Below are 55,960 nucleotides of genomic sequence, written 5' to 3'. Positions count from 1 at the left end.
GCCGTCCGGTCGCAGGACGGGCTTACGCCCTCACCTGCTCTGCCCAGCCGAAAAGCACGGGGGCTTTTCGGACTGACAGATCAGTCGAGGCCTCCGCCACTGGCGGAAGCGGACAGGGCTGAGAGGTCGCAAGAACAAGACTCCGCGCCGCTCTAACCACGAAAGGAGCAGGCCATGGGCCTTGATCAATACGCATATGTCAAAACCCCCGAGAGCGGCGAGGATAGCGAAAGCCCCAAGTTTGTCTGGCGCAAGCATTCCAAGCTGCAAACCTTCATGGAGGCGCTCTACACCGAGCGGACCGGGCTTTCAGCCTCCGATCTGAATTGCGGCGAGTTGCAACTGGAAACCGCCGACATCGACACGCTGGAACAAGCCATCAAGGGAAGCGCCCTGCCCCAGTGCGAGGGCGGGTTCTTCTATGGCCATCAGTTCCAAGACGAACAGGCCACGGAATACCGTGACTACGATCTTGAGTTCTGCGCTTGGGCGCGGGCCGAAATCGAACAAGGATCGACCGTGATCTATTCTTGCTGGTGGTGACGCCGCTGGGCCGGAGCCACACAGGTTCCGGTCCCCCTCCCCTACCCCATCAACGAGTCCAGCCGCCGAGCGCCTGTGCTGCGCTCCGAGCGGGCCTGATTTCCATCCGAAAGGACAACCCAATGACCAAGCAACAAACCATCCAAGCAGACACCGCTAGTGCCGTGATCCTGCAAATCCCCTTGGAGATGCTCTACATATCCGATTTGAACCCGCGCAAATCGGTTTCCGAGGCGCATATCGAAAGCCTTGCCGACAGCATCGAGCACTTCGGCCTCATCCACAATCTCGCAGGCCTCATGGACGAGGGCGGTAAGGTCGGCATTGTCGCGGGCGGATGCCGCCTCCGCGCCATCCAGATGATTGCGGAACGCTCCAAGACCCATTCTTTCACCACGGTGCCGGTCAAATTGGCCGCTGACGCCACCGAGGCGGAGGATTGGGCCAGCGCCGAGAACGCCGCGCGCGAGGACATGACCCCCGCCGACGAAATCCGCGCCTTCGGTCGCATGAAATCACGCGGGGCCACTGTGCCTGAAATCGCTCTCGCCTTTGCCGTGACCGAGGCCCGGGTCTATCAACGGCTGGCCCTCGCAGGCCTGCCAGAGCAAGTGCTGGACGCGCTGGCGGCGGGCGAGATCAGTCTTGGCACCGCCAAAGCCTTCACTCTCTCCGATGATGAAGCGCTCACCCAGAGCCTTCTGGATCAGGTCAAAGGGCAGGCTGTCTCCGAGAGTGCGATCAAGAATGCGCTGCATCCCGATGCGATCAAGGCCACAGACCGCCGTGCCAAGTTTGTGGGCCTTGAGGCCTACGAGGCCGAGGGCGGAACGGTCACACGTGATCTCTTCTCCGACGAGGTCTTCCTCGCCTCCCCTGCCCTTCTGGATCGGCTCTTCACCGAGAAGTTGGACGCGGCCCGGGCCGATCTGGTCGAGACCCAAGGTTGGGCATGGGCCGAGGCCCGTCCCGAGGCCTGGCTCAACTACTACGAGTTGGACCAGATGAAGCTGGCCCGCCTCTACCCCATCGAAGGTGACCTGACCGAAGAAGAAGCCGAGGAATACGATGAGTTAGCAGAGTTGGCCAATGGCGGGGTTTTGGACGAGGATGGCGAGGCACGGCTTGCAGAGTTGCAGACCATTCTCAACGGGGACTATTCCGAGGACCAGAAGGCCTATGCGGGCTGCATCATCCTCGTGAACGGCTCAGGCAAACCCGAGGTCACAGCTGGTCTGGTCCGCCCCGAGGACAAGAAAGCCGCCATCGAGGCCGGTGTTCTGCAAGCGCCGCAGACCACCAAATCCGAGGCCCCGAAATCCCCTTACTCGCAAAAGCTGGTGGCCGATATGCAGGCGATCCGGCTGGCCTCGGTGCAGGCCGCGCTTCTGGCCAAGCCGGAACTGGTTCTGGACCTGCTGGGCTTTGGACTGTCGGAGGCATCGGGCAGCTTCGAGAGCGTGTTCGGTATTCGGCTGGACCGCCCGAACAATGCGCCGAGTGTTGAAGATGGCTTTGTCCGTGAGCCGCGTCTCGAGCACGGGATCGATGCCAGTGAATACTTGCATAGGGGCACCCGTGTTGAAGACCTCTCAGAGGCCTTCGACACCTTCCGGGAGACAGGCATGAAAGCCCGCAATGCTCAGATCACCGAAGCGATCGCACGCACCCTGCCCTATCGAGCTGGCGGCGCGGAATTCTTCGGCCTGATCGCGGAAGAAGCCGGAGCCGATATCCGCAAGCACTGGACGCCCACAGCGGAGAATTTCTTCTCGCGGGTCTCAGCCGGTCATCTGGTCGATCTGCTGTGCGAATTCCTCGACTGCGATGCCCGCGACGAGCGTGTCGCCGTTTTCGCCAAGCTGAAGAAGGCAGAAAAAGCCGAGAAGATGGAAAAGCTCGTGAGCGACCCCACGACGCAGAAGCTAATGGGCGTGACACAAGATCAGAAAGCCAAACTCGACAAATGGGTGCCCGACTGCACCTGACGGCTCCTTCGTGGGAGACCCAACTGGCCCCGCTTCGGCGGGGTCCTTTTTGTTCAGATCGATGGTGAGGGGTAAGACCTGGAAAAAATTCCGGCGGCGGCGCAGAAGGACAAGCCCCCTGCCCCGCCGCCGAACCGGCGCTGTCCGCGCGGGAGCACCGCATTGCGGTGCGAATGACTTAAATTCCTAGTCAGGACTTCACAGAGTTGTTCCACTGTCAGGCGTAACTATATGAAAAATTGAGAAATTGACTGGATTCGGCCATGAAGCAAATATCGCGAGAGGAACTCTATGAACTCGTCTGGCGCAAACCAATGACAAAGCTTGCGGAGGAATTTGGCCTGTCAGATCAGGGCCTTTCCAAGATTTGCGCGCGCCATGCAATCCCAAGGCCACCACGGGGGTATTGGGCGAAGCTGGAAGCGGGCAAGGAGGTTCAGAAACATGAGCTTCCTCCCTGCCCTGCGGGAACAGCCAGCATCATCCGGTTCCCGCAAAGCGGCCAATTCCAAAGAAAGTCCCGCGAAAGCGCGAAGCGTGTCGCGAAGGTGGTGGTGAATGTCGGCAAAATCTCGATACCGGGGACGTTGCGCAATCTCCATCCGATTGTTGCGACTTGGGTGGACGAACATCGAAAGGAACAAGTTGAACGGCGCGCTCGATTTCGTGCTCGCCAGCCGGATGATCTTTGGTGGGGTGAAGAAACACTGGCCGATCTGACCGAACGGGATCTGTATCGTTTCCGGGTCACCAGCGCGCTTCTGAAAGGGTTTGAGGCACAGGGAGGTCGCGCGCTTGAAGGCAGTATTCGTGGCAAATTGAGGTTAGAGGCTTCAGGAGAAAAGTTCGAAATCGCTGTTGTCGAAAAGATGTACCAGTTTCATGGAAGGCCGTCCGATGAGCCGAAGGGCTGGACGGCCTTTCCATATCACCACAACAGCGCCCTGGCCCCTACCGGGTTCCTACGCTTCACGATCACGACTTACCTTGGAACGGGTGTGAAGAAAGAATGGGTCGAAACGAGTAAGCTCAATGGCGAGGATTTACTTCCAACCGTGATTGCGGGGTTCTTGCTGGCAGGGCCGGCCTTGGCCGCACGACGCGAGGAGTTTGCGGAGCGAGACCGTCGCATTGAGGCGCAGCGGCTCGCAGAGGAAGAGCGCCGTCATCTGGCTCAGCTTGAGCAGGAGAAATGGCGTCTGTTTCGGGACCGGGCGAAAGACTGGGAGGAGGCGCAAAGGCTTCGATCCTTTCTCGCCGCAATCGAGGCGAACCCTCATAGCCTGGCTGAGGAGATTGACGGGATGCCAGCCGCTGACTGGCTGAAATGGGCACATCGCAAGGTCGAAGAACTCGACCCGTTGGTCTGATCCGTTGGCCGCCGCTTGACGTCAGATATTGGCGTCGGTCTATGCCGAGTGACGCAGTCGCACAGACCTTTCATTGGTGTTGCTTAGAATGCTGGTCGCAGGTCCTGCCAAAACCACAAAGGGCGGTTCTCAGAATTCTCCCCTGCCCTACCGTGCATTCCTCGCGGAACAGAATTCTGGTCCCCTGCCCCTCTCCGCTCCGCTTCGCCTTCGGTGTGGTTTTGGTCATGGTCCCTGCCCTCGGACCATCATCGCAACACCATAGAAAGGAACCTGGCGATGACCACCAACTGCATTCACTTCGACAGCTCCGATATCGAAAACGCCAAAGGCAGCGGTTCGATCTCTACCCTGACATTCGACATCGACATCACCGTTGAGCCCATCTCAAGCGACAATCCAATGGCCCCTACGCACCGTGTCCTTGGGCGCTCTCCCCGTGGTCGCCTGGTCGAATGTGGCGGGGTCTGGAAGAAGCAGAATCGCGATACCGGCGCCGACTATTTCACGCTGACGATCCGGGACTTCGGCTTCAACGCCAATCTCGGCAAGGCCGCAAATCAGGATGATGACACGCTTCAGGCTGTCATTCCTTGGGGTCCGAAGGAAACGGCCTGACCCATTGCGCTGGCCGGTATCGCGGCCAGCGCCCCAGGCTTGAAGAGCAATTTTGCACGCGTGCAAAATTCACAACATGCGCTGGTTGCCGTGCGATACTCATCTCGGTATAGCCCATATTGTGCGCCGAAATTCACGTAGGCGTACAATATATGTACATTTGGCTGAAAACCGTGCTATTAAGCTCGGGAAGCGATTCCGGGAGAGAATCGAAAGAGAGCGGTGTCATGAGCGGCAGTATAGAACAGTTTCTTCAAGAGCTCGAACGAGGCCTCGGCCGAACCATGGTCTCGGTTAACAAAGAGCTGACGATGCGCGAGCGGATCAAGCGCTCTTGGTCGATGCGCCAATGCGCGCGGTTTTTGAATATCAGCCACCAGCATCTGACAAAGTTCGCCAAGGACAACGAGGATTTTCCAGCCGGCAAACATGTCGGGCGAGAGCGTGTGTTCACGCTTGCCGAGCTGATGCACATCCGGGCCTTGATGGCTGCAACGGCAAAACGGCCGGAACACTTTCTTGCATGGCGAAAGCCTGATGATCCGCTGCCTGTCATCTCCTTTGCAAGCCAGAAAGGTGGCACCGCAAAATCACTCAGTGCCGCGCATTTCGCGCAGTATCTGAGCTTGCACTACGGGATGCGCGTGGGCGTCATGGATGCCGACCCGCAAAGCACGATCACGCTCTATTTCGTGGGCGGTGAGGAAATGCCCACACTGCCAGACGATGAAACCCCGACAATGGTGGATTTTGCGGGGCTTTTTCAAACAGTCGAAAACGTCCCCTATACCGATTACGATGCGGAAACGCTCGACAGCTTCTTTAAGCGTACGTCCTGGCCGGGCGTGAGGTTGGTTCCAGCCCATGGCGAAACCTCTGAAGGCGAAATTCAGATCGCCAGGCTGCTACGCGCGGGGACACCGGAGAAGCGCTTTTACAGATTCCTCAGAGACTCCATCGATCGCTGGAAGGAAGAACACTCCCCCGTCACCCGCCCGAATGAATTAGTGGCTGATGGGCGGGTTGACCCGAAAAAACTTGATCGCGCTCTGAACGAAACGCTGGATTGCATCGTTATCGACTATCAGCCCGCGCTGACACTCTTTCAGCTAAACAATGTCATGGCGTCCACGTCGCTCATTATTCCGCAGACGATGAAGGGTTTCGACATCGCGACCCTCTCCACTTTCGTGACGGGTCTGCTCACCATGCTGCGTCATATCTTTGCGACTGATCGCATCGATATGGGGGGCGCTGCGCATATGCTGTTGCCCACTATTGTGCAGCGGACAAATGAACAAGACCTCACGCAAGTCGGTAATCTTCTGGAGAATTGCCCCGACGAAGTATTGCCGGTGTTTTATCTCCGCTCTGATGCGATTTCGAATGCCTCGGATGTCTATCAGTCAGTCTACGAGTACGATCCGGATACACCTGGCAAGCGCAAGGGCATCAATCGCTTCATTGAAAACGCTGACGCTGTGAACGATGCGATCGTTTCGCGTCTTTGGCCTGGGCTCGAGCGCGGATACGCAGATGAATGGATGCAGAAATTTTACGACTTTGAGGAGGAAACCGAATGAAGAGAACGTTGAGCAGTTCGGTCCTCAAGAAGAAAGCTGTGCGCCCAGATGAAGAGGCGCCTGCGGTTTCTGATATGGAAGCCACGGACCCACATTCTGTTGGCGAAACGAAGCTGGCCGGAGGGGTCAAGCCGCGTTTGGGCGGCTCTGGCAGCGCTTGGAAAGCTGGTGCACTGTCAGATGCCAGCCAAATCCTCCAAGTCGAACGTGCCCAGATTGTGGAGCAGATCCTTTCCGGTCGTCATGAGTTGCAGATCGATGCGTCTCAGATTGTTGATGTGATCGGTTCGGATCGGCGTGAAGATTGGCGCGATCAGGAGGCATACGAGAAGCTCAAGGAGAGCATTGAGAAAAACGGCCAAGATACACCTATCCATGTCTGGCCGGCGGATCCGAATTGGCGGCCGGACGAGCGCGAGCCCGAGAGTGTGGAAGGGGTCGTGTTCCATCTGATCGTTGGGCGCCGACGCCATGCGATTCTTGAAGCATTGGGCCGTCCAGTGCGGGCCGTACTCGTCCCACAGTCGCACCGGGGTTCCCGAGAAGAGCAGTTCGAGATGCTGTTCATGCGGTTTCGAGAAAACGAGGAACGTGAGAACCTGAGCGCGTTTGAGCGTTTGGTGTCGATCGGAGAGATGTTTGAGCGGCTTCAGGAAGCAACCCAGGACGAGAAGCTCACAGCAACCGAGTTCGCAAAACGCGTAGGCGTGCACAACAGTGCCGTATCTCGCGGCCGCGCGGTTTATGCGGCGAGGGATGAGATTTTGCACGCGTGCAAAGATGTCTACGAGCTTAGTCATCGTGATCTCGAACGGGTTCTAAACGACCTGTCCGGTAAGCCACCAAAACCTGCTCAGAAAAAGCCATCAAAGCCCAAGAAGCTCACCATTCAGCGGAAGATTGGGTCGCGAAAGCTGAGCGTGACGGGGCAGGGAGGCAAGCTCTCTGTCGCCGCTTCGGGGCTTATATTGGATGAGGATATTCTCAACGGATTGAGTGACCTTATCGCAGAATATTTGAATAAACATGGATCGAAGTAAGAGGCAGGAGCCGCGAAGACGGTCATCTTCGGTCAAAAACGAGGTAAGAAACAGGAGCGCATATGCTTTGAGATAACGGCAAAAGAAAAGCCCCCAAGCTGAGGGCCTGAGAGCTAATCAAGATTGTTTGGTCACTATCAAGATAGTTCTCCGGCGAATCACTGTCAATGACGAACGCTCCTGAGCGAACGGGTTTCTTTTGCCTTCCATTGAGCAGAGGAGGCGAAAACATCTCATGAAACATTCTGGTTGGCGCAAGCCGACACCGGGCCTTGGCATTGCAGAGCAACTTGCCAAAGCCGGTGAACGGGTAGCTATTCCCAAAACCCAAGCATTCGTAGCTGTAAAGCGCGTCGGCGCTCACATTGGTCTCAAGGCCGGCGATATGCTGCTTCTCGACACACTTGGGGCCTTTACACAGGCTCAGGACTGGGAGGAGGGGCAGCGCCCGATCGTTTGGGCATCAAACGCTTATCTGATGGAGCAGACGGGCTTCTCACTTTCGGCACTCAAGCGCCATGCGCGGCGTCTGGCCGAGATTGGCGTGATTTCCTTCAAGGACAGCCCTAACGGCAAAAGGTGGGGCCGTAGGGACGCTGACGGGCGCATCATCGAGGCCTACGGCTTCGATCTATCCCCGCTGTCAGCACGTGTTAAGGAATTCGAGCAGCTCCAGGCTGAATTGCAGGCCGAGCGTGAGCTCTGCCAGCGCCTGAAGCGTCAGATCACGGTTGCACGCCGGATGATCCGGGCACGGATCGAAGCGGCCTTCAGCAGCACGCTAAGAGGGCCTTGGGAGCATCTTTCAGGGCTGTTCGAGGATCTTCTGGACCGCCTTCCGCGCCGGAACTCGGCCTCCGGGACGCTTGAGCGACTCCTGGCATGGTTCAAAGAACTCCAGGAGCGCGTCGAGTCGGCCTATCTCAAAGCAGTTCGCGCGGATGAGGTTGTGGAAAACACCGCTGAAACCACCGAACAAGCTAGTGAAAAGACTCAAGAAATGAACCCCAGGGAGGTCATTTCTGACCCTCATATACTAATTACAACTCAACTTCATCCTGTAACCTGTAATCGCTCAGAAACTGAGCAAGCGGCGGGCGTGGTGCCCAATGCGCCACCGGAAGTGCAGGTGGATAGGGAGTTGGAAGATTGGGTTGCCGAGACACGCAAGAAACGCGGTGCTGCGCTTGATTTGCCGACGGTGATGCAAGCTTGTCCTGAATTCGCGTCCTGGGCGCGCAATATGGGCGGATATCTGAAGGATTGGGGCGATTTGCACCGGGTTGCCGGGCAGTTGAGGCCTATGATCGGCGTTTCAGAGCACGCCTGGAACCTCGCTCAGGACCGACTTGGGCCTCAAATCGCAACAGCGGCGCTGGTTCTGACCTTCGACAAGCATTGCGCCGGCGAAGTGGCGTCTCCAGGGGGATATCTGCGTGGCATTGTCCAAAAAGCCGGGGCAGGGGAGCTCCATCTCGAGCGCAGTTTCTATGGTAGGCTCAGTGGGCAGGCGGCATGAAGAAGGCGGTCCACTGGTCGATGCCCGCAGGTTTACTGCACAGTGAATCTGCGAGATTTCGCAAATACGGGTCCGAATCTTTCGCGATTCTGTCTGAATGTTCTACCGTGGATTATGGGGCAGGGGAGAGGATGTGCCAGAAGTGTTTTCTGAGCGGTTTTTCGGATAAACCGGAGAAAAATTCGATTTATGCGTTATAGGTCGGAGTTTAAGTCGGGTTATGCCGCGAAGTCTTGATTTGTGTGGTGTGAGGCTTTATACCGGAGAAAAATCCGAACTAAGTCTTTGAAGTCGGAAAAAAATCCGGTGTAACTCTAGGAGGGCGTTGTGGGCTCGTTACAAGTTAAATCCGCTTTGTCGCAGCTCGGTCGCGATATCCAGACGGCACGCAAAAGGCGCCGCATGTCGGTTGCGGATTTCTGTGGCCGAATTGGCGTTAGCGATAAGACTCTCGCAAAGCTTGAGCGGGGTGATGGCGGCGTCCGGCTTGAGACCTTTGCCATGGCGCTTCTCGCTCTGGGCATGCTGGACCGGTTGGCCGGGATCGCAGACCCATCTTCAGATTCTACCGGCATCGGACTTGATAGGGAGAAACTCCCAGAACGCATCCGGCAGCGTGGGCAAAAGGACAAGAAGACCGTCCCAGTCAACCAAAGTGACGCGTCACAGGGGCCGACGGTGCTAGATGATGATGAAGGGACGGCATTTTAATGCCTGAGGCAACCGTTGTTCTTGGGGACGCCTGCATCCCCGTCGGTCGTTTGATTTTTGAAACCGATGGGCGTCGGTCTCATTCCACGTTCATCTATGATGAAAGATGGCTTGAAAACCCGTTAGGATTTGATCTCGCTCCGGATATGCCGCGCAGTCGTGCGCCTTTCCATTCTTCGGCAGAAGGACGGGAAAGCCGTCGTCGAGATGTTCTGGCGGGGCCCTTTACGGACACATCACCTGATAGTTGGGGGCGCAAACTCATTCGCAGGGTGCATGGCGAGGGCGCGACGGAGTTCGACTATCTGGTTGCAGCTGATGACAGGGCTCGCCACGGCGCATTGCGGTTTTTGAACGAAAGGGGCGAGTTGTTCCACCCGGATCAGCCTCCTGTGCCACGCCTGGCAAATATTGAAGAGCTTCGTGTGATCGCAGCCCGCTATGAACGCGATCCGGATGGGGCAGAAGCCGAAGCGCGTGATCTTGTGGGTGCGGCAGGTTCACTTGGCGGTGCACGCCCCAAAGCCAATGTCGTGGATGGCCAGGAGCTTTGGATCGCCAAATTCACCTCAATCGATGATACATGGCCCGTTGAGCGGTTAGAAATCGCCACGCTAAATATGGCGCGCGCGGTAGGTATTCGAACACCGGAGGCCCGACTTGAACTGGCCGCCAGCAGGCATCCTGTGGGGCTCATCAAACGCTTTGATCGCCGCAAAGGCGGCCGTCTGCCATATATGTCGGCCCGTACGGCTCTGGGGAAAAAAGGATCTGCTCACGGTTATTACACCGACATTGCAGATGCTCTTCGTCAAATGTCTGTTCTTCCTGACAGGGACATTCTGGAGCTTTGGCGGCGTCTGTTGTTCACCGTGCTGATCACAAACACCGATGATCACCTGAAAAATCATGGATTGCTCTATGTTCGCGACAACCGTTGGCGCCTGTCACCGATGTTTGACGTAAACCCGCAGCCACGCAGGCAACCCACATTGGAAACGGGGATCAGCGACATTCATGGCTTTGAGCCTTCCGTGGAAGCGGTGATAGATGCCGCGCCCTTCTTTGATATTGAGGCAGCTGATGCCAAGACTATGGCCAGGGAAATGGCCAATACGGTAACCGAGACCTGGGGCGAAACGCTCCGCCAGCATGGCATTACCGGGGCTGCGCATAGAAGATGCGCACCAGCCTTTGAACATGAGAGGATGGAGATGGCTCTCGGATTGTAAGCGGATCCGATAAGGCGGACCATCTCAACATGGATGCCGTTCGTTGCCACAGTGGACGTGATAAAGCGTGCAACATGTCTGTGCGAATGATGGGGGCCGAATTCTAGCCCCTTGAACCTCCTCCTTTTCATCCCCGTGCGAGCAAGGGGAACGCGGGTCTGCCGGACGCGCAATGGTTTGCCCGCTCCATTCGCTGACGCTCCCGTGTTGACCATGCCCGGGCGGCTCATTGCGTCCGCCATTTCCTCCCGCGTCCCGCACGGGGACGAGACAAAGGAGGATCACATGGCAAAGCCCGACATCTATACCCGCATCACCAAAAAGATCATTACCGATCTCGAAGCTGGCACCCGGCCCTGGCATAAGCCCTGGAGTGCCGATCATCTCGCCGGTCGCATCACTCGGCCCCTGCGCCACAACGGCATCGCCTACCGCGGCCTCAACATCATCCTGCTCTGGACCGCGTCCGTTGCCCATGGTTACGCCGCACCCACGTGGATGACCTATCGCCAGGCGCTCGAGCTCGGCGGGCAGGTCCGCAAAGGGTCCAAGGGCCAACTCGTCATCTATGCCGACAAGATGCGCAAAACCGAAACCGATGATGCGGGCCAAGACCGGGAGGTCGAGATCCCCTTCATGAAAGGCTACACTGTCTTCAACGTCGATCAGATCGAGGGACTGCCCGAGACCTACTACGAGGTGGCTGAGCCGATGCGCGAGCCTGCCGAGCGTGATGCCAGGACGGAAGCGTTCTTCGCTGCGACCGAGGCCGATATTCGCCATGGTGGCAACCAGGCCTTCTATGCGGTTGAACCCGACTACGTTCAGATGCCGCCCTTCGAGACCTTTGAATCCCCTGAAGCGTACTATTCAACCCTCGGTCACGAGGTTTGCCATTGGACTCGCCATCCGAAGCGCCTCGATCGCAGCTTTGGCCGCAAACGCTGGGGCGACGAATGCTATGCCCAAGAGGAACTCGTCGCCGAGCTCGGGGCTGCGTTTTTGGCAGCCGATCTGGACCTGTCGCCAGAGCCGCGTGACGAGCACGCCGCCTATATTGCGCATTGGCTCGAAGGTTTGCGCAATGACAAGAGGTTTATCTTCCAGGCTGCCGCGCATGCGCAGAAAGCCGTTGATTATCTGCATGAGCTGCAGCCCAAGCCGGAGGAGGTGGCCGCATAGGCGGCCTCAAGTCGAGTTGATCTCACCATACGAAGACCTTCATAGCAGCCCCATCCAACAGCTGGGCTGCGTCGTCAATCGTGATTGCCGCCGCACGCGCGGATTGTTGACAGGGCCACTACTTGTCGATTGTTTATTTGTTGCAGTCGGCCAGATAACGGCAGTAGGCGCTCGACAAGTGTACGATCAACTGAGCTTGCTCCTGGGAAGGCACTTTTGTTGGGCTGACATGCCGACCAAAATTGGATGAAAAGCCCCACATCTGTTTCAGAGCCCCATCCAATGGAGCTGGCAATCCAATTTTTGAAGCGAGTTTTCCAAGGTCCTCATTGGTACCGGAAACGTAACGAGCGGTTGCCTCAAGGGCGCCCAAGGCATGGTGAATTGCGCCGGTCAAATCCGCCTCAGGACGTCGCGAGAGATCACTCAAAGCTTCCCGGATTTCCTTAGCTGCCACATCGAAACCGGTCTGTGCTAATGCGGTTTGGGAAGACTGGACGGCTTCTTCAAAGTCAGCATCACCACGCATTACAATGCCATCGCCTGCAACCAGTTGCCAGCCAGCCCCAGTGTCAACGAATACTGAGTTGATACGATCAGCAAACTCTACCGTTACTTGGTAGCCGTATGTCCCTTCAATGAACGATACAAGACCTTCAATCGCGTCATATACGCGATACCATTCCACGTCTTGAATGATGCGTTCGACCTCATCCCGGATATTTGGGATCTCGCTCCAGTTTCCTTTGTCCGGTGCCAGATAAAGGGTGCGGCAAATAGAGGTGCGTATTTGCTCATAAGAGAGATGGTCGTAAGCGGCTTGAATGACTGCGTGGCGTAACCCCTCTGGAGCGTCATGACGAAATCGGATGGCCGGGGGTGATGCGAACCCGTGTCGTTTAGAAAACATTGCCCAGAAACCTACTCTTATACTTGCTCTGCCTCGGTAAACCTAAACTGTCATTAACCGCCAATGCACGTGGAATGAAAGTTTTTGGTAGTGCTTACAGTTTACAAAACTAACTTTGGCCGTGTGACGCAAAACCGGTAAGCGTCTTGAAGGCACATCGTGGCCGCCTCGGTTTGCCAATCGAGCGGGACCTCCACTTTGAGGCCGACGCGCCGCTCAGCACCTATGCCGAGCGTGCCCGCGAAGCCGGAGGGATCATTGCATGAGCACGAACATTCGTCCCGAACATGTCAGCGCCTTTGAGGCGCTGACATGTTCGGGAGAGCACGACAATTTCACGCTGTTCTCTTGCTTCCTCGATGGCGAACCAGCCGTGGCAATCGTCGTCGTGACGCCTCCTGAAAGCAACGAGGGCGAGTATCAAATCACACCGCTCTTTGTCGGTATTACAGAGAACATGGTCCTGACTGATCATGAAGGTGTTGCCGCTTGACGATCACACGCCAGTTGGTATCCAAAAGAAGAGGCCGCCCATTTCCGGGCGGCCTTTTTCTGTTTCATTCATGATCTCACGCGCACAACGCTGGACGAAAGTTGGGCGGCGTTCTGGCGAATAGGAAGGGCTCGCTGTTCCCCGGCTGGTGATTGTTTGCAGTGCGTTGAATGGTCGAATCTCGGGGCACTTCGTTTGTCGGGATGTGCCAGCAATGGGGTGCAAAAATTCATGACATGCAATACAGCATATTGCGCAAAATGATGTATTGAAGTATAAGGGAAGGAGAGAAGGAGGACGTTGGCAGGATATGGCCAATGTTTGCACATTTTGTCCGAGGGGTCTGACCCGTGCCGAGGCCAGCGAAAAACCTGAAGCTTGAGCAGCGCCTTGAAGTGGCACGGCGCTTTGCGGCGGGCGAAAGCGCGAAGGACCTGGCGGCGGCGTTTGGCATCTCTCCGCGCCACGTGAACCGGCTCGCGAAAGAGGAGGCGGGGGAGGGGATTGCGGTGCGCGATCCGAGCGAGACAGTGGCCTTCCGGGCCAGTCAGTCTGAGCTTGCAGCGTTCGATGCCGAGTGGCGCGAACGGGGTTTTGCCAACCGGTCGCAGGCACTCAATGCGGTGCTGCGCGGTCGCTGCGGTTTCCTCGATGTGCCGCGTGATCTGGCCGCGGAGTTCTGTGCCGCTTGGCGTCAGGCGAAGGATGTGAGCGACGCCGGACTGGCGCTCGCCAAGGCGGTCCATCGCGGTCGACTGGAGGTCTCGGAGGCGGATCGCGCAGTGCTGATCGAACTGCTCGATCTTGCGCAGTCGATGAGCCGTGAGATGGGCCGGATGAAGGATGCGGCGCAGGCGCTGCGTCATCAGGAGTGGCCGCAAAAGGAAGAAGGGCAGGGGGCAAAGAGCGCGGTTCTGGAGGATGACCCGCGCACGATCGAGCGCGGATTGAGGTTGGTGCGCAATGGCTGATCCCCTCGCCCTCTATGCTTCGGTCATGGGGCGGCTCTGGGAGGATGAGCGCATCCGGGGCCAGGCCGCGGCGCGGATCGACGCGCGGCTGGCGGGGCGTCGGCAGGGTCGCAGTTTCGCGCGCGTCGGCTCGATGTCGGCGCGCAACGCGCTAAAGGCGGCCTCGGGTCAGAGCCGGGCGGCGGTGTTCAAACGGATCCGGGCTGGGGGTTGCAAGACGAGGGGAAGTCTCGGGGCGCAGCTCTCCTACATCAACGACAAGGCGGTCTACACCTACTCGACGATGACCAACGCGCTGACCGATGCGGCGGTGCTCTCTGAGGAGCAGAAAGAGGACATCATCGAGGATTGGGCCGGGACCTGGCGCGGCTCGACCAAGCTCGGGTTCACCTCCCACATGTTGCTGTCCTTTCCGGCCGACGTGACGGTCGAGCAGGTGCGCGACATCGCCATGGACTGGACGGAGCATTTCTTCGAGAGCGGGGAATATGGCGATCAGTGGGACTATGTGCTCGCGGTCCATGACGACCGGGCGCACAAGCATGCCCATATCATCCTGAACAATCGCGGCGTCGAAAACGGCACCTGGTTTTCCTGCTGGGCCGAGGGCGTGATGTCGCCGCAGCTCATGCGCGAGAAGCAGGCCGAGATCGCGGAGCGCTATGGCGTCATGCTCGACGCCACGACCCGGCTCGAGCGCGGCATCTTCGAGAAACCCGCCGGGATCGAGGAGATCTACCGCGCCAAGGAAGAGGCCCGCCTGCCGCGCGAGATCGTCATGACGGCCCAGGAATCCGCCATCGCGCAGGCGCAGGTGGTGGGCTTCGCCAAGGACTACAAGAACCTCGCCGACCTGCTGGACCGGATGGACCAGCGCCATATGGCGCGCGCCGTACGCGGCATGGCGGACGGGTTTGGTTCCGGCACGCCGTGGAACTTCACCGAAGGAGAGATAGACATGAAGGACATCAAGACCGTCGGTGACGCAATCGACTATTCCGAGCGCACGATCGAGGCGCTGCGGCTCAAGGCCGAGGAACTGGATCCGGCCGAGCGCGCCGCTTTTGAAGCCAAGGCTGCGCCGATCATCGCGGATCTCTCGCAGATGGTGCCGGACCCGGAATTGCGCGCGCGATTTGGTAAGCGGCTCGAGGAACCCTATCCGCCGGGGTCGGGTAGTGAGGTTCTGATCGCCGCGTTGCAGTCCGGCAATGACGATGGGCTGCGCGATGTGCTCGAGCGCGCCGAGGAGGCAGGCATGGACAGCGAGGAACTGGTGGCCCGGATCGCGGCGGGCGGCACGCGGAACTACGGCATGGCACAGGACTGGGTCGAGCGGGACATGAACGCGGTGCTGGCGAAGGACGGTCTCAGCGTCGAGACCGCGAGTGACGACCAGCTCGATGCTGCGCTGGAAAAAGTCGACGGCGTGATGGACGCCCTGACGGAACGTGCCAAGGAGATGGGCGTCGAGATCGGTCGGACCCTCGCCGATGAGGAGGAGGCGACGCTGCCCCTCATCGACGAGGATGACCGGACGCCCAATCCCTACCTGCAGGACCTGGCCGACATGTTGCGCGACGGCAAACTCACCGAAGAACAGGAAGAGACGGTCGAGCGGACCCTGCAATCCGAGCTCTTCAAGGAACTGGGCGAAGAAGGCTTGGCCGAACTTCGCCGCGGCAACTACGAGGTGCTGGACGCAGTCCTGCCGAGCAAGCTCGACCAGATCACGGTCACGCAGGAGTTCCTCGAGATGACGTTTGAGGAGACCGGCGACCAGGTCTTCACCGACCGCGCTGCCGGATTGCAGCAGGACAAGGCGACCGAGGTCGCGCGGCTGCGCGGCCAGCAGGAGGAGCTGGGTCGCGATCTTGGCTGGGCCAAAGAACTGGATCGTGGTCTCGATGACGAGATGGAATTCTGAGGGAGATGACCACCATGACCAAGACACTTCCCCTCTGGGCTGCGCTTCTTTTCGGTGTGATCTGCGGCGCCGTCATCGGCACCATCGTCGCTGCCTTTTACCTGACTCTGGCCCTGAAAACCGGCTTCGCCAGTTTCGACATGCTGACCCTTTGGAAGGCGAGCGCCGCAACACGCGCGGCACATCCTGAGGCCTTCAAGGTAGGGTTTGGCGCCGTCGGCTTCGGAGCCATCGGCCTCGGCGCTCTGGCGCTGGCCTGGACCTGGAAGAAGGAGCGCGACGACTACGGCTCGGCTCACTGGCAGACCAAGGCGGAGCTGAAGAAGAACGACATGCTTCAGGCCCCGGGCAAGGGTTTCGTCTGCGGCAAGCTTGGTGCCCCGGCCTCGAAGGCCGAGTTCATCTCCTCGACCACGATCCCGCATGTGATTATGGTGGCACCCACCCGGGCCGGCAAGGGCGTCGGCTTCGTGATCCCGAACCTGCTGAGTTTCGCGGGTTCGGTCGTGGTGCTCGACGTGAAGGGTGAGAACTTCGAGAAGACTGCCCGTCTCCGGGCGCTGAACGGCGACGAGGTCTATCGCTTCAGCCCCTTCGACTGGGCCAACGCCACGCATCGCTACAACCCGCTCGCCCGGATCGCCAAAGCCCCGACATTCGCGCAGCGTTTCACAGAGGTCTCGATCCTGGCCGACCTCTTCCTCGACAAGGACAACAAGACGCTCGACACCTTCTCCGAGGCTGGCAAGTCGATCTTTGTCGCGGCCTGCCTGCTGGCGATCCAGCGCGGCACGCCGAACCTTGGTGAGGTGAACAAGATCGTCGCCGGGGGCGAGTACAAGAACGCCCAGTACAAGACCTATGCCGACGAGGCCGAAGAAGACATCCTGCGCGAACTCTGGACCAATGCGGCCTCCGCTTCCTCGCGGCTGCTGACCTCGAACATCCAGGCGCTGATGACCGCCGGTCTCAAGCAATGGGACAACCCGGCGGTCCGCTCCGCCACCGAGGCGAGTGATTTCGAATTCTCGACTTTTCGGAAGCAACCGCAGTCGCTTTATATCGCGGTGTCCGAGGATCACATCGCCACCCTCGCCCCGCTCCTGCGCCTGATGTTCGCCGACCTCATTGCCTCGATCCGCCTGAACGAACCAGGCCCGGACGAGCCCTGGCCCGTCATGATGATGATCGACGAATTCCAGCAGATGGGGGCCATGCCCTACCTCGAACGCGCGATCCATTCGCTGGCAAGCTATGGCGGTCGCGTCGCGATGATTGCGCAGTCACTGGCCTCGCTTGATCGGATTTACGGACCCGAGGGCCGTGAAAGCCTCGAGAACGGAGCAGGGCTCAAGCTCTACATCACGCCTCGCGATCAGCGGACGGTAAAAGAGGTTTCCGCAGCCGTTGGCAGCACGACCCGCGAGGCGGTGACCCGGATGTATGGCCGAAACAAGGGGTTCCTCGGCGCGACCTCGACGTCAGCGCGTCTGGAAGAGCGGCCGCTGCTTTCCGAGACTGAAGCGCGCCTCATGGATCCCGACGAGGTCATCATCCTCGCCTCGCCCCAGCATCCGATCAAGGCGAGCCGGATCAAGTATTACGACGATCCCTTCTTCAAGGACATGCTCGCCCGTCAGGAGGGCAAGCGCTTCCCCTATCCGCCGAGTGTGAAGGGCGTGGGGCCCTGGGGCGGTGACGGTGAGGTCGGCGCAGACGAGCAGGCGAAACCAGCCGAACGCGCGCCTGTCCGGGATCGATCACAGCGCCGCGAAGCGCGCGCGATGAGCGTGATGGCGATGGAGGCCGGGCGCGGGCAACCAGAGCTGGAGACGCTCGAGCGGGAGGCGGCGGTGCCGAAGGAATGGGAAGCGGTGTTGGATGCGCGGGGGGATTTCATTGAGGAGTTGCTGGGTGGATGAGGAAGGCCATAACTGGATGGCCCGTCATAGCCGTTCGCCGTATCGCAAGATCAGCACTGATACTGTAGTTCGGAAGAGCGGACTGCAATGTCAGAGCCTTTGCGGCAAGCATTGGCTCTATGTAAATCGGTTCGAAATGCTTCTGTTCTTAAGAAAAAAAGTCGACCATCCAGTCGAACAGTGCCCGCACTGACATCTTCAAAGTGGTTGTCGCAGAGTCTGCAAGTTCGTCTTCCAGCCGCTTTTTAACGCTGTTCACGATTCCCTCGGCAACCTCCGGAACAATGTTGTCCTCGGCTTTGACGATGATGGTTGCGATCCGTTGCAACTCGCCATCTTCTTTGCGGAAGATGATCAGCTTGTTAATGCCATCCTCTTCTTCCACCCGCTCGATCAACCAGCCCTTTTGCTGGGCAAGATTTCTGAGTCCTTTGATGAATTCTTGCATCCCTCATCCTCATCTTTGCATTAGTGTAATTATATCACTTCTGATATCTTGTCAATCATGATATGATCGGATATCAGCAGGACACTGAAAACCAAGGAATACAAATGCAGCTCAAATTCAGATGCGCGATCGTACGCCGGGGAGAGCACGATTTCCTGGATGTTCCGGCATTTCCTGAAATCATCCTTAGGGTCGATGTCGACGAAATGAAGAAGCATGAAGTCTACGCATTGGCAGAGCGCGCAATTCGCCACGCCCTACAAGCACGACTGAATTATAACGACGTGATTCCGACCATTCAGGGTGAAGCGAGAGAAAACTCGTTCGTGGTCCAGATGTCGCCTTTGGTTATCACAAAGGTCTTGCTGCACTTGGAATGCCGTAAACGCGGCTGGTCCAAGGCGCAACTTGCACGGCAGTTGGAAATCACTCCGACCACGGCGGCGCGGCTCCTCGACCTGTTTCATGAATCAAGATCGGAGGTCGTTAGCTATGCTTTTCTTGCGATGGGGAAGTCGATCGACTCGAATATAGATCTAGTTCAAGCAGATTTATAACCTGAGATGGGGGCACTAAAGTTTTTGATTGCCACGCCGCATAGGTAACCGACAGCAAATGGTGTGCGTCGGTGGCGATCCTCGCCGCCGCCAACTCTCTGGATTTGAACTTCTTGAGGGCGTCTTGATCCTTAGGCGGATTCAGACGTCTTCCGTCCGGTGTTACCCGTAGCATCCGGCGTACCGAACGCGTTATCCCCTCATGGATTCTATGAAAAACCTGATCTTCATCACCCGCCGACACACCACCAGCTTTATTTTGTTCCACGTGGCGAAGATAGCAAAGCAGGATAAACGCGTTATTGATTGCTCGAGCCGCCCAGCTTTCGGCGTTTGTCTCCGACTTTGGAGGGTCACTAACGTGGCCGATCAAATCTGACGGAAGACGCGTGCGGTGAAAGACATTTTCCACATAGGCTAGATTTTCAATCAATGAGTGCATGCTAAGCAAGGCTCGAGGAGTGCAGCGGTATCTGAAGTCGTAGTCGTCCTCGACTGGCACGATCTCAGCTGTAATGAGGTCGCTTTTCAACAAGAACAACAGAAGTGTTCTGAACTCGGGAGGTTCGTACCCAAACCGCGTTCTGAGCTCAGCACGGAGTTCGTCTCCCGTAAGGGGCATGTTTTCCAGGCACTGTAGAACACGAATTTTCTCAATCAGCGGATGCCCGTCAAGGTTCTCCGCCGGTCCTCTGAAATGATAGGTAAACAGATTGTCAACATATCCGTGGCATTGCTCGTTCTTTTGAATCACCGGTACCCCGGTGGCGCTCGGAAACTCCTTCGACCTACTCCCCACTGAACGAAGGACGTTTTCAAACCTCAGGCCATCGTACAGAAACATCTCTACAATCTGGTAAGATTTGTGCTCCAGATAGTCGTCGCCTACCTCAACTGCGCGGTTGGCCAAAACCGCTGTGGAGCCAAAAAGAGTGTCGCCGTCAATCAGGTTCATCCCAAGCATGTCGTTCAGACTGCGATGTACTATCCGCGCCACAAACGCAAAGAGTTCTCTGAGGTTTCCGTCGAACACGCCATAGACAAGTTCGGTTGCCACTTCAGCACCATCCCTCTTTGAAATCGCGAGAAGGGTGCGCTGAACTACAGTGACCACCGCTTCAACGAAAGCCTTTTGTCCTTCCAATTCCTGATCAACCACATCTGGAATGAATCTACATGAGCGCGCCGCAACCGCTACAATGGCAGAAAAACCGTCAATACTCCCGACTTGATGAACCCGTGCGATGCCCATACGTTTTCGCTTTTCTCTAAGCTTTGATTTGAGCAATGCGAGAGTGTTTTTTCTGACAATAATTAGACTGTCAGCCTTAACGGCGATGCCTTCTTCACGGAAAATTGATGGCTTGCACAGATTGGATCGATTGAAGACGATCCTTTCAACAGCTTCCCATTCTGGCGTTTCCTGAAATGCATCTTCCACATTCAGCGAATCCAAGCCGTCGAACACGGTTACCAGATTTTTCTCACCCCAGAGTACGTAGATCATCAAAATCCGGTCGTTGACGCTTAGCCGACGCACCCATTTCATGAGTTCACTATTGCTCTGATTGGCACGTGCGACCGCCTCGGACAGGATCATGACGCAGCGGGCCTTCTCGAAGTCATGGGGCTCATGACCCAGCTTCAATACCCGCGCCTTAAGGTGCATCTCAGTTGCAAGGCCAGAAACCTCCCTCTCCAGGATTTCCGAGTCCGAAAACTGCGGGCGCATCACAAGCTGATTGCCATTTCGGAACTCGAAAAAGTGGGAAATCAACAAATCACGGCATTGAATGAAAGATAGGTAGTTTCTCAAGGACTGTGAGATATCCTCGCCAATTTCGTGCCACTCAGCCCAGAACTTTAGAAATTCGAACCGCGACATGACGATGCCAAGATAGTCCAAATGGCTGGAATAGTGTGACATCGCATATTTGATCAGGGTTGATTTGCCGCTTCCTGGAGAGCCTGTCAGCGCTTGACTGTGCCGCTCTCCCCCTCCTGCGGCAATCACTTCCAAGAAGTGGTTTTGAAACCAGTCCTCAAACGCTTCAGGTGAAGAATTAATCACATCCCCTTCGTTCCAGGTGGCCACATCCACTCTTTGTTTTGCGAAGGGTTTGTCGGAAGACAAGCGATCTCCCGAAAACAACAGGAGATCTTTCCAGTCATCGTTTGACGTATCACCAAAACGAAGTTTCTGCGCGGCGTCTTGGATGCCGTCTCGGAGCTTCTCCACCGGACCCGCAGAGGCGTTTTTCTTCCTTTTTTGATGACTGGAGTAGTCCAGGGTCGCATCATGGGCGGGCATGGACTGCGATCTTGCCTCCATTTTCGGGTAGGTAAACTCTGGGACCTTCGCGCAAGTAAGTTTGAGCACAGGAATGACGTCAAAGATCTCCAAGATTTTGGAACGCGCATCACTTCGATCGTTTGACATCAATTCACCCTAATTTACCTCTCAGAAAAGATCACAAGTGATAATGCATATCAATGCACGACATCCGGTTGCCGCCCAAAATTTAAACTATTTTAAGGAGTTTCCGGTCTCTGTTTAGGTAGAGAGACTATGTACCTTTGATTCCCACGATGCTCTTGGGTCAACTTTAAAGAATGGGTAAGCGTCGATAAGTTCGCTCACCGCCTATCACGCCTGAAGGCATGACTGACCCGGCGCGAGGAATTCCGTGATCCCCCGCTTCCCCTCTGCGCGACCAAGTTGGACGATTATATCGATAGACTTCCGGATGTACTCCCGCACCTCAGCAAAGGTCAGCGGTGTACCGGCCTGCAGCACCATGATCGCCAGCCGGTCGATGGCCAGTTCGGCAGTCTCAGCGTGGATTGTCGAGACCGATCCGCCATGCCCGGTGTTGATCGCCTCGAGATAGGTCAGGGCCTCGGCGCCGCGCAACTCGCCGACGATGATCCGGTCGGGACGCATCCGCAAGGAGGCCTGCAGAAGCGCATTGGTGCTCCGTTGCGAACCGGCACCGCGGTCAGCAAGGAGAGCGACAGTGTTGGGTTGGCCGGGGAATAGCTCAAAGGCGTCCTCGATGGTGATCAGCCGCTCGCGCTCGCTCACATGGGTCAGAAGGTGGCGGGCGAAGGTGGTCTTGCCGGTCGAGGTGCCGCCACTGATCAAGACGTTGAGCCGCGCTTCGACCAAGGTTTGCAGCGCGGCCTCAAGGTTTTCCTCGGCGAGACTGGCGATGTTCTTCATCTTCTCGACCCGGAGCGCATTGAGCGAGACGGCCTTGCCAAAGAGATAGGTGGGGGCGTATTCCCGGACGCTGCCCGAGGCGAAGAGGCGGATGGTGATCGAGGCGCCGCGATCTATGGCGGGTGGTACGGCGACCTGAACGCGCAGCGGGCGGCCTGCATATTCCACCTTGCCGGACACGAGCGGGTTCTTTTCAGAGACGCGGGCCTTGGCGTCGCCGACGATGGTCTGGGCCATGTTGAGGGCTGTGGTCCGGTCCACAGTCTGGCCTTCGTGGCGCATGGTTGCGTCGCCCGCGACCTCCAGCCAGACCTTACCATCCGGGTTGATCGCGATCTCGACTACGTCATTGCGCCGCAAGAGGTCGCGGAAGGGGTCGAGGTAGCGCTCGAGGTATGACGTGGGGCGTTCTGAGCGGCTCAATAGATCACCACATCCCGATCCACCAGCACGGTGACCGAGGCCCCCTGATCGACATAGATTGTCGGCGCGATCGAGACCTGATCGGCAATAACAGACCCGACCGCGTCCTGTAAATCCGATCCGACGTTGCCGAGAACAATGTTGGTGTTCTCGTCGCCAGTGCTTTCGGCCGCCACCGCAGGCGCGGCCCCGATCACAGAAATCAGTGCCGCTCCGCCGAAGCGCTCGGCGAACTTGGTGTCGACAAGGCCGGTCAGGCCCGAGCGGCCGAGCTGGTCCCCGCCCACTGCGGCGATCTCCATAGAGGTGCCGTCCGGGGTCAGCACGCGGGTCCACAGGATCAGGATGCGCTTCTGGTGCATCTCAATCCCGGAGCGGTATTGGCCAAAAAGGCGGGAGCCTCGGGGGATCAGGATCTGATCCCCGGAAAACGCCGGAACCGGCTCGGAGACGACCGCGACCACGGAGCCCGGCAGATCACTATTGATGGCCGTCTGGAGCGCGGCCTGAATGACGGACCCTTGAGTCAGCGTGCGTTCGGGATGGGTGAGACGGGCGGCTTCCTGCACCTCGAGCGGTCGGGCGTTTTGCAGGAACTGCTCATTGCCCGAGAGGGTCGGCCCTTGGGTGCCGGGGGCCGCCGGATCGGCCACCGCCGCGCCACTTTGGCCGCCACGCGGACCGTCAGCATAGACCACCGCTGGCGACTTGATCTGGGCAGTCAAGAGTTCCTCGGCGACCCGCTCGGCTTCGCGCTGGCGCTGCTCCTCTTCCTGACGCCGGCGCTCTTCGAGCAGGCGCTGATCGGCGATCAGCCCTTCGCGGTCAAGCTCAGCCTCGAGCCCCTCGCGCTGCGCCCGCTCGGCGTCGAGCATGGCCTGCAGACCTTCGATGCGGGTCTCGGTCTGGCGCTGCAGGTTGGCCAGCTCGGTTTCCTTTGCGGAGAGCGTTGCTTCGAGTGCTGCCTTCTTCTCGTCGAAGGCTTCGCGCAGGTCCGCGACGGCGGACTGGATTTCCGAATTCCGGGCGGCCTGGCTGGCGGCAAGGGCCTCGCGGAGCTTGGCGATCTCAGCCAAAACCTCGGCGCTTGGCTCCGGGGCCGGGGCAGCGGGCACGTCGAGCGCTTCCTCAACGGCGATCAGCGCGTCATTAACCCTTTGCTCGGTTTCGTCCGGGGGGAATTCCAGCCGCCCCCCGGTGCCGACGCGACGGTCCTGGAAGGTCTCGACATCGGAGGTCTCAAGCGCGCTATCGCCCTCCTGTAGGCCGGTTGCCAGGAAAAACGCGACCCCGGCGCCGCCAAGGGCGAGGGCGGCGGCGAGGGCACCGACCCCGAGGCTGTTGCCGCGGCGTTTGGATTTGCCGCGCTGGCTGAACTGGTCGAGGCGGTTCTGCAGATCGGGAGGGGTTTGATCGGCCATGGTCAGTTGCTCACATAGATCGCGCTCTCGTCGCGCCAGGCGCAGATCGCCTCGTCGCCGATGCGTAGCGTCCAGTAGGTGTTCACCCCGAGCACCCGGACGGTATTGCCTTGCTGGGTCCAGTTGACCGTGCGCTCGCGGCCCTGGTCATCGGCCTTGAAAAGGGCGGGCTGGCGGCCGTTCACCGGGAAAACGAAATAGGTATAGCGCCCGTCGTCATAGATACGGCTGGGGCGGAAATCGCCTTCGCCCGAGACGCGGTAGTTGTAGTTCCTTGGCGCCTCGAAGCCTTTGGGCTGGGTGGCACCTGCCGCGCGGCGCTCCTCGTCGGGGTAGCGGAAGCGCACCTCGAAGAACATGCCGGTGCGGTTCGGGATCAAGCCCTCGCGCAGGTGGAAGGAGTAGGTGCGGCGGTTGGTGATCACCGTCATATTGGTCGAGGCATTGGCCACATGCGGTTTGATCGTGAGCACATTGCCAAGCTCGGGGATCGGATCGACCTGGAAGCTCTCGGTGTCGCCGACAATCACCGCCTCAAAGTGTTCCCCCGACCCGAAATGAATCGTCGTCGAATGTCTGAGATCGGTCTCGATCCGGTAGACCTGATTCTCGTTGTAAACGGCGGTGCGGATGCGGATGTCGAGCGGGCCGCCTTGCGGCGTGGCCTCGGCAAAGGCGGCAACAGGAAGGGCAAGCGCTAGAAGAAGCATAGTGGGGAGCGCGGGCAGGGATTTCATCTTGGTCAGTTCTCCAGGGTCTCGGCGTCGACGCGGTAGGAGGTCACCACGAAGCCCAAGGGGTTGGCCCAGACGTCCTGAAGGCGCTGGCGGGTTTCAGGTTGGAAGTCATAACCAACGGTAGCGACATAGGACCGGGTGACGGTGCGGGTGTCGCGGGGACGGCGCAGCGTGCGGGTGAAGCGGACCTGGGCCACTCCACGCTCGATCTGGTTCACCGACTTGATCACCACCTCGATCTTGGCGTCCCGGCCGTAGACCGTGATCGGGTAGTCTTCGTTGGTGGAGGACCAGAGATCACGCAGCGTGCGGGCGGCATCGCCATCGGAACGGTCGAGCACCGAGTTGATACGCTGCTCGCCATCGGTCAGGTCATAGGTTTCCCGGTCATCGACATAGGCCACGAGATTGGCCTGGATGATGGCGTCGCTTTCGGACAGCGTCAGGGCCTGAACGGTGGCCACGCGGTCCATCTCGCCGGTTTCCTTGTCGACCACGACCACGAAGGTCTCGGTCGTTTTGAGGGGAAAGAGGCTCGCGCCCGCGATCATGCCAGCGACGCCCACCAGCACGCCCGCCGCCGCGACAAACCAGGCGAAGCGCTCGCGCCGCCTTGGCCCGTAGATGAAATCCGCTTCAAACGCGTCGCGGTCAGGCGCGGGGGAACTAAGTACCTTCTTCTTCAAGTCAATCGTCTTTCACATCAGGGTTTGCGGAAGGCCTTGGCGGCGGAGAGGAGTGCGCCGGGGCTTTGCCGGATCATCTCGCCGGTCTTCACCACGCCCGCATTGGCCATCTGGTTCAGCTCGTGCGGAGACTTGCCGGTGACGAGACGCGAGGCGGCACCCGTGCCGTACTCCCGAGTGTTCACGAAGCCCTGACGTGCAAGGCCCGTGAGACCCACGGCATTCGAGGCAATGCCGACAACGCCGGTGAGGTTGGAGGCGATGTACGGGACCGAGGCCATGATCCCGGCGCTGAGGATCAGGATGACGAGAAAAGGCAGGATCAGGCTGACGGTCTCGACATCGCCGGGATCGGCGGAGGCATCCCCGATGGCCTCGGCGATGGCGACGATGATGCCCGCGGCGCCTGCGGCGGCGACGGGCATGAGCGCATAGCCGATGGTGGCGCGGGTCCAGGCCTCGAAGAGGGATTGGGTCGGCTTGAAGAGCGAGGTCACGATCATGAAGGGGGCGATGACGATCATCAGCGCGAAGACGATGCGGGCGAAGGCGATGATTCCGGCGGTGACCGCGGCGAAGACGGCGGAAAGGACGAAGAAGATCGCGCCTAGGACCGCGCCGAAGACCCAGCCCGCGCGATCACCAATCGTGTCGCCATAGGCGGTGATGCGGGCGACCATATTGTCGAGGCTTTCATAGACCCCGGCTTCGTCGCCCGAACCGGTGAGGGCCAAGATGGAGGCGCCGATAGAGTCGGGGACCCGCGTGACGATGTCATAAATGACGCTGAAATTGTCCCAGCTCTGCGCGAAGATCCCCACCAGTGCCACCTTCATCCCGAAAGCAAAGCCGGTGCCAAAGGGCAGGGGGCGGAGCTGCATGACCGCGTTGATCCCGAGCAGCACGACAAGGAGCGCGGCTCCGGCTGAGATCACGTCACCGACAGCACCTGCCGAGGAGACAAAGCCATCCTGCGCCACGGTGTTCACCGCGGCGTCGACCTGGCCAAGGATGTCGCGAATAACCCCCATCTACTCCTCACATGCCTCCGCGATTTGCGCCTCGAGCGCGTCGGCTTGCGCGTAGAGCTCGAGCACCTTGAAGGGCAGGCGTGGGTTGTCCGAGGTCTGGAACCGGGGCAGGGCGGTGAGTGCCTGATCCCAGGTGAACTGTTCGAGCAGGCAAGTGCAGGTTTCCGAGGCGAGCGCCTCCTCGGCAATCAGGATACGCAGGATCGCGCGGTAGCCATTGCGCAAGTATGCGGTCTCGGCGAGATCCACCGGGGGTTTGGGGACGCGGCACGCATCCTCGTCGTCTCGAGCGATCTCCATCGAGGTGAAGGGCCGATCCTGACCTGATGCCGCGTCAGGCAAGACAAGGAGGCCGAGCGGCGGGGCAAGCGAAAGGCTCAGAAGTCCGGCTTCCATCAGGGTGAAGCGGCTTGGGGTAAGCTTGGAGATCCTCATGGGTGCACCGCCATCGAGCGGAACTTGCGCTCATCCGCGAGGGTTGCGGCATCGACGACGCCCAGCTGGCCGGCGCTGACGCCTTGCGCCGCTTCCAGCCGCCAGATCTGGGTCAGGATGATGCCAAGCTCGGCGGTCACGCGGGTGTTGAGATCGACTGCGGCCTTCAAGCCGTCCTGATCGTCAATGAGTCCAACCATGGTCTCGAGCCGTTCGAGGCTTTGGCCTGCTTCCTCGTGGCTTTCCTGCGCGGCGACGGAGAGCATGGCGCTGGCCCCGGCCGAAGCAGCGATGCGGTTGTCGGCAGGCTGATCGGAGCCCGAGAGCGTGCTCAGGCGCTCCGAAGTAAACCCGCTGCCAGACAGCACCCGCTCGACCGAAGCCGAAAGCTCGGCGCCGGGATTGAACCCGCTCAGGAAATCGCCGCTGGCCAAAGACTGCGCGGTATTGAGCGGGGCCACAAGCTTGCCGCGCAGCGCACGGAATTCTTCGACCGTGGCGAAGAGTTCTCCGAGCCCGCTGCCTTCAATGAGCGAGGTCAGTTGCGCCTCGAGGTTCGTCAGTTGCGACAGCTGGGTTTCCAGTTCCAGCCGCATGGTGGCGAGCTGTTGCATCTGGACGTTCAGGTCCTCAGCCATGTGTTCGAGCTGTGCCACGAACTGCTGCAATGCCGAGCCGTCAAAGGTTGGGACGCCTTGGGCAGCAGCGGGTGAGGCAAACCCGAGTGTGGTGACCGCGGCCACGGTCAGGAGAAGGTGTCTCATTCGGGAACTCCCATTTGCATGAAGTCGCGCTCGGCCAGCCGGTCGGCGACGAGGTGCTGCGCATAGGCCGCCTCGCGCTGCTGGTAGGCGGCCATCAGCCGGACGCGGAGATTGAGGATGCGGCCGATCTCGGCCTTGGCATAGGTATTGAGTTCCCAGGCCGCCTTGGCATTGGGTTGCGCATCGATCTGAAGGATGATCGCGCGGAGGCGGTTGATCACTTGCTCGGTCGTTGCCGAACTGTCGGCGGCGTAATAGACACCCGCCTCGGAGATGCTGGCATATTCGGCGAGCGCAAAGTCCGAGGGCGAGAGCGTCCCGAGCGCGTCGGCACCGCCCACAACGGCGAGGTATTCGTTGTAGAACTTCGAGATGTTACGGACGTAGCCTTGGGTCTCGGCAAAGGGTGGCACGCCGCCGTATTCGATGACCCGGCCCGGCCCCGCGTTATAGGCCGCAAGTGCATGGGGGATGTTGCCGAAGCGGTTGAGCTGTGTGGTGATGTAACGCGCGCCGCCGCGGAGGTTGTCTTTCACGTCATAGCGGTCGACGCCGAGATCGGAGGCGGTGCCGGGCATGAGTTGGGTCAGACCATAGGCGCCGACCGGGCTTTGTGCGGCGACATTGAAGCGGCTCTCCTGTTTGATCAGGGCCTGAAAAAGGCAGCGCCACTGGGTGGCCGAGAGACCGGCGCGGGCCACACCGGGGGCACTCGCGAACTCGCCCGCAACCTCGACGATCATCATCTCGACCGTCTCGCGACCCTCGCCGAAAAGACGGCTGTTCATCGGGCTCGGATCGGTATTGGGATAGACCGCCGCCACCCTAAAATCTGCATTGCCCTCGAGCGCGCGGATATCGAAGCTGGGACCGGTGATGGCCGCAGTCATCTCCTCGAGGACGCGCAGCTGGTCGGCCTGCACATCGGCCAGCGTTGACTCGGCGCGGTCCTTGTCCTGCTGGACGCCCAGATCCTCGGCCAGCGCCGTTACGCGTGCGATGGCGCGGCCAATGGCGGAATTATCCTGCGTCGGCACGCCTTGAGACTGCGCGGGCAGGGCACCGAGGCCGAGGCAGAGCCCAGCGGATATGATCGCGGCGTGGCTCATTCAGGACGGGGCAGGGGTTCGAATGTGCAGTCGGGCTTGGCTGTTGCGTGAGCCGGTGCGCCCATGGTCGAGAAGGAGAGGGCGGACCGCGTCACCTGCGGCTCGCCATTGCGTCCGAAGCAGGGCGAGGTTTTCTCGGTATATTTCTCGCAAGCGGAAAGAAGGCTCGTGGTGGCACAAAGCGCGAGAAGAGGTTTCGAACTCATATAACATGTCTCCAGAAATCGGGATTGGCACGCCAATCGGCGGGCACGCGGGCCTCGCCGGTGGCGCCGCCGCCAAGGATGGGAAGGAGGTCGCCGAGCGCAGAGAGGTCCGCGTCGACAAAGACGCTGTCGCCCGCCGAGCGGACAAGCGCTATGCGCTGGCCAATAGTGGGTTGCACGAGAAGTGCCGCCTCCTTGGCGTTCACGCGCAGGAAGTCGTAATCGGAGATGGTGGCGCGGTCGTTCGGGAAGAGGATCTGGGTAGGCACCGTCTCGACGATGGTCTTGCCAACGCGGGAATCCCGCAATTGGCTCGGATACTGCGTCATCATGATCACGACGCAGTTCATCTTGCGCAGTGTCACCAGCCAGTTTTCCAGCCGCGCCCCGAAGTAGGGATCGTCCAAGAGCTTCCAGGCCTCGTCGAGCACGATGATGGTTGGGCGGCGGTCTTCGACCACGCGTTCGATCTGGCGGAAGATGTAGGAGAGGACCGCCATGCGCTCGGTTGTCATATCGAGGATCTCGGTCATGTCGAAACCGATGATGTCGGAGGCCAGTTCAAGCCCGGCACCGTATTCCGGCTCATCGAAGACCCAGCCATAGCGCCCGCCCGGGGCCCATTCGGCGACGCGGGACTGTAGCTCGCCGTCGTCATCGAGCGACTGAAACAGCGTCTCGAAACTCGCGAAGCGTCTGAGCGAGCCCTCGGCATGGGCATTTTGCGCGACCGCGCTTTGGATTTGGCGGGATTGCTCGCCCGTGAGAGTGCCACCCCGGGAAAGAAGGGTGGAAAGCCAGTCCGAGAGCCAGGCGCGGCCACGTTCATCGATCTCGGTATCGAGAGGGTTCAGGCCGGAGGGCACGCCGGCCCGGATTTCGTTATAGCGGCCACCAAGGGCGCGCACGGCCATTTCGAGACCGCGATCCTTGTCGAAGAAGAAAAGCCGTGCGCCGACCCTCTGCGCCTGCGCTGCGAGAAAGGCAGTGGTGAGCGTCTTGCCGGTCCCGGTGCGCCCCAGAACCAGCGTATGGCCAACGGTCGGTTCCTTGCCGGGGCTGCCCGCCTCGTGGAAATTGAAGCGGTATCCCGATGTGCCGACCGTCGGTAGGACCGAGATCGTCTGGCCCCAGGGCGACTGGTCAGGTCCACGCCCCTCGACGCTGCCGTGCAAGGCGGCGAAGTCGGCGAAGTTGATCGAGGAGATTGGCGTCTTGCGCGCCCGGTATCCGAAATTGCCGGGCGATTGTGCAAAATACGTCGCCTTAAGCGCCATGTTCTCGCGCACGATCACCGACATGATTTCCTGACCCACGCGCTTGATCTGGGCGGCGGCGCGTTCGAGCGTGTCGCGGTCCGGGGCATAGACGGCGATGGAAAGGTGATGGTCTCCGAAGGCGATGCGGCCTGCTTCCTGGTCGTCAGCCGCCTGTCCAAGCTGTTCACGCAGGGAGACGGCGGCATCGTCGGAGGCATGCATCTGGCGGATAATTCGCTGGATGCGTTCGGCCATGATGTTGTTCGGGATCGGGCTGAAGGAGTTCGTCAGCACGATGTCGAGCGGTATATCGAGCGCGTCGAGAAGCGTGACATCGGTGAGGGCCGGATAGGTCTTTATCGAGAAGAGCGCACCGTATTTGACCTGACCGGTCACGGCGTCGGTCAGGGTGACCACGTCGCCATCAAAGGTCGCGCGGCAATCGCCCAAAGTGTGCGAGAGGGGCAGGGCGCTTTGCCCGAAGGCTACGGGAGAGAAGCTGCCCGCGTTCAACGTGTTGAGATAGCCCAACCATTCGCCGCCTGACTTCGTGAGCCTCACGGGGTTGGCCGGCGCAAGCGCAACCTCGAAGAAGCCCATGACCTCGTTCAGCTCCTGCATGCGTGTCGCGCGATCCTTGACCCAGGCCTTGCGGGCCAGCGCCCGCAGGAGCGGGATACGTGCGGAGATGTCGGGACGCCGAATGACGCTGAGATAGAGCTGACGCTTGGCCGGGCGCAGGTCTTTGACATGGTCTTGCCAGCGCGCATCGATCGCCGCGGCGAAGCTGTCACCCTCGATGGGGCGCATCCCGAGATTCTGCGGGACTGAGATGCGGTGGATGTAGAAGCCAAAGGCGTTGCCGGTCTGGGCGACGATGGCGGCTACTGCACGTTTGAGCGCGTCGAGTCGCGCGTCTTCGCTGGTCATCGGATTGAGACCATCAAGGCGCAGGGTCGCCAAAAGATCGCCCTCGCGCAGGACCATGACATCGTCATCCGCGAGCGCGAAATACGGCAGATGCTCCGCGAGATAGCTTTCCCGCGCGAACTCCCTGCTGCCCGCTTGAAGGAGTGCCGTTCCGTGAGTGGAAAGTGTGCCCGCATCAAGCGCCAAAGCTGTCACCTCCGTGCAGGGCCCGGTTCTTCGTCGGGCGCACCGAGCCGTAGGAGACGCGCAAGACCTCGAAGAAATGCGGCTCGCGGTCGGCGACGAACCAGAGGATTGGATAGGCGACGAGACCAATCAGGAAGAAGATCATCGACTTGGTCCAGATAAAGGGCAGAACGACCCCGGTCGCCAACACCACGAGGTATCCGACAGGGAGACCCAGATACTTGGGCGGGCGGGCGAGGCCCAGAAAGAGGGGGGATCGTTCTGCCACTGCTCTACTCTGTTCTCAGGAAAAGCCGTCGACGATGGTGCCGGCCGAGAAGATCAGCACGATCCCGATGATGACCGAGGCAAACCAGCCCCAGTTGAGCCGCCCCATCATGCACATGAAACCGGTGCCGATGACCGCGAGCGTGGCGACCGCGATCCCGATGGGACCGGTCAGCGCGGCCTCGACGGTTTCCAGCATGGTCTGGATCGGCGACAAGTCCTGCGCGAAGGCAGGGCTTGCGAAAGCCGCCAGGGTTGTGGCGATGGGCAAGAGGCGGCTGAGGCGATGTCGAAGCATGCGAAATTCCCTTGTTTTACTGAAGATCGATGAGGACGGGCGCGCGGGCTGGAACCCGGTCTGCGACGCGGATGTCCTGAGCGGCAACGGGCGTGCCCGCGAGCCGGGAGCGGATCCAATGGATGCGCGCGATGTAGTCGCGGGTCTCGGCGAAAGGCGGGATGCCGGAATACTCGACCACCCTGTGCGGCCCGGCGTTGTAGGCTGCGAGCGCCAGGTTGATGTCCTTGAACGTACCGAGCTGCGCGAGCAGGTAGCGCGCGGCGCCGTCGAGGTTCTGGGCGGGATCGCGTGGATCAACCCCGAGAGAACGGGCCGTGTCCGGCATCAGCTGGCCGAGACCATAGGCGCCCTTGGGGCTCACGGCGGTCGGGTTGTAGCTGCTTTCAGCTTCAACCAAGGCGCGGAACAGGATCTGCCAATCGTCGGCACTCAGACCAACCTGGCGCAGGGCGCGGTTCCCTTGGTGGCGGACGGCAGTCGTCTGGATCAGCGCTAAAATGTCGTCGCGACCGGAAGGCAGCGAGGCCAGAACGACCTCGGCCTCAGCACTATCATCCAGACCAGCCCAGGCAGGCTTCGCGCCGTGGAATGTCCAGCCCGAAGTCCGGGCCGTGCCGTCGCGGCCGAAGGCGATAACGTCAGCCGCGCACCTCGAGGGTGATGTTGTAGTCAGGACCAAAGCGCAGATCGCGCCCATCACCGAACTCGAGATGATGTTTGAAGAGCCCCGGCCATATGTTGAAATACCGCGGCTCTGGCCCGTGCGGGGTGATCCTGGTCGACACCAGAATGGCTTCCGGCTCGCCCTCGCGCAGGTAGATGCACTGGTAGCGCGGCTTGCCATCGTCCGTGAACCCCACGAGTTCATACCGGCAGCGGAACGCGATGCCCTTCTCGGACAGGTCTTTGACACCATCGATGGTGATCAGGATCTGGTTGCGCGCTATCGGCATGTTCGGACTCTCCCCACGAGAGCCCTTCTACTTCACGACACTAAGGCCATAAAGTCATATAGAGTCAATACGACATATTGCAGATAAATACATATTGCGAGATAGTCTGCGCGACTTTTGCGGGAGAGCGACATGAAGCGACAGGCGATTGCAGCGGCGATGGGAGTGATGGCGGTGTTTGGTGCCCCTCAGAAGGCGCAGGCCTATGACATCGACTGCGCCATCATGCTCTGCATGGCGGGTGGTTTCCCGCCGAGCGCTGTCTGCGCGCGGGCCTATCGTACCATGATCCGCCGCATCACGCCCTGGCCAAGCCTGCCGCCATTCGGGGTCTGCACCTTTGCCCATGTGCCGGTCGAGCTGGGTGGACCCGGCGGAGAGGGTGAGCTCGACACCAATCTGCCGGAATACGAATGGCTGAACCGGACCCATGTGATCTGGTTCACCGGGCGCTCCTACGAGCCGCGTGATGAACCCCGTCAGTGGGATTGGTCGGTCCGCTCCTGCGATCGCGAAAACCGGACCTGTCGGTACATCCAGCGGGTCTACGGGTCCCACACGCCCTGGCCTGCGACATTCGTCTCGGAAAGCGGTCAGGAGATTTCCTATCCAACGGGTGGCGGCTTATGGCACTCCTATTCTCGAAGCATCTTGGTCGAATATGGCGACTACGAGGGTAATATGGCTCAATCGAATTGGTATTCTTACTGACTTTCGCCTTCGGGCAGCTTGAGAGAAACTGGCCGTACGATGACGATACTGACGTCGTAGCTCTCCGGGTCGACAAACTGGTACCGGCTCACGGACCCGTCATTCCAGCGGAAGTCGGTGAACACATGGCTTTCCTGCATTCCGTCGATGATAAATCCTTCCTGAAATGGCCAACCCGTTTTCTTCTTAACCATTGAACTCCTGCCATAGCGTTAGTCTACCAATTGTAGCGCATCAAGTTCGTACCGACCGAGGACTGGCAGGAAGTAGCTAGCATCTTGTGAAGAGCTTAGCTGGCATGTTTACGCCCCTCCAGAAGGTAGTTATAGATGATTGACGTGCCAGTAAGGAAATCGGTGATTTCCATGGCTTCATTGGGATTGTGTGAGCCGTTTCGGTTACGGACAAAGACCATAGCCGTCGGTACACCTGCATTCGCGAAGACCGCTGCATCGTGCCCACCACCGGACGCCATAACCATGGGCTCCAACCCTGCTTGCGCCATCGTCTCTTTCAACCCAGCGACAATCTGATTGTCCATGTGGGCCGGCGCCGAAGTGTTGACTTCACCTAAATCGAAGCGCACGCGCCGGTGTTTTTCGATCTCGGATAGTTCGCGAGATAGCATCTCGCTCATGCCGATTAGCGTTTCGGAACTTCGGCTGCGGATGTCTAGCGAGAAGTCGATATAGTCGGGGATGCGAGAAAGGGCGTTCTTTTCCGGATCGGTATGTACGACACCAGAGGTTAAGACAAGGTCTCCGCCATTTTTAATAATCGACAGCCAAGCTTTGTCTAACCGCGACAGTAGGTCGGCCATGGCGAGTACCGGGTCTCGCCGGAAGGCACGCGGCACAGCACCCGAATGTCCCGACTCGCCAATACAGCGGATACCTTTGTACCGAAAGTTGCCGCGTATGCTCGAAACTACAGCAGCCGGAGTATCCTTGCCAACCAGCAAAGGGCCCTGTTCGATATGCAATTCAATAAATTCGATGATGCACCTCATATCAATCAGGGCCTTGCCGGCGCGCACAGGTGCAACATCGACGCCGACTGCTTGCATGTGGTCGGCGAGGCTTCGCAGGTCGCCCTTGTGTGTCGCGGCCAACTCGGCGTCCTTTAGCACGCCTGTCAGCGCTTTCGAGGCGATATAGCACGGCCCGAACCACACGCTCTCTTCGCCCCGCATGGCTATCACCTTAACCGGACGGCTAAAGCGCTCGCCGTTTCCGCGCGCGCGCAGAAGGCAAATTAGGCCGGCAACTACACCGGCCAATCCGTCGAAATTGCCGCCCATCGGCACGCTGTCTACGTGGCTACCGACCAGCACGAATTCCTGGGCGTCGGCATCCTTCGGTAGGCTCATCACAAGATTCTTGCCTGCATCGAAAACCGCCACCAAGCCAAACGCTTCGCATACGGATTTGAGGTAATTGAGCGCAGCCGTTTCGATTTCTGAAAATGCGGGGCGGCTGACGCCTACCGTGTCCGGACTGAGCTTAGCGATATCTTCAAACAATTGTTCAGCAAATTTCGCTTCATCGTTAATCCTTGGTATGTCTGAAGCCTCGGTCATGGTGCGGTCTCCATGAAGACGATTGGATCGGCGGAATTGCTGTCGCGAACTGAACCGATCAACTCGTACAAATCGGAGATGTCGTTCCCGATCATGTAGGCTTCTAGGTCGCTGATAATTTTGGGCATGATCGTCGGGTTGATGAATGTTGCTGTACCAACCTGCACTGCGGATGCGCCGACAATAAGGTATTCTAACACATCTTCGACTGTGGAAATGCCGCCGCAGCCGATCACCGGGATCTCCACAGCTTTGGCGCATTGATACGCCATGCGCAGCGCGATGGGCTTGAGTGAGGGACCTGAAAGCCCACCCATCAGGTTTCCCAGCCTCGGTTTCCGCGATTGGATGTCGACGGCCATCGACAGTAGCGTGTTAGATACCACAAGCGCATCCGCCCCCGCCTCCTGTGCCGCAAGTGCAACTTCGATGGTTTCGCCGGTGTTCGGAGAAAGCTTGGCCCAAAGCGGCAGACTTGAGGCATCGCGCAATTTTGTGATCACCTTGTGCGTGGGCGAAGGCCGCATGGCAAATGCTTTGCCGTCATCCTCAATGTTTGGACAAGAGATATTCACTTCGATCGCGTCTACCCCAGGCACCGTAATCGCTTCGCAGATTCGGGCGAAATCGTCGGTGTTGTGGGCGGAGATGCTGACCACGAGTGGTGCATCATATTCTCGATAGTAAGGGATGACATTTTTGATGAAATGGTCGATTCCTTTGGACGGAATGCCAATGGAATTCAGCATCGAGCCGCGAACTTCACAAATGCGGGGCGTCGGATTGCCACCGCGTTGTTCGTAGGTGATAGTCTTAGTCACATGTGCGCCGAGTTCGTTCATGTCGATCACACTGGCAAGTTCTTCGGAAAAGGTTCCGGACGCTGGCATGATCGGGTTCTTAAGAGTTACTGTGCCAAGCTTTGTGGTTAAGTCTACCATCCCAATGCCTCCTGAATGTCGAAAACCGGCCCTTCACAGCAAACACGCTCCTGGACGATCTGATTGTTGCGACGGAATGAGCGGACACAGCACTGGCACATACCCAGTCCGCAGGCCATCTGCTGTTCCAGAGCAATTTCACCAGGGATTCTGTGGTGGGCACCGATCTCCTGCAGAAGCGCGAGCATCCTGTTAGAGCCGCACGTATACAGCGCATCGACCATGCCGGCGCCAATTTTATCCTGAATGAGTGCCCTGATGTTCTCCATGCCTGACGTGCCTTCGGCATCAGTCACGGTGATCACATCGGCGCCCATTTTGCGGAAGAGATCGACTGACATCAGCACGTCTTCCGAGCGTGCGGAGCAAATTGTCGTCAGCCTTCGGCTACGACGCCGCGCCTCTTGCGCAAGTGGGGCAAGGGTTGCCAGGCCGACACCGCGAGCAACCAGCAACAGGTGCTGCCAATCCTCCCTTATGGTGAAGCCCTTTCCCAGGGGCCCTAGGATGTTGAGGCTTTCGCCAGTCACAAGTTGCGCTAGCGCGCGGGTGCCTTCGCCTGTAACCTTGTAGAGAAAATGCAACTCGCCCTTTTTAGGGTGAAACCCGTAGATGCTCATAGGGCGACGAAGGTATGGAGCATTCTCAGATGTGACGGGGCAGAGTAAGTGAAAGAACTGGCCGGGCTGGCAATTCAGCACATTTTGCGGTGCATCCAAGACCAGAAGGCGATATTCGCCATTTACTTCATTGTTTCTTTTGACGCGGGTTTCGACTTCGTAGGCCTTCCCGTTCGCTGGGGAGGATACCCCAACGTTCTTGCAAGTTATTTTCATTGTTTATTCCCTTTTATCCGATTTATCCGAAGATAAGCTTCGGAACGAAAAGCGAGATGTCGGGTACGTAGGTTATGATTAGAAGTACAACCAGGTTGACAGCAACAAACGGCCAGACGCCTTTGATGATGTCCATCACAGGCTTGCCTAGCATCGATGAGGCGACGAAGATATCCAATCCGAACGGCGGAGTTATCATTCCAAGCGAAATGTTGAGTGTAACGATCATGCCGAAATGAACTGGGTCGACACCAAGCGAAGTCGCGACTGGAAAGAGCGGGGGCACCAGGATCAACAAGGCCGAGTTTGGATCGATGAACATTCCGGCAATAAGAAAGCAAATATTGACCACCAACAGGAATGTCAGTTGCCCGGCGTCGAGCGCCGTCAGAAGCCCGTTGATTTGGGCAGGCACCTGCGCCAGCGTGACAAAGTAAGAGATCAATCCACCCATGGCCAGTAACACGAAGATGACCGAGGTGGAGATGGCGCTCTGCTCGGTGATGCGGACCAGGTCGCCAAAGCTGAAGTTTCGGTAGACGATCATCTCAACAAAGATCGCGAAGATGACGCTTACAGCGGCCGCTTCGGTCGGGGTTATGACACCCGAGTAGATGCCGCCAAGGATAATGACAGGCATACCTAGCGCCCAACCAGCAGTCTTTGCTGCTTTCGCGCGCTGTGTCCAGTTTGTCTTAGGATCACCCTCAATGCCGCCTCTGCGTGCTTCGATCATGACATAAACCGCGAACGCGGCACCGAGAAAAAGTCCGACCGCAAGACCGCCGGCGAAAAGACGCGCAATAGAGGTACCGGTCATCCAGCCGTAAATAATAAATGTGATTGACGGCGGAATCAGCAGTGCTGTCTCTGCACTCGACACCAAGAGACCGAGGCTGAACTTGTCGCTAAACCCGGATTTTCGCATTTCAGGGTAGACCATCTTGCCCATGGCGGCGACAGTTGCGGGCGCTGAGCCTGAGACCGACCCAAATGCCATGGAGCCCCCGATCACGGTATGACCCATGCCGCCGCGGGTGTGTCCGATCAGTGTGCGCACAAAGCCCGTGAGGTTGCGAGCGATCTGACCGGAACTCATTAAATGCGCGGCAAAAATAAAGAACGGAATGGCCAACAAGGTTGTATGGTCGATCCCGCCGAAAATCTTTTGAATCACCGCGACGTCGGGCAATTTACCAAAATAGGCTTCTTTGACGGCCAATGCGGGAATTCCGAGAACGAGAAACATCTCGAAGCCTAAGACTAGGAGTATCAATGCAAGGACTGCTATGAGCGCAATCATACTTCCAACTCCCATTCGTTCATGTCAGTTCGGGAGAAGCGGTTTATCATACCGAAGAAACTTAGTCCGAAGCGCAGGGCGAGCAGGAGAAATCCCACCACCGGAGCGAGATAGGCATATCCCGTCGGAATGTTCAGGGTCGGGCTGGCTTGTCCGGTGTCAAAAACGAATAAGGCGAGACCGTATCCCAACCACGCCAAGTAGATAGAGAACAGGAACCCGGAGGCGTCGATTGCTTTCATCAGGACCGTTCTAAAGGCAGCAGGTAACCGGTCTCGCAGTGTGTCGATACCAACATGTTTCCCTCGTTCGAGAGCGAGGCCGAGACCAAAAAATACTAGGTAGACATTCATTAACCGCACGGCCTCCTCGATCCAGGCGAATCTGCTGGCGAACGTTCCGCCGATTTCTCGGGTTACAACACCGAAGAAGAACAAGCCTGACATTGTCAGAAAGAGGGAAACTAAGACCATTCGCTCGGCCATCCTGAGATAGGTCATCGCGTCGATTATCCTTTTTCAGTCAGGTGCAAGGAGACGCCAATCGCGGTTTGTTTTTCAGCACGACGTCTCCTGCGATGCGCGTCTGTCGTTTGACTGAGCACGCAAGTTGCAGCGTATCTTTAATTGCTTCTCTGCCCTTCGTAGAGCTTGATAATGGCTGCGCCTTCGTCTCCGGATTGGGCGATATACGCCTCTTTCGTCGGCTCATACATAATGTCGCGGAGTGCACTGCGCTCTTCCGCAGAAGCCACCCGGACTTTGATGTTGCTGCTTGCTTTGATTTGTTCCAAAGCCTCCAAAACTGAATCTGCCTTGTGCGCAGTTAGATCCGGCACGACTTCATTGAAGGCGTCAGTGATGACGTTGCGATAGTTCTCTGGTAGACTCTCCCACCAGGTCGGGTTGAACAGCACAACATCTTCCATAGCCCCATGCTCGGACACCACAAGGTATTTCTGGACCTCTTGGAATTTCATGCGATAGATCGTGTCGAGCGGGTTCTCTTCACCATCAACGACGCCCGTCTGCAGTGATGTATAGAGTTCGCCAAATGGGAGTGCGATGGCGGAGGCTCCGAGTGCATTGAACTGCTCGATCAGTATGCGGCTATCCATCACGCGAAACTTCTGATCGGCGAATTCGTCTATAGTATCTAAAGGCTTGTTCGAGGTGAAGTTCTTCTTGCCGTTCGGCCAAAGCGCCACACCTACGAGACCGCGCCGATCGAAGGTTTCAAGCAGCGCCTGTCCAAAAAGGCCAGCGCGCAAGTCTTGGGCCTCCGCGAGATCCTCTGGGATTAGGTAGGGTATGTCCAGTACCGAGACGATTGGATTGAAGCCGCCAAGAAAGGCAGCGGGCGATACGGTTGCTTCCAAAGACCCAAGTTGCACTCCCTCGGTCATTTGGCGCTGACTTCCCAACTGACCGGAGGGAAAGATCTGAAACTCAACGGCACCTTGCGTGCGTTCCTTCACAAGATCGGCGACTTTTTCGAGAAAAATGTGGCGACTTTGTTCGGGCGACTCGAGATGCCCAATCTTGGCGACATATTCCTGTGCCACAACCGGTAGGGCCGCTAAGGTAAACGCGGTAAGGGCGACTAAGAGTGAGGTCTTCATTTTCGTCTGTTCCTTCCTGTTGAGGACCCGACATTGAATGAAGAACGAGGGGGAAGTCAAGCATTTTGTCTCAATAATGAGACGAATCAAGACGGGATGTTTATCTGCCCGCGGAAGCATCAACGCCGAACTGCTTGGTGAAGGGTTCGATGTATGCCAGCAGGCGACATTCGCGGGCTGTGTCTGGCGGGAAGATGCGTTTTGCAGAAGCCGTCTATCAAGAAACGCTTGAGACCGGGTGCGGAAACTATCGACGCGCTCCGTGGTCTGTTGGCGGAACTCTTCCTTGTGGCGCTGAGGAGGCTGGTCTATCGGATCAATGAGTATGCTTTGCGCCAATGCAGGAGTGATCCTGAAGGACGCGAGCCGGAGGCAATAATCGCAATGAAGATCGCAATACAATGTACTTTAATTTCTGCGAGAGTATTCTCTTTTGTATTGCAACAGCAACATTACAAGCGAAACCGTGGCGACGGCTTGAACACGGGACTGGAAACCGACACGACACTGGAACGGTCAAACAACAATGTGGTGTTTCGCGCACCGATCGACTAGAGTTTCGCTTCAGCGAGGGCTGCCCGAACTGCCGGATAGGCGTGGCGTCCAGATTTTGAAAGTAAGTACAGTGCAGATCCGGTATGACTGAGTCAAATTTTCCCGAGGCAAACACACAATTCGCCGAGATTGGTGAACGTTTACGAGCCCATCGGACCGGGCGGGGCCTCACCCCTGAGGCACTGGCCTCTCGCCTGGGGATTTCACGCGCCGCCCTTTACCGGGCCGAAAAGGGCGAAATTGCCAAAATCGAGATGTTAACGGCAATTTCGAGGGAACTAGACGTATCGCTGCCGACCCTGCTTGGCGTGGGGATTGAGTACCTGCCTAACGCTCCCGCTTTTTTCGAGCGGATGCGCCAACTCGAAGAGCATTGCGACCAGATCATCGGAGTTTTCTCCCCTGTGTCATATCTGCTTACCTCGGATAGCTACGAAGAGATGCTGGGGCAGGTGCTCAAGGATGTGCCCGCGACCGACCCCGAGATTCTGAAAAGCACATTGGAACTTCTGCGGATCCGCAAGGAGAACTTCCGCAAGCGAAAACCGCTGATCGTTTCGATTGTCTCGATTCCTGAGTTGCAGGGATTCCTTCAGTCGGGCATGTCCAGTAACTCGGAAGTTTCCGAAAAAGAACTCGACCTGCGGCGTGAAGCCGCCGTGAATGAGTTGCGGCATATAGCCAGGATGCTGCGGGACCAACCAATAGGCGTCCAAATCGGCGTCGCCCACGATCCGATTCCCAGCACTAGCTTTCAGATCATGCGAAGCGGCTTGGTCTCGACATTGACAATTAGCCCATTTCGGCTCGGTCAGCAGCCGAACATTGGTATTGGTGTCGGGCTTGTCACCCAGGCACCGGAAGCTCTAGAACTGCATGAGAAAATTGCCCAGACCCTGTGGGAAAACTCTCTCAAGGGAGAAGAGGCGGCGGCTGAAATTGACAGGCTGATTGAACCTTGAGAAGTTGCTGCGGGCGGGAACCAATAATATTAGCGGCGCTAACGATGGGTCTCATAAATAAGACGCCAGTCGGTGCGCTAAACCTAGCCCATGGCTTGGTCGACAGCAGCGGTATGGGGCATATGGCCGAAGCCAAACCGGTTAACTTCGGCTCTGTTTCCGCGAACGTAAAGGCATTCTGGGAGATTATCATATGAGCCAAGCCAATCCGTAGGCGCAGTGAATAGCTATTGCCAAGCCAGATCCCGCCCACCGGGTCGAGCTTATTCCACTTATTGTGGCTGCCGGCCACTATCTGTCAGATATCTTCAACCTCAATTCGTCGGGCTTGAAGCCGAGCACTGCCCCAGGCGAGCAGCGCAAAGAAGAGACCGACCCCGATGGCCAAGCCAATCCGCCAATCCCAAAGGCTTTCGGCTCCCGTTTCCTCCATCCAGCGCACGAGTGGTCGGAGCGGATTCAGCATTAGCAGTTGGTCGACCGGTCCGGTTAGATCGTCGACGACACCCGAAGTCAGGACCACGATAAAGAACAGAGAGTTGGTGAAGATCAGGTAGTCGCGCATGGAAATGATGACCACGGCGCACAGTAGACCGACAAGGCTGAGGGATAGGCAGGCGATGACCGTAGCGATCGCGAAATGCACTGAGACGGCGACACCACTGCCGACAATAATCATAGTCGGTAGGGCCACAACCAAAACCGTGAAGACCGCGAAACCCGCCGCCCAGATCACTTGGACCAGGCCAAATTCGAAGAGTCCGACCCGGGATATCAAAACATATCGCAACACCCCCCAGTTGCGCAGCCGAGCGAATATGGTGGATAGGTAAAAGACGGTATTACCCACCGGCATTAATAAGAATGCTGTAAGCAGTATATCCTTCGGATCTGTGCCCGCAGTGGCACCGTACCGTACAAAGAAGAAATACAGGACGTAGAACAGCGGCCCAAGGACGGAGTTGGCCAATAGGACGCTGATGGGCAGGGCCTCGCTGTTGCCGCGATGGCCCAGCTGGGCGACGGCGAGAAGGTTGGCGCATCTTTCGACCGTCGTCATACTAGGCTTCCCTGTGCCAGAAGGGTTCGCTGCATTTGCCGGAGCAAGGTCGTGGCTAGGGCAATAAGGCTTAGACCCACCAGAACTGTCGCCGGCCACCAGACCAGTTCTGTAGGGCTGGTAGGCGTAACACCGGCCTTGTAGCGCGCCATTTCGGCTAGAAACCCTTGGGGCAAACAAAGGGCGAACTGGGTCAGCAGGTTCGGAAAGAGCGTGGCCGAGAACCCAAGTGCGCTAACGAAAACAACCGGGTAGTCGATGAAGTTCATGATGACGCGGCCCCGCACCGTCATTGCCACTATCATCGAGAAAAGAATTGCGATCAGTGTGATCGCCGCCATGGTTAGCAATAGCCAAACCCAAGCCTGTGAGAGCAGATCGCCCGTCTCCGGTCGGGCTACAATGCATGCCAATATGGCCGTCATTGCAAGGGAGACACAGAGAAAGAGGAAATTGGCGAAGGTCCGGACCGCCATGATTCCGAGCAGCGGCGTCGGCATTGGTAAGTACTGTCCCAGCAACCCCGTCCAGCGGTCTCGGTCCACCTCGGACAAAGTGGAGAACACCAAGATCGTCCAACTGTTCACAAGACCAGCGTTAATTAGGATGAACCAGAAAGCTTCGGTCCCTGAAAAGGCAGGGGGCCAGTTTAGGGCGTAGAGCCAGACCGTGAAGATCGGCTGAACCAGCCCAACGAAGATCATCATCGTCCTGCGTGTATTGAGTCGGATGAATAACCAGGCTAGTTCGAAAAGCCGCCTCATGCCGCCGTTTCCTTTATAAAGGTTCCGTAGAATTCCTCGAGCGAGGCTCCCTCAACGGAAATGTCGTCAATGATATCTGGGGCTTGTGAAAACAGCCTGTAGAGCGCTGTGATCCCCTTTTGGTCGAGAGACATCAGGACGGTCGATCCAACTGCGGTCTTGATTACGGCAAGGCCCGGATCCAGCGCCGCGAAACTGTCCAATGCCTCCTCAGCGGTAACTCGGAAACTCACTCGCGAGCGGTATTGGGACCGTAGATCCTCGATCTGGAATATTCCCTTGTTGTGCCCCTCGGCCAGCAGCGCCACCCGGTGGCAGGTGCCGTCGATGTCTGAGGCGTTGTGTGAGGTCAAAATGATGGTGGTGCCGGACTGAGATAGGTCCCTAACGATATCGCGGATACGCTGGACGGCATCGAAATCCAGCCCGATGGTGGGTTCGTCGAGAAACAGGATAGAGGGGTCGTTGAGGAGGCCCTTGGCCATCAGGACTCGCTGTTTCATCCCCTTAGAATAGGTCATCGTTGGCGCGTGCCAAGCGTCCTCGGCAAGGCCGACCCGGGTTAACGCGGCTTCGACCTTAACGCGGACCGACTGCATCGGTAGCCGGTAGAGCAGGGCAAAGAGACGCAGGTTCTCGAAGCCAGTAAGCCAAGGATAGAGTCCTTTGTCGCCACCCTCGACGACGTTGATCCGGCTGCGTACCCGCCTCTGGTCGACGATCGTGTCGAAGCCGTCGACGAGAATCCGCCCTCTATCCGGCGCAATCTGAGTAGACATCAGCTTGATAAGGGTCGTCTTGCCTGCCCCGTTAGCGCCGAGGATGCCGAAAACCTCTCCTTTGCGAATCTCATAGCTAACAGAACTGATGGCCTGTTTCCGACGTGTACGGCTTATGAAGAGCTTTGAGACGTTCTCGACCCGGATGCCACATTCAGAGATCATGTGACCTCCTCCCTTCTAATCTTAAAAAATGGATTCATGCGGCTCTGAAACCCGCACTGCAGAAAGCCTTGTCCAGACCGAGGTGATCTTTAAATGAATTAAAGCCCTAGTAGTATTGAAAAACATTGCCCACAACCAAGGCGAGAGGAGATTCGGATTGGCTTGGAATTCTACTTGCCAACGTATCTCAATACCTGTACGAGCGGTCCGATTTGGCTTGGAGGCTGGTGCATATGCAAGAACGAAACACGATGTCATTGCAGGAACTCGCGGATGGTATCGCTGCGGTTTCCAGGCTCGAAGGCAATTTCGTACTGCGCTCTGGCCAAACCTCCCACAGGTACTTCGACAAGTACCGCTTCGAGGGACGGCCAGACCTTCTGGCGCCCCTCGGTAGGGAAATGAGCAAGCTCATCCCGCCGGAAACCGAGATCATCGCTGGGCTCGAGCTGGGCGGCGTCCCTCTTGCAACGGCCATCTCGCTGTACACCGGGTTGCCGTCGGCATTTGTCCGCAAGGCGGCTAAGACTTATGGCACTTGCCGGGCGATCGAGGGGCAGGAATTCGCCGGAAAGAAGGTGACCTTCATAGAGGATATCATCTCGACCGGTGGTGCAGTGGCCGATGCACTTAGAATCTCGACTGAGGCCGGCGCTGAGGTTCTTTGCGTAGTCTGCGCGATTTGGCGAGGCGAGGGTGCCCCGATGGTCAAAGCCGCGCCGACCCTGCCGGTGTACCCGGTCTTCAACTCGGAGCAGTTGGAGCCCTGAGGTCAGGCCGTAATCCGCCGTTTGTATGCAAATCGCCATCGCAGCCCCCTATTTCGCAGCGATCAGTAGTTTGTCACTCTGGCGCAGGGCCCAAGTCAGGTGCCGGCGGTTGAGTTGCGGTGGCAGGATGATCCTCTCGAAATCCGGGCGTAGGTCGTTGGGTAGCTGGTCGACGTAGTGGAACACCCATTTGACCCGGTCGCAGAACACCCCCTGCCGATTCAGAAGGGCTAGTATGGCGTAGGCAGTGCAATCGATGACGGATAGGTGGCATGCCAGTAAGTCACCTGCCTTGAGGAATCCAAGCGCGTCCTCATAGCGATTCTCGGCGTCCATCCAGTAGACCGAGGATGCTACTTCGCCGAAGGCTGACTCGCTAATCCGACGGGGCATCTGTGCATGCTCGGTGGTCGGCGAAGGCATGCCCTCCGCAATGCGTCCCATCATGTCGATCAGCCGTCTTAAGGGTCGTTTGAGATTCATTCCCAGCGACGCGCCGTTACTACCAGGGTCGTTGGGGTCGTAGGTCTTTAGTCGATCGAGGGCGAACTCCAACTCCTCCAATGTTAGGTACTCGATATCGATCCGGACCCCCTTGACGATGAGGTTCTTGACCGGGGTTTCCTCGGTACCGTCCAGCACGACAAAACCATCGAGATCGGATTCTTCGGTCCCATGTCCCCGGACAAGGGACCCGCCGAGGAAATCTACGTTCTCCTCCGACATCGCCTGCATGATCATGGATATGTCCACGCCCTTACGGGCGAGAAACCCAGGCAGGTCAAGCCAGGTGGGCTCGCTTGACGAGATAACTGACATAGAAACCCCTTGCGGTGAAATTGTAGAGAATGTGAGCCAGTACGGCCCAGATTAGTCCGAAGCCCAGGTAAACGAGGGTCAGTACGACGGCCATTGTTGTCAGCTCTAAGATCTGGGCGACCCCGAATCGAGCACCTTGCCAAGGATTGATGTAATGTGAGGCAACGAATGCGCTGACGGCGATGACGAAATATGGCCCGGGTACCGAAAAGACGAGTGCTGGAAAATGCCGGAAGGCCAACTCCTCTGCGATCGGGGCGAGCAAAATATAGACGGCTTCTGCGCGGGCCATCTTGTAGTTAACCCCGGGGACGACAAAGGCGATCATCTCGGGGTTGCGGATAAAATCGATGGTTCGCCTTAGGTTGGCCCCTGCAAAGGCAAAGACAACGACTCCGAGGCCGAGGGCGAGCCAAGGGCTGCCCGAGCTGAGGCTGGTCTTGAGCAGCGGAGGGAAGAACAGAACCGCCAAGAGCGATCCGAGGATCATTGGCAGCGTCGAAAGCAGCTTCTTGAGGAGAGGCATGTTCTCGATGAAGCGCCGCATATTCCAGATAATAACTGTCTGTACGGTCAACACAGCAACCCATGCAGCAAAGGGCGGGACAGGAGCCGCAGCAACCAACATCGCCGCCACGGTGAGCAGCAGAAGGTGATCAGTTGCTCCAGCCCATAGCGGCATGCCTGCCAGTGTCTTTTCTTCTGTCTTCATCAGAGGATCTTGGCGGTTCGAAGGTAATCCACGAAAGACGCTAGGTCTCGGTCGATCGTTCTGGGGTCGACCGCGAAGTCTCCAGCCGCGTCAGAGACGATTTGGTCGTGAGACAGGCCGTCCAAAAGTTTCTCAACGAAGTAGGGGGCCGTGCCAATCAGCTCAATTGCCCGGTTGGATCCAACCAGGTATTGCTTCGCGCCCACCTTGCGGAGTCGCCATTCCAGCGGAAAGTCGTAGGTTTGCTCAGTCATGATACGATCCTAAGATTAAGGAGGAGGCCGTAGCCCCCTCCTCGACCAGTTCAACCTTCGGCGGCGAGGGCGACCGGCAGTTTTACTTCTTTGGCCTTAGGAGCTTCATAGGTCATTGTCTTCTCCTTTTGAGAGGTTTGCCCGGCGACATGCCGGACTTCAGAATGTGGAAGAATCCACAATTTGATACACTAGCGGAGATTCTCCGAAAAACAATACGACAATTTTTGGCATTGACTGCCAATTGAGATTTATGCCCTGCTTACCGCATCAGAACGATTCTATATTTTCTGATAGTGTTTAAAAACAACAGGATAAACATTACTATCGGACAATAAAGGGAAATCAATAAATGGATACAACCAAAAATCTTGATACTAAAGTGAGCGATAAAGCGCCAATCCCGTTGGTTGTCTTTGTTTTGGGAACATCGAGCTGGCATAAGTGGATTTATCCCTTTCTTACCTCTCCAAACTACCGCACCATCGTCGCGATCACGGGGGTCGAAGGGCCGGATTCTACACCCGGGATAGCCCGGATCATCAAACAGACCGACCTTGATGTCGACGCGCGCGCAGAGGTGATCTTGGCCGAGTCGCCCGACGCAGTTGTTGTCCTTCCGCATCAGGACAGTTTGGTCGAGGACACAGCCTTAGGCGAGCAACTCGCTGCGGTTCCAGGCTTGCGGGTCGTCACAACAAGCACGGAGGCTGCTCTTTGCGGAACAGAGAAGATCTACATGAAGGAGGTCTTCAGCCGGCTGTCCATTCCGACGCCCACTTATGTCACCAGTGAAGAACCGGAGTTTTACACCGGGGAGACCCTCTGTTATCCGACCTACCTCAAGCGCAGCGCCGATCACGAGGGTAAAGGCAACTTTCTTGTCGGGTCGCCGCAGGATCACAAGAGCGCGATAACCGACTTTTTGAACGACAACCTGCCTGCCTACTTTGAAGAGCTGGTTGAGGGGGAGGAGTTGTCTGTGATCGTTGCCGGGACACCCGGCAACATCTGTGTAATGCCGCCAGTCTACAAGGGTCTTGCCCAGGCGGGCGCTGATCATCCTGCCCGTCGGTTCCGGTTCTGCTCGCCATCTCTCCGCGCTGCCAAGGATGCTGCAGATCTTCACCGCTACGGCAAGGCGATCATCGAGTATTTCGGCACCGACGGAATTGTCGAGGTCGAGGCGGTCCGTCAGGACAACGGCTTCAGCGTTCTCGAGGTGAACATGCGTCTTGCCGCGACCCTTAGGATGTCGATGCTGGCAAGCGGGATTAACGTCCTGTCTTGGCTCGGGGAGTTGGCCGTTGGGTCAGGGGTTGAGTCGCCGAAGCCAGGCGACCGCAAGTTCGTCTGCGAATTCCCAGTCAAACCGGAGTACAACGCAGGGGTCCTTCGGCAAGTTGGATCTCTGGACTACGTCACGACAACCACCCGTTTCACGGTCAACGCCACCTCGATGGATGGGCTGGTCCACAACGTCGGTGAGGTGGCCAACCTGCTAGGTGATACGGAATTGCCGAACAGGGTTAAGGAACTGACATGACACGCCTTCTCTATGGAATAAAGATTTCGGGTATCAGGATTCGTGTCGTTAGCGACGTGCCGGGTTTTGAGCCGGCTCTCGAGGCAAGTTATGGGCGTTATCTCGAGCCGGTAGACGCCGATTCGGGCGCCAACTTGATACTTGCGATCGAGCGCATGAAAACCGGCGGCTTTCCTCGGTCTGCGCGGCCGGGCTTCGGCGACAGCCGGATTTGTGCGGAAAGAACCTGCGTTCGGGTCTTTGTTCCCGACGGTGAGCCGACGGAGATTTTCATCAATCATGTGCGCCCCTACTTAACCTCGATGATCGCCCGGCACCTGTGGGAACAGCAGCAGGTCGTGATGCTGCATGCATCGGCCTGTCAGGACCCCGACGGCAAGGCGGTGATCTTCATCGGGCCAAGCGGCGCCGGAAAGACCAGCACCGCCCTAACCCGAATCGCCGACGGGGCACGATTCCTGTCAAACGACATCGTGCTGCTGCGTCCCGGCATCACCTGGCAGGTTCTGGCTATGCCGCAGCCCCCGACTGTGGGCCACGGCTTTGTCAGCGCTATGGGCCGCGCATTTCCTGACTTTGCAGCCTGCCTGCCCCAAGTCGGCCCTGATGAAGGCAAGAAAATGATCAAGCTGAGGAACCTGCCTCGAGGGGATCTCGAAACCCCTCTCAAGGCGATCCTCTTCGTGCATTCCAACCCGACGCTGTCCCACCCCTTCATTGAGCCTTGCGAGAGGCAGGAGAGTTTCGCCCGGTTGATGGGGGAGGTGATCCTGCCGATCCGGCCTGGATACCGGTTTGCGTCGGACCAGCCATCGGACGGTTACGAGCGCCTGTCCCACCAAATCTCGACCTTGGCCAGGGATATCCCTTCGACACTGTTCACTTGGACCGGCAATCCGGCGCGCAATGCGCGCAGTTTAGCTCAGGTCCTCACGTTTGAGGAGACTTACGCATGACCGATCTGTCCACCGACTCCGCTGCCAATTTGATCGTGCGAACCGACGGACCGTTCTTCCAGATTCATGCAGCGGGTCCACTCGCGCCTGCCGACAAAGCGCCGAAGCCCTTGCCACGGCAACACCTAGGCCACGGTATTCCTGGGGCGATGGCTGCGGGCCTAGCCTTCATGGCGGACCGTACCCAGATGTCATTTGTCCGGGCCTCTCGCAAGGACACCGGGATGACAGCCCAAATCGAAGGTGCCGTCGCTGAGGCCGATCACGCTGAGGCCCGCCATTGGGGTACCTTTGAGGAAGCGCTTCCCAAGGGGGCCTCGATCGTAACCGTTGAGGACGGCCCGCTTACGCCTCTGGGTACCCGTGCTCTAGCCGGGATCGAAATCCCACCGCCACCAGCCGATGAGGGGCTGACCTTCGATGATGCGATTCTGACCCACCACGGAAACTACCTGACAACCATGGGCGAGCCGGTAAACCGGTTCTACGACACGATCCCTGGCATCAGCCGTTACGAGACTGTTGTACCTTTAGCTAGGCGGTTCGGATCCCCTGCAGAAGGGTTTGACGCGGTCATTGCGCCGGCCTTTGGTGGCATTCCGCTGGCGGTCGCGACTGCCGCAGTCTTCGACCTGCCCTGCCTTATCGTGAACCTGAAATCCGACAGGTTGAAGGCTGCTCTGGACCCGGCGTCATTTGTGCCGCGAAAGTGCCTCGTTGTAGATGATTTCATCTCTGTAGGTAGCCGGTTCTTCATGCTGAAAAAGCTCTTTGACCGGATCGGTTTCGGAGATGCGACCTATGCTGCCGTCGCCGGATTCTCCGACTCGCCCAGCGTAGGGCGTGACGGCCTACGGCTTGCCTTCACCTTGCCGGATCGCCGTAGCGTGAAGTCTACCGCACAATGACTCGCGAACCAATCGTCTCTGCACCCCATCCACCGGATTGGCCGGTTTACGACGCCGAAGCGGTTCAGGCCGCCAGCCACCTGATCGCCGCAGGCCAGACTTTCGACTACGCTCGCGGGGACGAAATCGCTCGGATCGAGGACAGTTTTGCGGCCTATCACGGCGGCGGTCATGCGCTTTTCCTGAATTCAGGCACTTCCGCGATCCTATCGGCCCTACTTGCCCTGGATATCGGACCCGGGGACGAAGTAATCTGCCCAGCCACCACATTTGTGTCAGGGGTTACACCAGTGTTGCTGTCCGGGGCGGCCCCAGTCTTCGCGGACGGCGATCCATTGACTGATACCATGAATCCCGAGGCAGCGAGTTCTTGCGTTAGGCCGCGCACAAGGGCGATTTTGGTGACGCATCTATGGGGCCATCCAGCAGACATGACCCGCCTGACCCTGCTTGCCCAACGCCACGGGCTTGCCCTGATTGAGGATTGCTCTCACGCTCATGGTGCTCGTCTGAACGGCCAACTTGTTGGAACCTTCGGGGATGCCGCTGCGTTCTCGTTTGGCACTGGTAAAATGATCTCAGGCGGAACGGCAGGGATGCTCCTGACACGCAACCGACAGGTTTTTGAACGTGCCTGTCTGTTGGGCCATGCACGCCAGAGATCAAGGGTTTCAGTCCGCGACCCCGATCTGGCAGTCTATGCCAATACGGGTCTAGGAGGCAACCTGAGGGGCTCGCCTGTGGCCGCTGTGCTGGCCCAGTCACACCTCGACAAACTCGACTTGCTAATCGCCCGCAAAAGGGCAAACTTAGAGCGTTTGAGCGCTGGTTTGGCCAGGATTCCTGGGATCGAGCCTCCTTGGACTGCCCCTGGGGTTGATAGGGGCGGCTGGTATGGGTTCCATGCGCGCTTCGACCCCGATGCCCTTCCGGGAGCGAACCGGAATGAACTGATCCGGCTCATGACCATTGAGGGGGCAAGGGTTTCCCCCGCAACGCGGTTACCGCTGCCTCGCGAGGCGCTGTTCCGAGACCTTCGAGAGGGGCGTTTGCCCGAAGGCTTGCTGCCGATGCGCCGAGGTCTCGTGCCACCCGATCACACCCCCCATTGCCCAGTCAGCGAAAGCATATACGACAGAACGATCTGCTTTCCTGCGGGGGTCTTTCACGAGGACTGTCCCGAGCTTGTGGACCAGTACATCGCCGCCGCCCAAGTCGCCGCAGATAACCTTGCCTATTGCGAGCACCGGGCATGACCCGGCGCGCCACGCACATACCTCACCAAGACAAGCTAGGATCACCTCACGTCATGCGTCACCATATTACCGACTCCGCCCACAACCTCGAAACCGAACTGTCGACTCTCAGCTACGGAATCAATGCACAAGACCGATTGATTGAGGTGAAACTTCCAAAACTGACCGTGATCGGCCAACCGCTGTCGATGAATGCTTATCTCGACATTCACACCGGCTACCAACTAGCCAGTAAGGAGCCCAATTGGCTGGTGTATTGCAAGCACGCCATGCCGGTCTTTGCTGTCGATACTGTACGGGCGGGATGGCAGAAACGGCTGGGGTCCATCCTAGAAGTCAATGCTGAACGGGAGTTCGGGTGTTTTGTCTACAATGGGACCGTCGACACGGAGGTGTTTGATGCGATCGCCAACTACAGGTTCCACACCCTAGGCGCGCCTTCCATCGAAGCTGGGATCGCCGATCGGATCAGCGAAGAAACATTCCAAGCGCGCAACCGCAAGGTCGTGGTCGTTCTGGGCCGCTTGCCGGTCGAAACCGTCTACCGGCATAGCAGCGTCGCTGCAGCCCATGACATTCTCTACGAGGCCGGGTTCCCGGCGGACGAGACGATGCTGCAGCGTTGTGTTCGGCTGTGCCGGACTCTCTGCGTGTGCGTTCAGTCCAGGGACGGGGACATCGTGCTGACCAATTCTGGATTTGTCGACCCGATGGAGGCACTGCGGTTCAGTTTCTCCATGCTGGAGGGGCATGGTTACGAGGAACTGGCAGTTGGCACCGATGCTTGTTTCGGTGTAAAGAACCCGGCGGCTCTGCTGGCTAACCATTCCGTGTCTAGTTGCACCCTGTTTGGGCCCAAAAACACCGCCGCCGAGTTGGTTGCCGCCTTCAAGGAAAATGGCATCGCCCTAGACTGGTCCGCTGGCCGAGCCTTTCGCTTGTCAGTTTGATGACCTGACACACGGACTTGGGTCTGATCAGGGGAAGGCTCCGAAGGGCTCCTGTATTATGTTTCGCAACTCGGCATCGAAGGCTGATAGGAAAGGGTCCACTTCCAGCACCGGAGAGTGCCAGGCCGTCGGGATCGTGTCGGTTGTATGAAACCGGACTAGTTCGCCGGTCTGGGCCAAGGCGTCGAGCCGCTCCTGTCCAGTTCGTGTAAGGCGACAATGGGGTGCGGCAATGGAAAACCTCTCGATCCCGGTTTGCCGCATTGCGTCGAAGGCCGCGCATGCAGTTCCTGCACTAGAGACTAGGTCATCGAGCACAAGTGCGTGCCGGAACCTGCCGCTGGGGGAACTCCTGCCGGGGCGTAATTGGACCAAATCGGGGTTGAGCCGGATCTTATCTGCCGCAAAGACCTCATGGCCGGTTTCGGCGGCGACTGCCCGGACGTCGGCCAGAGCCCCGGCGTCCGGCGCCACTAAGATTGTGCTGTCTGGGTCATAGCGGGATGCACAGCCCGCTAGGTAACTGACAAGGCCTATCTGCCGCAGGGCGAGGGTTGGGAATTGCAGGCTGAGGTTCAGGCTAGACCCTGATTTTATAGTTACGACCCGGTCGACCCCCGCCGCAGAGAGTAGGTCCGCGATGAGCCCCGATGTCGTCGGACGGCGCTGGCCGCGAATGACCCGGTCCTGCCGGGCATAAGCGAGGAACGGTACGATCACCGTGATCGGCCCCGCGCCGTATTGCCGGTAAGCTCGCGCGGCGATCATTAGGGAGAAAAGCGCGGCATCTGGCCTGCCGCCACTGTTGTCCACCAGCGCCTGGTGCAGGAATACGGGGGTCCCCTCTCGGAACGGGGGCAGTTCGACATAGGTTTCTCCGTCCGGGAACTTCGAATCGATCTGTGGGTGTAGAGCTACGTGCCCTGTAGCGTCTGTGAGCATGTCAGCTAACCGGGCCAGAGCACTAGGAAACCAGCGGTCGAAATCTCGACAACTCGAGGCGATCGCGGGCAATCGATCTGAGGTTATGTCACCAAAGTCGTGCAAATTCCGATCCTCCTTCGTGCGATTTCGCCACGTTCGGGTCTATAGTGCATCCGACATGATGTGGGTTGTCGCGGAAATAGAGTCAGTGTCTGAGTTCCGATGTATATATCTTGAAAAATCTCTGATTTGAAATCTCTCGTTCATTAAGTTTAAGCCTCGTCCTTCATAAGGAGTTCAACGGAAACATTTGAAACAAAAGTACAGGGAAGTTGACCGCCAAGGCAATGTTAAAAAAGAATAATTGCCGTCATGCTGTACACTCCAATAAAATCCTGACCGTTGATAAGCGATCTTTTGCACGTTTTTCGGAATCTGTGTTTGCTCATCATGTGGAAACAAGTATCATTTTTGGGATAATTACCACAAAGGGATTCTGATTTCGATGCCTATACTCTGCAACAGCGTACGACCTGACCCCGGTTTCGAGCTTTCGGCATCTGTCATCTGCCTCAACCAGCTCAAGCTAGGGGAGATAATCGCCGAATTGCAGGTCCTCGGCGTTCATCGCATTCACATCGACTTCATCGACAATGCGTTTTCAGGGCTGGGCTTGCCCAAAGAGATACTTTCAGACATCTGTGGACAATTCTCGATTCCAGTGGACGTACATTTCATGGTGGACCAGCCCGAAACCCTTGTAGATTTCGCAGTGTCGCGCAACGTAGATTGCCTCTCGGTGCACCAGGATGCCCTGACCGAGACTTTGACGGCAAGCCTGCGTGCGGCGAGCCGTGCTGGAACCGAGGTTTCGTTGGTGCTTAACCCCGGTGAAGCGCCGTCGGAGGAGGCCATCCGGCAGACCGGAGCTCGACGGCTAACGGCGATGAGCGTCATGCCCGGTGCGGCAGGTCGACCCTTTCAGCCTCGAGTCTTCGAGACGTTGCACCACGCGGCTCGACTCAAAACGCGGGGGCTCATTCAACGGATCGAAGTGGACGGAGCTGTTGGCCCGCAGACGTTTCCCAAAATGTACTGTGCCGGAGCCGATATTGGCGTCGTCGGCAGCACTATCTTTCCCAACCGTGATGTCGTTGACAATTATCTCACGGACCTAATTTCGGGAGTCGTCGCGACAAGGGAACGGACAGTCGGCAGGGCAGGTAAGAATCCGACAATAAGTCTCGTTTGATCTCACGGTGGATCGTGGCTTTCGAGCGCTTCAGCACACGCGCCATCTCGCGAACAGGGACCTTTGCATGTCGCCAGCGTTCGATTCTGCGACGTTCCTCAATGCTCAGTTGCGTGTAAACAGCTCCCATGGCACAATCTCCTCATTAGATAACTCATTGTTTTCTAATAGGAGTCGCACTTGAAGGTAGCGCACACCCGAGAAGTCTCAAGGGTCGTTGCGACGGTTTCCGCTATCTCAGTTTCATCAGTTCATCTCTAAATGCCTCGGTTGGAGTTTGCCATCCAAGGCACTTTCTAGGTGTCCCGTTTAGGCGGTCGCAAATCGCCTTCATTTTGCGATTTGAGAGCGCCGCGAGTTGGGTGTCGCGTGGAAGGTATCGGCGAGCCCGCTTGTTCAAGTTCTCAACCGATCCCTTCTGCCAGGGCGCTTGAGGATCACAGAACCAGCTCTCTGTTCCGATGCCTGACTTGAGTCTGCGCCACTCTCGGAACTCAAAACCCCGATCAAATGTAATTGAGCGACGTGCTGGCTGGGGCAGGGGCTCCATTACGTCCATCAGTTTGTTCATGAAATGCGTCGAACTGCGGTCGTTGTTGCGGAACAAAACCGCGAACCGCGTTTTTCGTTCGACCAGCGAGGCTACGTTCATCTTGCCGGTGCTGCGCTCGAAGATCATAAGATCGCCTTCCCAATCCCCAAATTCTTCGCGCGCCTTCACATGCTCTGGTCTCTGATGAATAGACCGATCCGGCGGAAAAACCTGGCCTCTGGGGCGTCTGGCGTAACGTGGACGGCGTTTTTTGCGCCGACTTGGCAGATGGCGCGCCAGTTGTTCAGATTGGCCTTCCGGGCTGTAAACATAGGCGTAGATCGTCTCGTGGCTGACGCGGACAGGCTGATCGTCGTAGCCGAGGCGGCCAGCGATTTGTTCAGGTGTCCAACCTGCAATCAAACGGTTGATGACATGCGCGCGCAGGTTTTCCAACCGGATCAGCTTGCGCCGTCGAGCGCGTCTGGTCTGCGCCGTTCGTTGTGCTTTGACGCCATAGTAACCATTTAGATGCGGTAGTTCGGAGTCTTCAAAATGGTTCCGGTTGATCTCTCGATAGACCGTGGAACGATGTCTGCCGATCTCGACCGCTATCTTGCTGACGGGCATCTTTGCGTTTAGCATGTTCTCAATTGCGCGCCGCTCGCGCAGATCCAGTTCCGTGTGGGCCAATTTCTGTTCTCCTTGCTTTTCAGCAAGATAGGGGAATTGTCGCAACCCAGTTTAGAATGTGCCCCGGCTTCACGTTTTGTTGCAACCAAGTAGAAATGTCACTGGTTCTGCAAAGCAGAAGTGTCACCGGAGGGCGGGACGGGAGCAAGGCTTTGCAGCCCGGAGAC

The 55,960-nt window shown here is 58.1% G+C and carries 58 protein-coding genes and 1 pseudogene; 27 read left to right on the top strand and 32 right to left on the bottom strand.

Annotated elements, in window-relative coordinates; translation table 11 throughout:
- The first annotated feature begins 174 nt into the window (after positions 1-174).
- The 10 genes from ACR0MP_RS20570 (at position 175) to ACR0MP_RS20525 (ending at position 11,786) form a co-directional block, all read left to right on the top strand.
- On the top strand, positions 175-543 hold the full coding sequence (locus tag ACR0MP_RS20570; protein WP_480887982.1) for a hypothetical protein: 369 nt from the start codon (positions 175-177) through the stop codon (positions 541-543).
- Positions 544-665: 122 nt separating this feature from the next.
- Positions 666-2,531, top strand: a complete 1,866-nt coding sequence (locus ACR0MP_RS20565) for a ParB/RepB/Spo0J family partition protein (protein ID WP_480887984.1) — start codon at positions 666-668, stop codon at positions 2,529-2,531.
- Positions 2,532-2,845: 314 nt separating this feature from the next.
- The gene (locus ACR0MP_RS20560; protein ID WP_480887985.1) at positions 2,846-3,901 is read left to right on the top strand and encodes a hypothetical protein; all 1,056 of its coding nucleotides are present in this window, start codon (positions 2,846-2,848) and stop codon (positions 3,899-3,901) included.
- Positions 3,902-4,180: 279 nt separating this feature from the next.
- Positions 4,181-4,519, top strand: coding sequence for a DUF736 domain-containing protein (locus ACR0MP_RS20555; RefSeq protein WP_480887986.1), 339 nt, complete (start codon positions 4,181-4,183; stop codon positions 4,517-4,519).
- A gap of 227 nt (positions 4,520-4,746) precedes the next feature.
- Positions 4,747-6,102 carry a ParA family protein gene (locus tag ACR0MP_RS20550; protein WP_480887988.1) on the top strand — a complete coding sequence of 452 codons (1,356 nt, stop codon included), beginning with the start codon at positions 4,747-4,749 and terminating at the stop codon, positions 6,100-6,102.
- Positions 6,099-7,142, top strand: coding sequence for a ParB N-terminal domain-containing protein (locus ACR0MP_RS20545; protein ID WP_480893876.1), 1,044 nt, complete (start codon positions 6,099-6,101; stop codon positions 7,140-7,142). The genes ACR0MP_RS20550 and ACR0MP_RS20545 overlap by 4 nt, the downstream gene beginning before the upstream one ends.
- A 235-nt stretch (positions 7,143-7,377) precedes the next feature.
- Positions 7,378-8,661, top strand: coding sequence for a plasmid replication protein RepC (gene repC, locus ACR0MP_RS20540; protein WP_480887991.1), 1,284 nt, complete (start codon positions 7,378-7,380; stop codon positions 8,659-8,661).
- 327 nt (positions 8,662-8,988) lie between these two features.
- Complete coding sequence (locus ACR0MP_RS20535; protein WP_480887992.1) at positions 8,989-9,372, top strand: helix-turn-helix domain-containing protein; 384 nt, start codon at positions 8,989-8,991, stop codon at positions 9,370-9,372.
- On the top strand, positions 9,372-10,604 hold the full coding sequence (locus tag ACR0MP_RS20530) for a type II toxin-antitoxin system HipA family toxin (RefSeq protein ID WP_480887993.1): 1,233 nt from the start codon (positions 9,372-9,374) through the stop codon (positions 10,602-10,604). Before ACR0MP_RS20535 ends, ACR0MP_RS20530 begins: the two co-directional genes overlap by 1 nt.
- Positions 10,605-10,889: 285 nt before the next feature.
- Entirely contained in the window at positions 10,890-11,786 is an 897-nt protein-coding gene (locus tag ACR0MP_RS20525; protein WP_480887995.1) for an ArdC family protein, read from the top strand.
- A 133-nt stretch (positions 11,787-11,919) separates the two neighbouring features.
- Here the strand turns inward: ACR0MP_RS20525 and ACR0MP_RS20520 are convergent, their stop codons facing one another.
- Positions 11,920-12,696 carry an AbiJ-NTD4 domain-containing protein gene (locus ACR0MP_RS20520; protein ID WP_271423203.1) on the bottom strand — a complete coding sequence of 259 codons (777 nt, stop codon included), beginning with the start codon at positions 12,694-12,696 and terminating at the stop codon, positions 11,920-11,922.
- A 146-nt stretch (positions 12,697-12,842) separates the two neighbouring features.
- Between ACR0MP_RS20520 and ACR0MP_RS20515 the strand changes: the two genes are divergently transcribed.
- The 5 genes from ACR0MP_RS20515 (at position 12,843) to ACR0MP_RS20495 (ending at position 18,009) form a co-directional block, all read left to right on the top strand.
- The gene (locus ACR0MP_RS20515) at positions 12,843-12,962 is read left to right on the top strand and encodes a DUF2958 domain-containing protein (protein WP_480887913.1); all 120 of its coding nucleotides are present in this window, start codon (positions 12,843-12,845) and stop codon (positions 12,960-12,962) included.
- Positions 12,959-13,189 (top strand): hypothetical protein, encoded by a 231-nt coding sequence (locus tag ACR0MP_RS20510; protein WP_480887911.1) that lies wholly within the window; start codon positions 12,959-12,961, stop codon positions 13,187-13,189. The genes ACR0MP_RS20515 and ACR0MP_RS20510 overlap by 4 nt, the downstream gene beginning before the upstream one ends.
- Positions 13,190-13,539: 350 nt before the next feature.
- On the top strand, positions 13,540-14,160 hold the full coding sequence (locus tag ACR0MP_RS20505; RefSeq protein ID WP_480887909.1) for a helix-turn-helix domain-containing protein: 621 nt from the start codon (positions 13,540-13,542) through the stop codon (positions 14,158-14,160).
- Entirely contained in the window at positions 14,153-16,087 is a 1,935-nt protein-coding gene (locus ACR0MP_RS20500) for a relaxase/mobilization nuclease domain-containing protein (protein WP_480887907.1), read from the top strand. The genes ACR0MP_RS20505 and ACR0MP_RS20500 overlap by 8 nt, the downstream gene beginning before the upstream one ends.
- A 14-nt stretch (positions 16,088-16,101) precedes the next feature.
- On the top strand, positions 16,102-18,009 hold the full coding sequence (locus tag ACR0MP_RS20495; RefSeq protein ID WP_480887905.1) for a type IV secretory system conjugative DNA transfer family protein: 1,908 nt from the start codon (positions 16,102-16,104) through the stop codon (positions 18,007-18,009).
- 148 nt (positions 18,010-18,157) lie between these two features.
- Here the strand turns inward: ACR0MP_RS20495 and ACR0MP_RS20490 are convergent, their stop codons facing one another.
- On the bottom strand, positions 18,158-18,457 hold the full coding sequence (locus ACR0MP_RS20490) for a hypothetical protein (protein WP_480887903.1): 300 nt from the start codon (positions 18,455-18,457) through the stop codon (positions 18,158-18,160).
- Between the two features lie 104 nt (positions 18,458-18,561).
- Between ACR0MP_RS20490 and ACR0MP_RS20485 the strand changes: the two genes are divergently transcribed.
- Positions 18,562-19,014, top strand: a complete 453-nt coding sequence (locus ACR0MP_RS20485) for a hypothetical protein (RefSeq protein WP_480893874.1) — start codon at positions 18,562-18,564, stop codon at positions 19,012-19,014.
- Here ACR0MP_RS20485 and ACR0MP_RS20480 read toward each other — a convergent pair.
- The 14 genes from ACR0MP_RS20480 to ACR0MP_RS20415 all read right to left on the bottom strand — a co-directional run bounded on the left by ACR0MP_RS20480 (position 18,944) and on the right by ACR0MP_RS20415 (position 32,945).
- Positions 18,944-21,454, bottom strand: coding sequence for a hypothetical protein (locus ACR0MP_RS20480; RefSeq protein WP_480887900.1), 2,511 nt, complete (start codon positions 21,452-21,454; stop codon positions 18,944-18,946). The genes ACR0MP_RS20485 and ACR0MP_RS20480 overlap by 71 nt on opposite strands.
- A gap of 207 nt (positions 21,455-21,661) precedes the next feature.
- Entirely contained in the window at positions 21,662-22,660 is a 999-nt protein-coding gene (locus ACR0MP_RS20475) for an ATPase, T2SS/T4P/T4SS family (RefSeq protein WP_480887898.1), read from the bottom strand.
- On the bottom strand, positions 22,657-24,081 hold the full coding sequence (locus ACR0MP_RS20470; protein ID WP_480887896.1) for a TrbI/VirB10 family protein: 1,425 nt from the start codon (positions 24,079-24,081) through the stop codon (positions 22,657-22,659). Before ACR0MP_RS20470 ends, ACR0MP_RS20475 begins: the two co-directional genes overlap by 4 nt.
- Before the next feature lie 2 nt (positions 24,082-24,083).
- Complete coding sequence (locus ACR0MP_RS20465; protein WP_480887894.1) at positions 24,084-24,818, bottom strand: TrbG/VirB9 family P-type conjugative transfer protein; 735 nt, start codon at positions 24,816-24,818, stop codon at positions 24,084-24,086.
- 5 nt (positions 24,819-24,823) lie between these two features.
- Entirely contained in the window at positions 24,824-25,504 is a 681-nt protein-coding gene (locus ACR0MP_RS20460) for a VirB8 family type IV secretion system protein (protein ID WP_480887892.1), read from the bottom strand.
- A gap of 17 nt (positions 25,505-25,521) precedes the next feature.
- Positions 25,522-26,535 (bottom strand): TrbL/VirB6 family protein, encoded by a 1,014-nt coding sequence (locus ACR0MP_RS20455; protein WP_480887890.1) that lies wholly within the window; start codon positions 26,533-26,535, stop codon positions 25,522-25,524.
- A complete protein-coding gene (locus ACR0MP_RS20450) occupies positions 26,536-26,970 on the bottom strand; it encodes a hypothetical protein (RefSeq protein WP_480887888.1) in 435 nt (144 codons plus the stop codon). It lies immediately after the preceding gene.
- Positions 26,967-27,734: a type IV secretion system protein gene (locus ACR0MP_RS20445; protein ID WP_480887886.1), complete on the bottom strand. Its 768-nt coding sequence runs from the start codon at positions 27,732-27,734 to the stop codon at positions 26,967-26,969. The genes ACR0MP_RS20450 and ACR0MP_RS20445 overlap by 4 nt, the downstream gene beginning before the upstream one ends.
- Positions 27,731-28,843: a lytic transglycosylase domain-containing protein gene (locus ACR0MP_RS20440; protein ID WP_480887884.1), complete on the bottom strand. Its 1,113-nt coding sequence runs from the start codon at positions 28,841-28,843 to the stop codon at positions 27,731-27,733. The genes ACR0MP_RS20445 and ACR0MP_RS20440 overlap by 4 nt, the downstream gene beginning before the upstream one ends.
- 202 nt (positions 28,844-29,045) lie before the next feature.
- Entirely contained in the window at positions 29,046-31,424 is a 2,379-nt protein-coding gene (locus ACR0MP_RS20435) for a VirB4 family type IV secretion/conjugal transfer ATPase (protein WP_480887883.1), read from the bottom strand.
- Entirely contained in the window at positions 31,414-31,692 is a 279-nt protein-coding gene (locus ACR0MP_RS20430; protein WP_480887881.1) for a VirB3 family type IV secretion system protein, read from the bottom strand. Before ACR0MP_RS20430 ends, ACR0MP_RS20435 begins: the two co-directional genes overlap by 11 nt.
- 15 nt (positions 31,693-31,707) lie before the next feature.
- On the bottom strand, positions 31,708-31,989 hold the full coding sequence (locus tag ACR0MP_RS20425; RefSeq protein ID WP_480887880.1) for a TrbC/VirB2 family protein: 282 nt from the start codon (positions 31,987-31,989) through the stop codon (positions 31,708-31,710).
- Positions 31,990-32,005: 16 nt separating this feature from the next.
- Complete coding sequence (locus tag ACR0MP_RS20420; RefSeq protein WP_480887878.1) at positions 32,006-32,689, bottom strand: lytic transglycosylase domain-containing protein; 684 nt, start codon at positions 32,687-32,689, stop codon at positions 32,006-32,008.
- Positions 32,631-32,945: a hypothetical protein gene (locus ACR0MP_RS20415; RefSeq protein WP_480887877.1), complete on the bottom strand. Its 315-nt coding sequence runs from the start codon at positions 32,943-32,945 to the stop codon at positions 32,631-32,633. Before ACR0MP_RS20415 ends, ACR0MP_RS20420 begins: the two co-directional genes overlap by 59 nt.
- Before the next feature lie 132 nt (positions 32,946-33,077).
- Between ACR0MP_RS20415 and ACR0MP_RS20410 the strand changes: the two genes are divergently transcribed.
- Complete coding sequence (locus tag ACR0MP_RS20410) at positions 33,078-33,656, top strand: hypothetical protein (protein WP_480887875.1); 579 nt, start codon at positions 33,078-33,080, stop codon at positions 33,654-33,656.
- Here ACR0MP_RS20410 and ACR0MP_RS20405 read toward each other — a convergent pair.
- From ACR0MP_RS20405 to ACR0MP_RS20375, 7 genes are all read right to left on the bottom strand, one after another.
- The gene (locus ACR0MP_RS20405; protein ID WP_480887873.1) at positions 33,650-33,850 is read right to left on the bottom strand and encodes a hypothetical protein; all 201 of its coding nucleotides are present in this window, start codon (positions 33,848-33,850) and stop codon (positions 33,650-33,652) included. The genes ACR0MP_RS20410 and ACR0MP_RS20405 overlap by 7 nt on opposite strands.
- 95 nt (positions 33,851-33,945) lie before the next feature.
- A complete protein-coding gene (locus ACR0MP_RS20400) occupies positions 33,946-35,235 on the bottom strand; it encodes a hydantoinase/carbamoylase family amidase (RefSeq protein WP_480887871.1) in 1,290 nt (429 codons plus the stop codon).
- Positions 35,232-36,176, bottom strand: a complete 945-nt coding sequence (locus tag ACR0MP_RS20395) for a dihydroorotate dehydrogenase (protein ID WP_480887869.1) — start codon at positions 36,174-36,176, stop codon at positions 35,232-35,234. The genes ACR0MP_RS20400 and ACR0MP_RS20395 overlap by 4 nt, the downstream gene beginning before the upstream one ends.
- Positions 36,170-37,012 carry a dihydroorotate dehydrogenase electron transfer subunit gene (locus ACR0MP_RS20390; RefSeq protein ID WP_480887867.1) on the bottom strand — a complete coding sequence of 281 codons (843 nt, stop codon included), beginning with the start codon at positions 37,010-37,012 and terminating at the stop codon, positions 36,170-36,172. The genes ACR0MP_RS20395 and ACR0MP_RS20390 overlap by 7 nt, the downstream gene beginning before the upstream one ends.
- A 22-nt stretch (positions 37,013-37,034) precedes the next feature.
- On the bottom strand, positions 37,035-38,315 hold the full coding sequence (locus tag ACR0MP_RS20385) for a TRAP transporter large permease (RefSeq protein ID WP_480887866.1): 1,281 nt from the start codon (positions 38,313-38,315) through the stop codon (positions 37,035-37,037).
- Positions 38,312-38,815, bottom strand: coding sequence for a TRAP transporter small permease (locus ACR0MP_RS20380; protein ID WP_480887864.1), 504 nt, complete (start codon positions 38,813-38,815; stop codon positions 38,312-38,314). Before ACR0MP_RS20380 ends, ACR0MP_RS20385 begins: the two co-directional genes overlap by 4 nt.
- Before the next feature lie 122 nt (positions 38,816-38,937).
- Complete coding sequence (locus ACR0MP_RS20375) at positions 38,938-39,936, bottom strand: TRAP transporter substrate-binding protein (protein WP_480887862.1); 999 nt, start codon at positions 39,934-39,936, stop codon at positions 38,938-38,940.
- A 153-nt stretch (positions 39,937-40,089) separates the two neighbouring features.
- Between ACR0MP_RS20375 and ACR0MP_RS20370 the strand changes: the two genes are divergently transcribed.
- The 3 genes from ACR0MP_RS20370 to ACR0MP_RS20360 all read left to right on the top strand — a co-directional run bounded on the left by ACR0MP_RS20370 (position 40,090) and on the right by ACR0MP_RS20360 (position 41,650).
- Positions 40,090-40,491, top strand: coding sequence for a hypothetical protein (locus tag ACR0MP_RS20370; RefSeq protein ID WP_480887860.1), 402 nt, complete (start codon positions 40,090-40,092; stop codon positions 40,489-40,491).
- An 83-nt stretch (positions 40,492-40,574) separates the two neighbouring features.
- Positions 40,575-41,453, top strand: coding sequence for a helix-turn-helix domain-containing protein (locus tag ACR0MP_RS20365; protein ID WP_480887859.1), 879 nt, complete (start codon positions 40,575-40,577; stop codon positions 41,451-41,453).
- A 44-nt stretch (positions 41,454-41,497) separates the two neighbouring features.
- Positions 41,498-41,650, top strand: a complete 153-nt coding sequence (locus ACR0MP_RS20360; RefSeq protein ID WP_480887857.1) for a hypothetical protein — start codon at positions 41,498-41,500, stop codon at positions 41,648-41,650.
- A 101-nt stretch (positions 41,651-41,751) separates the two neighbouring features.
- On the opposite strand, the gene ACR0MP_RS20355 is transcribed toward ACR0MP_RS20360, so the two are convergent.
- The 3 genes from ACR0MP_RS20355 to ACR0MP_RS20345 are packed head-to-tail and all read right to left on the bottom strand — an operon-like array spanning position 41,752 to position 44,221.
- Positions 41,752-42,513, bottom strand: a complete 762-nt coding sequence (locus tag ACR0MP_RS20355; RefSeq protein WP_480887855.1) for a hypothetical protein — start codon at positions 42,511-42,513, stop codon at positions 41,752-41,754.
- Positions 42,510-43,277 carry a hypothetical protein gene (locus ACR0MP_RS20350; RefSeq protein ID WP_480887853.1) on the bottom strand — a complete coding sequence of 256 codons (768 nt, stop codon included), beginning with the start codon at positions 43,275-43,277 and terminating at the stop codon, positions 42,510-42,512. Before ACR0MP_RS20350 ends, ACR0MP_RS20355 begins: the two co-directional genes overlap by 4 nt.
- Positions 43,274-44,221: an ABC transporter ATP-binding protein gene (locus tag ACR0MP_RS20345; protein WP_480887852.1), complete on the bottom strand. Its 948-nt coding sequence runs from the start codon at positions 44,219-44,221 to the stop codon at positions 43,274-43,276. The genes ACR0MP_RS20350 and ACR0MP_RS20345 overlap by 4 nt, the downstream gene beginning before the upstream one ends.
- Positions 44,222-44,454: 233 nt before the next feature.
- Between ACR0MP_RS20345 and pyrE the strand changes: the two genes are divergently transcribed.
- Complete coding sequence (gene pyrE, locus ACR0MP_RS20340; protein ID WP_480887850.1) at positions 44,455-44,991, top strand: orotate phosphoribosyltransferase; 537 nt, start codon at positions 44,455-44,457, stop codon at positions 44,989-44,991.
- A gap of 48 nt (positions 44,992-45,039) precedes the next feature.
- On the opposite strand, the gene ACR0MP_RS20335 is transcribed toward pyrE, so the two are convergent.
- From ACR0MP_RS20335 to ACR0MP_RS20325, 3 genes are read right to left on the bottom strand one after another with little or no spacing between them, the layout of a single operon-like run.
- Positions 45,040-45,732, bottom strand: coding sequence for a nucleotidyltransferase domain-containing protein (locus tag ACR0MP_RS20335; protein ID WP_480887848.1), 693 nt, complete (start codon positions 45,730-45,732; stop codon positions 45,040-45,042).
- A gap of 40 nt (positions 45,733-45,772) precedes the next feature.
- Positions 45,773-46,522: a CPBP family intramembrane glutamic endopeptidase gene (locus tag ACR0MP_RS20330; RefSeq protein WP_480893872.1), complete on the bottom strand. Its 750-nt coding sequence runs from the start codon at positions 46,520-46,522 to the stop codon at positions 45,773-45,775.
- Positions 46,522-46,776 (bottom strand): PqqD family protein, encoded by a 255-nt coding sequence (locus tag ACR0MP_RS20325; protein ID WP_480887844.1) that lies wholly within the window; start codon positions 46,774-46,776, stop codon positions 46,522-46,524. The genes ACR0MP_RS20330 and ACR0MP_RS20325 overlap by 1 nt, the downstream gene beginning before the upstream one ends.
- A gap of 352 nt (positions 46,777-47,128) precedes the next feature.
- Between ACR0MP_RS20325 and ACR0MP_RS20320 the strand changes: the two genes are divergently transcribed.
- Genes ACR0MP_RS20320 through ACR0MP_RS20300 form a run of 5 tightly spaced genes read left to right on the top strand, consistent with a single transcriptional unit; the run spans position 47,129 to position 52,392 of the window.
- Positions 47,129-48,322: an ATP-grasp domain-containing protein gene (locus ACR0MP_RS20320; RefSeq protein ID WP_480887842.1), complete on the top strand. Its 1,194-nt coding sequence runs from the start codon at positions 47,129-47,131 to the stop codon at positions 48,320-48,322.
- On the top strand, positions 48,319-49,278 hold the full coding sequence (locus ACR0MP_RS20315; RefSeq protein ID WP_480887840.1) for a hypothetical protein: 960 nt from the start codon (positions 48,319-48,321) through the stop codon (positions 49,276-49,278). Before ACR0MP_RS20320 ends, ACR0MP_RS20315 begins: the two co-directional genes overlap by 4 nt.
- On the top strand, positions 49,275-50,186 hold the full coding sequence (locus tag ACR0MP_RS20310) for a phosphoribosyltransferase (protein ID WP_480887837.1): 912 nt from the start codon (positions 49,275-49,277) through the stop codon (positions 50,184-50,186). The genes ACR0MP_RS20315 and ACR0MP_RS20310 overlap by 4 nt, the downstream gene beginning before the upstream one ends.
- Positions 50,183-51,442, top strand: a complete 1,260-nt coding sequence (locus ACR0MP_RS20305; protein ID WP_480887836.1) for a DegT/DnrJ/EryC1/StrS family aminotransferase — start codon at positions 50,183-50,185, stop codon at positions 51,440-51,442. Before ACR0MP_RS20310 ends, ACR0MP_RS20305 begins: the two co-directional genes overlap by 4 nt.
- Before the next feature lie 53 nt (positions 51,443-51,495).
- On the top strand, positions 51,496-52,392 hold the full coding sequence (locus tag ACR0MP_RS20300) for a hypothetical protein (RefSeq protein WP_480893870.1): 897 nt from the start codon (positions 51,496-51,498) through the stop codon (positions 52,390-52,392).
- 27 nt (positions 52,393-52,419) lie between these two features.
- Here ACR0MP_RS20300 and prs read toward each other — a convergent pair whose 3' ends face one another.
- On the bottom strand, positions 52,420-53,334 hold the full coding sequence (gene prs / locus ACR0MP_RS20295; RefSeq protein ID WP_480887832.1) for a ribose-phosphate diphosphokinase: 915 nt from the start codon (positions 53,332-53,334) through the stop codon (positions 52,420-52,422).
- A 487-nt stretch (positions 53,335-53,821) separates the two neighbouring features.
- On the opposite strand from prs, the gene ACR0MP_RS20290 reads away from it, so the two are divergent.
- On the top strand, positions 53,822-54,568 hold the full coding sequence (locus ACR0MP_RS20290) for a hypothetical protein (RefSeq protein WP_480887830.1): 747 nt from the start codon (positions 53,822-53,824) through the stop codon (positions 54,566-54,568).
- On the opposite strand, the pseudogene ACR0MP_RS20285 reads toward ACR0MP_RS20290, so the two are convergent.
- A pseudogene (locus ACR0MP_RS20285) lies at positions 54,534-54,698 on the bottom strand (helix-turn-helix domain-containing protein); the annotation flags it as partial. The gene ACR0MP_RS20290 and the pseudogene ACR0MP_RS20285 sit on opposite strands and share 35 nt — an antisense overlap.
- 102 nt (positions 54,699-54,800) lie before the next feature.
- Positions 54,801-55,793, bottom strand: a complete 993-nt coding sequence (locus ACR0MP_RS20280) for an IS30 family transposase (protein WP_480887828.1) — start codon at positions 55,791-55,793, stop codon at positions 54,801-54,803.
- Between the last annotated feature and the right edge of the window lie 167 nt (positions 55,794-55,960).

This window comes from Ruegeria sp. K3 (assembly GCF_056531845.1).
Note: the sequence above shows the minus strand (reverse complement) of the source record. Positions and strands in the feature narration are given on the sequence as shown.

Coding starts and splice junctions, on each gene's coding strand:
- ACR0MP_RS20570 (WP_480887982.1), top strand. CDS start 175: ATGGGCCTTGATCAATACGCATATGTCAAAACCCCCGAGAGCGGCGAG.
- ACR0MP_RS20565 (WP_480887984.1), top strand. CDS start 666: ATGACCAAGCAACAAACCATCCAAGCAGACACCGCTAGTGCCGTGATC.
- ACR0MP_RS20560 (WP_480887985.1), top strand. CDS start 2,846: ATGACAAAGCTTGCGGAGGAATTTGGCCTGTCAGATCAGGGCCTTTCC.
- ACR0MP_RS20555 (WP_480887986.1), top strand. CDS start 4,181: ATGACCACCAACTGCATTCACTTCGACAGCTCCGATATCGAAAACGCC.
- ACR0MP_RS20550 (WP_480887988.1), top strand. CDS start 4,747: ATGAGCGGCAGTATAGAACAGTTTCTTCAAGAGCTCGAACGAGGCCTC.
- ACR0MP_RS20545 (WP_480893876.1), top strand. CDS start 6,099: ATGAAGAGAACGTTGAGCAGTTCGGTCCTCAAGAAGAAAGCTGTGCGC.
- repC (WP_480887991.1), top strand. CDS start 7,378: ATGAAACATTCTGGTTGGCGCAAGCCGACACCGGGCCTTGGCATTGCA.
- ACR0MP_RS20530 (WP_480887993.1), top strand. CDS start 9,372: ATGCCTGAGGCAACCGTTGTTCTTGGGGACGCCTGCATCCCCGTCGGT.
- ACR0MP_RS20525 (WP_480887995.1), top strand. CDS start 10,890: ATGGCAAAGCCCGACATCTATACCCGCATCACCAAAAAGATCATTACC.
- ACR0MP_RS20520 (WP_271423203.1), bottom strand. CDS start 12,696: ATGTTTTCTAAACGACACGGGTTCGCATCACCCCCGGCCATCCGATTT.
- ACR0MP_RS20510 (WP_480887911.1), top strand. CDS start 12,959: ATGAGCACGAACATTCGTCCCGAACATGTCAGCGCCTTTGAGGCGCTG.
- ACR0MP_RS20500 (WP_480887907.1), top strand. CDS start 14,153: ATGGCTGATCCCCTCGCCCTCTATGCTTCGGTCATGGGGCGGCTCTGG.
- ACR0MP_RS20495 (WP_480887905.1), top strand. CDS start 16,102: ATGACCAAGACACTTCCCCTCTGGGCTGCGCTTCTTTTCGGTGTGATC.
- ACR0MP_RS20490 (WP_480887903.1), bottom strand. CDS start 18,457: ATGCAAGAATTCATCAAAGGACTCAGAAATCTTGCCCAGCAAAAGGGC.
- ACR0MP_RS20485 (WP_480893874.1), top strand. CDS start 18,562: ATGCAGCTCAAATTCAGATGCGCGATCGTACGCCGGGGAGAGCACGAT.
- ACR0MP_RS20480 (WP_480887900.1), bottom strand. CDS start 21,454: ATGTCAAACGATCGAAGTGATGCGCGTTCCAAAATCTTGGAGATCTTT.
- ACR0MP_RS20470 (WP_480887896.1), bottom strand. CDS start 24,081: ATGGCCGATCAAACCCCTCCCGATCTGCAGAACCGCCTCGACCAGTTC.
- ACR0MP_RS20465 (WP_480887894.1), bottom strand. CDS start 24,818: ATGAAATCCCTGCCCGCGCTCCCCACTATGCTTCTTCTAGCGCTTGCC.
- ACR0MP_RS20455 (WP_480887890.1), bottom strand. CDS start 26,535: ATGGGGGTTATTCGCGACATCCTTGGCCAGGTCGACGCCGCGGTGAAC.
- ACR0MP_RS20450 (WP_480887888.1), bottom strand. CDS start 26,970: ATGAGGATCTCCAAGCTTACCCCAAGCCGCTTCACCCTGATGGAAGCC.
- ACR0MP_RS20445 (WP_480887886.1), bottom strand. CDS start 27,734: ATGAGACACCTTCTCCTGACCGTGGCCGCGGTCACCACACTCGGGTTT.
- ACR0MP_RS20440 (WP_480887884.1), bottom strand. CDS start 28,843: ATGAGCCACGCCGCGATCATATCCGCTGGGCTCTGCCTCGGCCTCGGT.
- ACR0MP_RS20425 (WP_480887880.1), bottom strand. CDS start 31,989: ATGCTTCGACATCGCCTCAGCCGCCTCTTGCCCATCGCCACAACCCTG.
- ACR0MP_RS20420 (WP_480887878.1), bottom strand. CDS start 32,689: ATGGGCGCGATCTGCGCTTTGGTCCTGACTACAACATCACCCTCGAGG.
- ACR0MP_RS20415 (WP_480887877.1), bottom strand. CDS start 32,945: ATGCCGATAGCGCGCAACCAGATCCTGATCACCATCGATGGTGTCAAA.
- ACR0MP_RS20410 (WP_480887875.1), top strand. CDS start 33,078: ATGAAGCGACAGGCGATTGCAGCGGCGATGGGAGTGATGGCGGTGTTT.
- ACR0MP_RS20405 (WP_480887873.1), bottom strand. CDS start 33,850: ATGGTTAAGAAGAAAACGGGTTGGCCATTTCAGGAAGGATTTATCATC.
- ACR0MP_RS20400 (WP_480887871.1), bottom strand. CDS start 35,235: ATGACCGAGGCTTCAGACATACCAAGGATTAACGATGAAGCGAAATTT.
- ACR0MP_RS20395 (WP_480887869.1), bottom strand. CDS start 36,176: ATGGTAGACTTAACCACAAAGCTTGGCACAGTAACTCTTAAGAACCCG.
- ACR0MP_RS20390 (WP_480887867.1), bottom strand. CDS start 37,012: ATGAAAATAACTTGCAAGAACGTTGGGGTATCCTCCCCAGCGAACGGG.
- ACR0MP_RS20385 (WP_480887866.1), bottom strand. CDS start 38,315: ATGATTGCGCTCATAGCAGTCCTTGCATTGATACTCCTAGTCTTAGGC.
- ACR0MP_RS20380 (WP_480887864.1), bottom strand. CDS start 38,815: ATGACCTATCTCAGGATGGCCGAGCGAATGGTCTTAGTTTCCCTCTTT.
- ACR0MP_RS20375 (WP_480887862.1), bottom strand. CDS start 39,936: ATGAAGACCTCACTCTTAGTCGCCCTTACCGCGTTTACCTTAGCGGCC.
- ACR0MP_RS20370 (WP_480887860.1), top strand. CDS start 40,090: ATGCCAGCAGGCGACATTCGCGGGCTGTGTCTGGCGGGAAGATGCGTT.
- ACR0MP_RS20365 (WP_480887859.1), top strand. CDS start 40,575: ATGACTGAGTCAAATTTTCCCGAGGCAAACACACAATTCGCCGAGATT.
- ACR0MP_RS20360 (WP_480887857.1), top strand. CDS start 41,498: ATGGGTCTCATAAATAAGACGCCAGTCGGTGCGCTAAACCTAGCCCAT.
- ACR0MP_RS20355 (WP_480887855.1), bottom strand. CDS start 42,513: ATGACGACGGTCGAAAGATGCGCCAACCTTCTCGCCGTCGCCCAGCTG.
- ACR0MP_RS20350 (WP_480887853.1), bottom strand. CDS start 43,277: ATGAGGCGGCTTTTCGAACTAGCCTGGTTATTCATCCGACTCAATACA.
- ACR0MP_RS20345 (WP_480887852.1), bottom strand. CDS start 44,221: ATGATCTCTGAATGTGGCATCCGGGTCGAGAACGTCTCAAAGCTCTTC.
- pyrE (WP_480887850.1), top strand. CDS start 44,455: ATGCAAGAACGAAACACGATGTCATTGCAGGAACTCGCGGATGGTATC.
- ACR0MP_RS20335 (WP_480887848.1), bottom strand. CDS start 45,732: ATGATCATGCAGGCGATGTCGGAGGAGAACGTAGATTTCCTCGGCGGG.
- ACR0MP_RS20330 (WP_480893872.1), bottom strand. CDS start 46,522: ATGAAGACAGAAGAAAAGACACTGGCAGGCATGCCGCTATGGGCTGGA.
- ACR0MP_RS20325 (WP_480887844.1), bottom strand. CDS start 46,776: ATGACTGAGCAAACCTACGACTTTCCGCTGGAATGGCGACTCCGCAAG.
- ACR0MP_RS20320 (WP_480887842.1), top strand. CDS start 47,129: ATGGATACAACCAAAAATCTTGATACTAAAGTGAGCGATAAAGCGCCA.
- ACR0MP_RS20315 (WP_480887840.1), top strand. CDS start 48,319: ATGACACGCCTTCTCTATGGAATAAAGATTTCGGGTATCAGGATTCGT.
- ACR0MP_RS20310 (WP_480887837.1), top strand. CDS start 49,275: ATGACCGATCTGTCCACCGACTCCGCTGCCAATTTGATCGTGCGAACC.
- ACR0MP_RS20305 (WP_480887836.1), top strand. CDS start 50,183: ATGACTCGCGAACCAATCGTCTCTGCACCCCATCCACCGGATTGGCCG.
- ACR0MP_RS20300 (WP_480893870.1), top strand. CDS start 51,496: ATGCGTCACCATATTACCGACTCCGCCCACAACCTCGAAACCGAACTG.
- prs (WP_480887832.1), bottom strand. CDS start 53,334: ATGCTCACAGACGCTACAGGGCACGTAGCTCTACACCCACAGATCGAT.
- ACR0MP_RS20290 (WP_480887830.1), top strand. CDS start 53,822: ATGCCTATACTCTGCAACAGCGTACGACCTGACCCCGGTTTCGAGCTT.